Origin of the sequence: Microcoleus sp. PH2017_35_SFW_U_B, from assembly GCF_020737865.1 — a bacterium.
Taxonomy (GTDB): domain Bacteria; phylum Cyanobacteriota; class Cyanobacteriia; order Cyanobacteriales; family Microcoleaceae; genus Microcoleus.
Genome location: NZ_JAEQDE010000036.1, coordinates 57,672 through 114,908, shown reverse-complemented (window position 1 = coordinate 114,908; position 57,237 = coordinate 57,672). Strand labels below are relative to the sequence as shown.

Annotated in this window: 50 protein-coding genes (1 of these 50 cut by a window edge); 30 read left to right on the top strand and 20 right to left on the bottom strand. The window is 44.8% G+C overall.

The features are described 5' to 3' along the window. The first annotated feature begins 265 nt into the window (after positions 1-265). Entirely contained in the window at positions 266-859 is a 594-nt protein-coding gene (locus JGK36_RS10085) for a hypothetical protein (protein ID WP_293197778.1), read from the top strand. 322 nt (positions 860-1,181) lie between these two features. After that, positions 1,182-1,742 (top strand): Uma2 family endonuclease, encoded by a 561-nt coding sequence (locus tag JGK36_RS10080; RefSeq protein WP_293176586.1) that lies wholly within the window; start codon positions 1,182-1,184, stop codon positions 1,740-1,742. A 121-nt stretch (positions 1,743-1,863) separates the two neighbouring features. On the opposite strand, the gene JGK36_RS10075 is transcribed toward JGK36_RS10080, so the two are convergent. After that, positions 1,864-2,382: a hypothetical protein gene (locus JGK36_RS10075; RefSeq protein ID WP_293197775.1), complete on the bottom strand. Its 519-nt coding sequence runs from the start codon at positions 2,380-2,382 to the stop codon at positions 1,864-1,866. 187 nt (positions 2,383-2,569) lie between these two features. Between JGK36_RS10075 and JGK36_RS10070 the strand changes: the two genes are divergently transcribed. The 3 genes from JGK36_RS10070 (at position 2,570) to JGK36_RS10060 (ending at position 3,540) form a co-directional block, all read left to right on the top strand. Further along, on the top strand, positions 2,570-2,758 hold the full coding sequence (locus tag JGK36_RS10070; RefSeq protein WP_293189205.1) for a hypothetical protein: 189 nt from the start codon (positions 2,570-2,572) through the stop codon (positions 2,756-2,758). 61 nt (positions 2,759-2,819) lie between these two features. Beyond that, entirely contained in the window at positions 2,820-3,005 is a 186-nt protein-coding gene (locus JGK36_RS10065; RefSeq protein WP_293176592.1) for a hypothetical protein, read from the top strand. Between the two features lie 136 nt (positions 3,006-3,141). After that, on the top strand, positions 3,142-3,540 hold the full coding sequence (locus JGK36_RS10060; protein ID WP_293176596.1) for a transcriptional regulator: 399 nt from the start codon (positions 3,142-3,144) through the stop codon (positions 3,538-3,540). Between the two features lie 188 nt (positions 3,541-3,728). Here the strand turns inward: JGK36_RS10060 and JGK36_RS10055 are convergent, their stop codons facing one another. Continuing rightward, on the bottom strand, positions 3,729-6,200 hold the full coding sequence (locus tag JGK36_RS10055; protein ID WP_293197773.1) for an ATP-dependent Clp protease ATP-binding subunit: 2,472 nt from the start codon (positions 6,198-6,200) through the stop codon (positions 3,729-3,731). A gap of 56 nt (positions 6,201-6,256) precedes the next feature. Here JGK36_RS10055 and JGK36_RS10050 point away from each other — a divergent pair, with 56 nt between their 5' ends. Beyond that, positions 6,257-6,571, top strand: coding sequence for a hypothetical protein (locus tag JGK36_RS10050; RefSeq protein WP_293189201.1), 315 nt, complete (start codon positions 6,257-6,259; stop codon positions 6,569-6,571). Positions 6,572-6,927: 356 nt separating this feature from the next. On the opposite strand, the gene JGK36_RS10045 is transcribed toward JGK36_RS10050, so the two are convergent. Further along, positions 6,928-7,494: a hypothetical protein gene (locus JGK36_RS10045; protein ID WP_293176600.1), complete on the bottom strand. Its 567-nt coding sequence runs from the start codon at positions 7,492-7,494 to the stop codon at positions 6,928-6,930. A gap of 122 nt (positions 7,495-7,616) precedes the next feature. Between JGK36_RS10045 and JGK36_RS10040 the strand changes: the two genes are divergently transcribed. After that, positions 7,617-8,639, top strand: a complete 1,023-nt coding sequence (locus tag JGK36_RS10040; protein ID WP_293189199.1) for a hypothetical protein — start codon at positions 7,617-7,619, stop codon at positions 8,637-8,639. 249 nt (positions 8,640-8,888) lie between these two features. Here the strand turns inward: JGK36_RS10040 and JGK36_RS10035 are convergent, their stop codons facing one another. From JGK36_RS10035 to JGK36_RS10025, 3 genes are all read right to left on the bottom strand, one after another. After that, complete coding sequence (locus JGK36_RS10035) at positions 8,889-9,716, bottom strand: protein-glutamate O-methyltransferase CheR (protein WP_293176604.1); 828 nt, start codon at positions 9,714-9,716, stop codon at positions 8,889-8,891. Positions 9,717-10,028: 312 nt separating this feature from the next. Further along, positions 10,029-10,463, bottom strand: coding sequence for a chemotaxis protein CheW (locus tag JGK36_RS10030; protein ID WP_293145970.1), 435 nt, complete (start codon positions 10,461-10,463; stop codon positions 10,029-10,031). Positions 10,464-10,478: 15 nt separating this feature from the next. Continuing rightward, positions 10,479-12,833: a chemotaxis protein CheW gene (locus tag JGK36_RS10025; RefSeq protein ID WP_293189195.1), complete on the bottom strand. Its 2,355-nt coding sequence runs from the start codon at positions 12,831-12,833 to the stop codon at positions 10,479-10,481. 734 nt (positions 12,834-13,567) lie between these two features. Here JGK36_RS10025 and JGK36_RS10020 point away from each other — a divergent pair. From JGK36_RS10020 to JGK36_RS09985, 8 genes are all read left to right on the top strand, one after another. After that, the gene (locus tag JGK36_RS10020; RefSeq protein ID WP_293176608.1) at positions 13,568-16,525 is read left to right on the top strand and encodes a response regulator; all 2,958 of its coding nucleotides are present in this window, start codon (positions 13,568-13,570) and stop codon (positions 16,523-16,525) included. A gap of 572 nt (positions 16,526-17,097) precedes the next feature. Further along, positions 17,098-18,186, top strand: a complete 1,089-nt coding sequence (locus JGK36_RS10015) for an adenylate/guanylate cyclase domain-containing protein (protein WP_293176610.1) — start codon at positions 17,098-17,100, stop codon at positions 18,184-18,186. A gap of 574 nt (positions 18,187-18,760) precedes the next feature. Beyond that, positions 18,761-19,123: a response regulator gene (locus JGK36_RS10010; protein ID WP_293176612.1), complete on the top strand. Its 363-nt coding sequence runs from the start codon at positions 18,761-18,763 to the stop codon at positions 19,121-19,123. A gap of 11 nt (positions 19,124-19,134) precedes the next feature. Beyond that, on the top strand, positions 19,135-19,734 hold the full coding sequence (locus tag JGK36_RS10005; RefSeq protein WP_293197771.1) for a chemotaxis protein CheX: 600 nt from the start codon (positions 19,135-19,137) through the stop codon (positions 19,732-19,734). 125 nt (positions 19,735-19,859) lie between these two features. Beyond that, on the top strand, positions 19,860-20,000 hold the full coding sequence (locus JGK36_RS10000; protein ID WP_293176614.1) for a hypothetical protein: 141 nt from the start codon (positions 19,860-19,862) through the stop codon (positions 19,998-20,000). Positions 20,001-20,042: 42 nt separating this feature from the next. After that, positions 20,043-22,340, top strand: a complete 2,298-nt coding sequence (locus JGK36_RS09995) for a HAMP domain-containing protein (protein ID WP_293176616.1) — start codon at positions 20,043-20,045, stop codon at positions 22,338-22,340. A 157-nt stretch (positions 22,341-22,497) separates the two neighbouring features. Further along, positions 22,498-23,511 carry a hypothetical protein gene (locus tag JGK36_RS09990; RefSeq protein ID WP_293197769.1) on the top strand — a complete coding sequence of 338 codons (1,014 nt, stop codon included), beginning with the start codon at positions 22,498-22,500 and terminating at the stop codon, positions 23,509-23,511. Between the two features lie 6 nt (positions 23,512-23,517). Continuing rightward, positions 23,518-24,615: a chemotaxis response regulator protein-glutamate methylesterase gene (locus JGK36_RS09985; RefSeq protein ID WP_293197766.1), complete on the top strand. Its 1,098-nt coding sequence runs from the start codon at positions 23,518-23,520 to the stop codon at positions 24,613-24,615. Between the two features lie 107 nt (positions 24,616-24,722). On the opposite strand, the gene JGK36_RS09980 is transcribed toward JGK36_RS09985, so the two are convergent. After that, the gene (locus JGK36_RS09980) at positions 24,723-24,881 is read right to left on the bottom strand and encodes a hypothetical protein (RefSeq protein WP_293197764.1); all 159 of its coding nucleotides are present in this window, start codon (positions 24,879-24,881) and stop codon (positions 24,723-24,725) included. A gap of 5 nt (positions 24,882-24,886) precedes the next feature. Between JGK36_RS09980 and JGK36_RS09975 the strand changes: the two genes are divergently transcribed. Continuing rightward, complete coding sequence (locus JGK36_RS09975; RefSeq protein WP_293197762.1) at positions 24,887-25,996, top strand: glycosyl transferase; 1,110 nt, start codon at positions 24,887-24,889, stop codon at positions 25,994-25,996. 180 nt (positions 25,997-26,176) lie between these two features. After that, positions 26,177-26,593, top strand: a complete 417-nt coding sequence (locus JGK36_RS09970; RefSeq protein WP_293197760.1) for a secondary thiamine-phosphate synthase enzyme YjbQ — start codon at positions 26,177-26,179, stop codon at positions 26,591-26,593. Between the two features lie 146 nt (positions 26,594-26,739). Here the strand turns inward: JGK36_RS09970 and JGK36_RS09965 are convergent, their stop codons facing one another. Next, positions 26,740-27,261 carry a heme-binding protein gene (locus tag JGK36_RS09965; protein WP_293197757.1) on the bottom strand — a complete coding sequence of 174 codons (522 nt, stop codon included), beginning with the start codon at positions 27,259-27,261 and terminating at the stop codon, positions 26,740-26,742. Positions 27,262-27,685: 424 nt separating this feature from the next. Between JGK36_RS09965 and JGK36_RS09960 the strand changes: the two genes are divergently transcribed. The 4 genes from JGK36_RS09960 to gltD all read left to right on the top strand — a co-directional run bounded on the left by JGK36_RS09960 (position 27,686) and on the right by gltD (position 32,443). Further along, complete coding sequence (locus tag JGK36_RS09960; protein ID WP_293197755.1) at positions 27,686-28,891, top strand: EAL domain-containing response regulator; 1,206 nt, start codon at positions 27,686-27,688, stop codon at positions 28,889-28,891. Positions 28,892-29,384: 493 nt separating this feature from the next. Beyond that, a complete protein-coding gene (locus tag JGK36_RS09955; protein ID WP_293176630.1) occupies positions 29,385-29,807 on the top strand; it encodes a DUF202 domain-containing protein in 423 nt (140 codons plus the stop codon). 179 nt (positions 29,808-29,986) lie between these two features. After that, entirely contained in the window at positions 29,987-30,388 is a 402-nt protein-coding gene (locus JGK36_RS09950) for a DUF202 domain-containing protein (RefSeq protein ID WP_293197753.1), read from the top strand. A 570-nt stretch (positions 30,389-30,958) separates the two neighbouring features. Continuing rightward, positions 30,959-32,443 carry a glutamate synthase small subunit gene (gltD, locus tag JGK36_RS09945; RefSeq protein WP_293197750.1) on the top strand — a complete coding sequence of 495 codons (1,485 nt, stop codon included), beginning with the start codon at positions 30,959-30,961 and terminating at the stop codon, positions 32,441-32,443. 512 nt (positions 32,444-32,955) lie between these two features. On the opposite strand, the gene JGK36_RS09940 is transcribed toward gltD, so the two are convergent. Further along, a complete protein-coding gene (locus tag JGK36_RS09940; protein WP_293197747.1) occupies positions 32,956-33,960 on the bottom strand; it encodes an MvdC/MvdD family ATP grasp protein in 1,005 nt (334 codons plus the stop codon). 207 nt (positions 33,961-34,167) lie between these two features. After that, entirely contained in the window at positions 34,168-34,386 is a 219-nt protein-coding gene (locus tag JGK36_RS09935; RefSeq protein ID WP_293189187.1) for a hypothetical protein, read from the bottom strand. A 199-nt stretch (positions 34,387-34,585) separates the two neighbouring features. Between JGK36_RS09935 and JGK36_RS09930 the strand changes: the two genes are divergently transcribed. After that, the gene (locus JGK36_RS09930) at positions 34,586-35,080 is read left to right on the top strand and encodes a hypothetical protein (RefSeq protein ID WP_293197744.1); all 495 of its coding nucleotides are present in this window, start codon (positions 34,586-34,588) and stop codon (positions 35,078-35,080) included. 173 nt (positions 35,081-35,253) lie between these two features. On the opposite strand, the gene JGK36_RS09925 is transcribed toward JGK36_RS09930, so the two are convergent. The 4 genes from JGK36_RS09925 to JGK36_RS09910 all read right to left on the bottom strand — a co-directional run bounded on the left by JGK36_RS09925 (position 35,254) and on the right by JGK36_RS09910 (position 41,953). After that, on the bottom strand, positions 35,254-35,385 hold the full coding sequence (locus JGK36_RS09925; RefSeq protein WP_293176642.1) for a hypothetical protein: 132 nt from the start codon (positions 35,383-35,385) through the stop codon (positions 35,254-35,256). A 185-nt stretch (positions 35,386-35,570) separates the two neighbouring features. Continuing rightward, on the bottom strand, positions 35,571-38,132 hold the full coding sequence (gene priA / locus JGK36_RS09920; protein WP_293197741.1) for a primosomal protein N': 2,562 nt from the start codon (positions 38,130-38,132) through the stop codon (positions 35,571-35,573). A 575-nt stretch (positions 38,133-38,707) separates the two neighbouring features. Further along, positions 38,708-40,813, bottom strand: a complete 2,106-nt coding sequence (locus tag JGK36_RS09915) for an ATP-binding protein (protein WP_293176646.1) — start codon at positions 40,811-40,813, stop codon at positions 38,708-38,710. Positions 40,814-40,933: 120 nt separating this feature from the next. Further along, positions 40,934-41,953, bottom strand: coding sequence for an ABC transporter substrate-binding protein (locus JGK36_RS09910; protein ID WP_293189179.1), 1,020 nt, complete (start codon positions 41,951-41,953; stop codon positions 40,934-40,936). 701 nt (positions 41,954-42,654) lie between these two features. Between JGK36_RS09910 and JGK36_RS09905 the strand changes: the two genes are divergently transcribed. Together JGK36_RS09905 and JGK36_RS09900 are read left to right on the top strand one after the other, a co-directional pair. Further along, positions 42,655-43,599 carry a fused MFS/spermidine synthase gene (locus JGK36_RS09905; protein ID WP_293176650.1) on the top strand — a complete coding sequence of 315 codons (945 nt, stop codon included), beginning with the start codon at positions 42,655-42,657 and terminating at the stop codon, positions 43,597-43,599. 39 nt (positions 43,600-43,638) lie between these two features. Then, positions 43,639-43,776 carry a YqaE/Pmp3 family membrane protein gene (locus JGK36_RS09900; RefSeq protein ID WP_293200904.1) on the top strand — a complete coding sequence of 46 codons (138 nt, stop codon included), beginning with the start codon at positions 43,639-43,641 and terminating at the stop codon, positions 43,774-43,776. Positions 43,777-44,099: 323 nt separating this feature from the next. Here the strand turns inward: JGK36_RS09900 and JGK36_RS09895 are convergent, their stop codons facing one another. Further along, entirely contained in the window at positions 44,100-45,365 is a 1,266-nt protein-coding gene (locus JGK36_RS09895) for a lipid-A-disaccharide synthase (protein ID WP_293196789.1), read from the bottom strand. A 36-nt stretch (positions 45,366-45,401) separates the two neighbouring features. Between JGK36_RS09895 and JGK36_RS09890 the strand changes: the two genes are divergently transcribed. After that, positions 45,402-45,878, top strand: coding sequence for an ankyrin repeat domain-containing protein (locus JGK36_RS09890; protein ID WP_293196788.1), 477 nt, complete (start codon positions 45,402-45,404; stop codon positions 45,876-45,878). Positions 45,879-45,957: 79 nt separating this feature from the next. Further along, a complete protein-coding gene (locus JGK36_RS09885) occupies positions 45,958-46,617 on the top strand; it encodes a Uma2 family endonuclease (protein WP_293176658.1) in 660 nt (219 codons plus the stop codon). Between the two features lie 81 nt (positions 46,618-46,698). Here the strand turns inward: JGK36_RS09885 and JGK36_RS09880 are convergent, their stop codons facing one another. Then, on the bottom strand, positions 46,699-47,742 hold the full coding sequence (locus tag JGK36_RS09880; protein ID WP_293176660.1) for a calcium-binding protein: 1,044 nt from the start codon (positions 47,740-47,742) through the stop codon (positions 46,699-46,701). A gap of 221 nt (positions 47,743-47,963) precedes the next feature. Next, positions 47,964-48,950 carry a calcium-binding protein gene (locus JGK36_RS09875; RefSeq protein ID WP_293176662.1) on the bottom strand — a complete coding sequence of 329 codons (987 nt, stop codon included), beginning with the start codon at positions 48,948-48,950 and terminating at the stop codon, positions 47,964-47,966. Positions 48,951-49,590: 640 nt separating this feature from the next. On the opposite strand from JGK36_RS09875, the gene JGK36_RS09870 reads away from it, so the two are divergent. Next, on the top strand, positions 49,591-53,586 hold the full coding sequence (locus JGK36_RS09870) for a magnesium chelatase subunit H (RefSeq protein ID WP_293196787.1): 3,996 nt from the start codon (positions 49,591-49,593) through the stop codon (positions 53,584-53,586). Positions 53,587-53,633: 47 nt separating this feature from the next. Here JGK36_RS09870 and JGK36_RS09865 read toward each other — a convergent pair whose 3' ends face one another. Then, positions 53,634-55,460: a DUF262 domain-containing HNH endonuclease family protein gene (locus tag JGK36_RS09865; protein ID WP_293196786.1), complete on the bottom strand. Its 1,827-nt coding sequence runs from the start codon at positions 55,458-55,460 to the stop codon at positions 53,634-53,636. A gap of 139 nt (positions 55,461-55,599) precedes the next feature. Between JGK36_RS09865 and JGK36_RS09860 the strand changes: the two genes are divergently transcribed. From JGK36_RS09860 to JGK36_RS09850, 3 genes are read left to right on the top strand one after another with little or no spacing between them, the layout of a single operon-like run. Next, a complete protein-coding gene (locus JGK36_RS09860; RefSeq protein ID WP_293196785.1) occupies positions 55,600-55,806 on the top strand; it encodes a type II toxin-antitoxin system HicB family antitoxin in 207 nt (68 codons plus the stop codon). 25 nt (positions 55,807-55,831) lie between these two features. After that, positions 55,832-56,149, top strand: a complete 318-nt coding sequence (locus tag JGK36_RS09855; protein WP_293196784.1) for a DUF433 domain-containing protein — start codon at positions 55,832-55,834, stop codon at positions 56,147-56,149. Then, on the top strand, positions 56,146-56,493 hold the full coding sequence (locus JGK36_RS09850) for a DUF5615 family PIN-like protein (RefSeq protein WP_293196783.1): 348 nt from the start codon (positions 56,146-56,148) through the stop codon (positions 56,491-56,493). Before JGK36_RS09855 ends, JGK36_RS09850 begins: the two co-directional genes overlap by 4 nt. A 51-nt stretch (positions 56,494-56,544) precedes the next feature. Here the strand turns inward: JGK36_RS09850 and JGK36_RS09845 are convergent, their stop codons facing one another. After that, positions 56,545-56,799 carry a hypothetical protein gene (locus tag JGK36_RS09845; protein ID WP_293196782.1) on the bottom strand — a complete coding sequence of 85 codons (255 nt, stop codon included), beginning with the start codon at positions 56,797-56,799 and terminating at the stop codon, positions 56,545-56,547. A 100-nt stretch (positions 56,800-56,899) separates the two neighbouring features. Beyond that, a protein-coding gene (locus JGK36_RS09840) for a hypothetical protein (protein ID WP_293196781.1) crosses the window boundary here: on the bottom strand, positions 56,900-57,237 show its 3' portion. It continues 346 nt past the right edge of the window; only the last 338 of its 684 coding nucleotides appear in the window; the start codon falls outside the window, past its right edge; the stop codon is at positions 56,900-56,902.

The window sequence follows — 57,237 nt, the reverse complement described above, 5'->3', positions numbered from 1 at the left end:
TATCGAGAAGCTGGAGAAACAAATATGGCACAGGCACAACGGCTCGCTGGCTATGGTCTAGACGTTTTGAAGAAGCTGTTTAGAATGAAATAGCCCTGGGATCAATACACCTTTAGTCAAGTACATTTCCGGGCCACTGGGGCCGTGGAAAGTTGCCTTTGCTTCTCTATTTGCCTATTTCATTTACATCTTACCTTGGGATAACTGGGGTTGGTCAAAAAATCCCTGGAAGATAATCGCTTCTCTGATTCCAATCATCACTATTGTGGAATCTCCCGCTAAGTTTTATCCGATTAGCTTTCTGATAGCTGCCGCCTTCTATGTTTTCCTAGCTTGGGAAAAGCGCGAAGTCCGTTTTACCTACGTGAGTGTGGCGATAGTTGACTGGGTATTACTGCGCTGGTTTGGACAAATCGGATTGACTCAACCCGAATGGTATTTTACTCCTTTAGGGCTTTCTTTCCTTTATGTTGCTCAGTGCGATCGCGCTTTGCAACTACCAGCCCAAAAAACCCTGCGCCACAATCTGCGAATGCTAGCCACGGCGATGATTTGCGGGATACCTCTTTTGACTCAACACAACCACGGTTTAGTTGCAGGATTTTTTAGCTTGGTGGCGATTGCTGCGGGTTTGGGGCTGCGAGTGCGGGCGTTTTTGTTTGTGGGAACAGGAATTTTCTTAATCAATGTTTTCTATCAGTTGGTGGTGCTGATTTTTGACTATCCGCTGATTAAATGGGCGATCGGCTTGGCTTTCGGGATTGTGTTTATCTGGATTGCTGCTACTTTTGAGACGCGGCGCGATCGCATTTCAGCTTTTGTCCAGCATTGGGTTGTACAATTGCAATCGTGGGATTGAGTCTTCCCTTAATCAACTCCTCTGACGCGGGGATATCTGCGTTTACCAAAACTATATTTTTTTGCGATAAAATGTAAAAAAAACGCCCTTTTTTTTGGGGTCAAAGGCTTGACATTGCCGATTCAAAAAGGTATCATATTATAATGGAAGTGGTGGCAATTTTTAAGTTTGAGTTACCACTCCCATTATCTAAAATATAGCGCAAAAATCAACCAAAATCAATAAGTAAAAATACCTTTTTTTGCGCCGCGATTTGAGATTGTGAAAGCAGCAAAGGCGATGCAACAGAAAAAGGGCAACTAAAAGGAGCGCCAAATAAGTGATGACAACTCAGTTAATCAAGCGCCTGTTCACAGTAAAAGAATATCATCAGATGATTGAATCTGGCATCTTGACAAAAGATGATCGAGTTGAATTGATTCGAGGAGAAATTGTTCAAATGGCCGCCGTCGGTAGAAGGCACACATCCCATGTCAAGCGCCTGACAGAGTTATTCTATATCCGCTTATTATCAAGAGTAACCATTGGAGTCCAAGATCCGGTAGAATTGGGCGATCGCTCTGAACCTGAACCGGATATTTCCTTACTGCGGCGGCGCGATGATTTTTATGAATTGGGACATCCTCAGTCGGAGGATATTTTACTAATTGTGGAAGTAGCGGATACAACCGCTGAAACTGACAGAAATATCAAAATTCCTCTTTATGCTGAAGCGGGTATTGCAGAAGTTTGGCTGGTAGATATTAACGAGCAATGTGTCGTAGTTTATCGCGAACCTTCTCCATCGGGATACCAAAATATTCAAAGATTCCAGCGGGGTAAGATTTTATCTATTCTAGCTTTTCCAGATATAGAAATTGCTGTAGTTGATGTGTTGGGATAAAAAGCTGGACTCATACTATTTTTTTTGTGGCGCGACTTGAGAGTCTAAATGAACAAGAATCAGCAAACAATTATAGGCAAAGGTGGGCAGAAACCCACCGTAAAGCAGAGCTATTAATTGTTTAATCTAACTCTGGATCGCCAGGTCGATCGAACGCAATCTCAAAGATTCCCGATCGCACAAACCGACGTAAAGCCCTTAAATGGTCATCTGCATCTTGGCGATTGCAGAAACGCGCCACAATGTGGTTTCGAGCATCAGGCAAAACCCGCACAATCACCCAAGGTTTAGCATAATCCTGTCTGAAGAGATCGGACGTTTTCGTAACTTGCAGATTATCTTCCGGCTGTACAGTAAATTGCCGATTTGGAGAATATTCGGCAATTATCTTTGCACCTGCTTTTCGGAGAATGTCGAGGTAGCTGCTAATCAGACTCCCTGTGAGGTTCGCCGTCAACTGTTCGATGAGATGGCCCGCTAAACTTTTGACCTCTTTTTCCTGCAACAGCACCCGCTGCGCGTCGAAATCCGCGTCAGAGTAGCTGCGGATGCAGGATAGCAGTTGCGAAATGCCGAAGTCGTCTAAGGCCTGCTGATAGCCGCGGGAAAATTCGCTCCCGTCGCTGGAAGGTTCTATCATGGTTTTAGGTCTCCTGAATTTGGGAAGCCACAGGCCAGCGACGAACTTTCCTAGGGGACGCGCTGGCTTTTGACTGTTCCGAGTATAGCACGCAATAGTCACACATATGTAGTGGATACGTGACAGTTAGACATAAAGACCTAAATGCAGCACACTTAAGATCGGCTTAAACAAAACTAAATCTCCGATGACCAAACGCTTGACAACTTATTTAGCTGAAGGAATCTATGACATTCTTGAAGATTGGGCCGATCGAGAACGCCGTTCAATCAGCAGCTTAGCAGCATTCCTTTTAGAAAAAGCTGCGAGAGAAGAACAGGAAAAAATCCAAAAACAGCCACCACCCCCATCTGATGAAAAGCAGGGGCGACAGTAAAATTGCTATGAAATCACCAACGATATACTGATACTCAGCTTAAACAAAAACTTAGTCTCTGATGACCAAACGCTTATCAACATATTTAGCAGACGGAATTTACACTCGCCTTGAGGAATGGGCGAAACAAGAAGGTCGATCGACTAGCAATTTGGCAGCATTCCTTTTGGAGAAAGCTCTTGTAGACCATGAGGAGAAACTGCTAAAACAGCAGTCTTTGTCTGATGAAAAGCAGGGGCGACAGTAAAGTTGATGCGAAATAGCCCGCAATAGACTACGATCGGCTTAAACAAAACTAAATCTCCGATCACTAAACGTTTAACCACCTATTTAGCTGAAGGAATCTATGATATCTTTTTTATACGGCCAGCACAAATAGAAAAATGACCCTTACTTTTGATCGAGCTAATTATAGCAATTTGTTGGCAGAAGTCGCTCCACGGGCGATCGAAACCGAGGCAGAATACGATCGCCTCCTAGCAGTCGCAGAGGGGCTGACGTTCGCCAAAAACCGCACTCTCGAAGAAAAAGCTTTACACAAGTTATTGGTAACGCTAATTGAAGTTTACGAGGATCAAAACTATGCGATCGACAAATCCGAACCTCACGAGATTTTGCAACACATCATGGAAGCCAGCGGCACCCGTCAAGCTGACTTAGTGGGCATCATTGGATCGAGTGGCGTAGTGTCTGAGGTTGTCAATGGTAAACGAGCAATTAGCAAAGCACAAGCTAAGGCACTCGGCGATTATTTTAAAGTGTCACCTAGTTTGTTCATCTAATTAGGATTAATGCCAAAAAATGCGATTTAGTTCGTAGTGCGGACTGAAGTCCGCAGCTTTTTGCGGACTTCAGTCCGCACTACAAACTGCTTTTGCACCTTACAAACTGGCATTTTTTAATTAAAAACCCGGTTCCTGCAAGAAACCGGGTTTTTAATCAGACGTTATTTATCTGCGTGTCATCGCACTTAATGACTCAATGCGAATTCCGGCAATCTGGGTTCAGATTCGCCACCGGGCAATACCTTAACCTGACCGTTTTCATCCACATCTACGATCGCACTTTGGCCGTCTTTCAGCTTCCCAGACAGCATTTCCTCAGCCAGTACATCTTCCAACAACCGCATGATGGCGCGGCGCAATGGTCGAGCACCGTAGCTGGGATTGTAGCCTTCTTTAACTAACAAATCCTTGAACTTGTCTGTCACCGACAAAGTGATACCCTGTTCGGTTAAGCGACTGAAAATTTCCTGCAACAAGATGTCAGCAATCTGCTTGATTTCTGCCTTGTTCAACTGGCGGAAGACGATAATTTCATCCAAGCGGTTGATAAATTCGGGACGGAAGAACTGTTTCAATTCTTCGTTTACCAAGCTGCGAACCCGGTTGTACTGACCGTCTGCGGCACTTTCGGCAAACTCGAAACCCAAACCGCCGCCGCCTTTTTCAATGACTCGGGAACCGATGTTTGATGTCATGATCAGCAGCGTATTCTTGAAGTCTACCGTGCGACCTTTAGCATCGGTCAAACGGCCGTCTTCCAAGATTTGCAGCATCATGTTGAAGACATCCGGGTGAGCTTTTTCGATTTCGTCGAACAAGACTACTGTGTAAGGACGGCGCCGGACTGCTTCTGTTAGTTGGCCGCCTTCGTCGTAGCCAACGTAACCGGGAGGGGAACCGATGAGTTTAGAAACGGTGTGGCGTTCCATAAACTCGGACATATCTAACCGAATCATCGCGTCTTCGGAACCGAAGAAATATGTTGCTAAGGCTTTTGTCAGTTCGGTTTTGCCGACGCCTGTGGGGCCGGAAAAGATGAAGCTGGCGATCGGGCGATTGGGATTTTTCAAGCCAACCCGCGCGCGGCGGATCGCCCGAGAAACTGCGCTGACAGCTTCTTCTTGACCGATCAAACGTTGGTGCAGCGTGTCTTCCATGTGCAGCAGCAATTCCGATTCCGATTCTGTCAACTTGCTAACAGGTACTCCCGTCCAATTTGCCACGATGTGGGCGATGTCTTCTTCGGTGACGATGGGAGAGATTCTGACTTGGCTTTTGTTGATTGTAGCTTCGGCGATTTCAGCTTCGATTTCTAATTCGCGATCGCGCAATTTGCCTGCTTTGTCGAAGTCTTGTTCGCGCACAGCAGCATCTTTTTCTTTACTGACGGCCGGAAGTTGTTTTTTGAGTTCTTTAACTTCGGGCGGGGTTTGCGAGTTCAGCACGTGCACGCGGGAACCTGCTTCGTCAATTAAGTCGATCGCCTTGTCTGGCAAAAATCGATCGTTAATGTACCTGTCTGACAGTGTAGCCGCTGCTTCTAAAGCTGCATCGGAAATTGTCAGTCGGTGGTGCTGTTCGTAGGCCGATCGCAAACCGTACAATATTTCTATTGTTTCAGCCACGCTCGGTTCGCCGACTTTAATCGGTTGGAAACGGCGTTCTAGGGCTGCATCGCGCTCGATGTGCTTGCGGTATTCATCCAAGGTAGTCGCGCCGACACACTGCAATTCACCTCGGGCGAGGGCTGGTTTGAGCATATTGGAAGCATCCATGCTACCTTGAATCGCGCCTGCACCAACTAAGGTATGAATCTCATCGATTACCAGAATGATATTGCCGGCAGCGCGAATTTCTGCCATGATTTTCGTCAGCCGTTCCTCAAATTCGCCTCGGAATTTTGTACCAGCAATCAGCGAACCCATATCGAGGCTGATTACTTGTTTGTCTTCTAAAATTTCCGGGACGTTTCTGTTAACAATCCGCTGGGCGAGGCCTTCGGCGAGGGCTGTTTTGCCGACTCCGGGTTCGCCTACTAACACTGGATTGTTCTTCGTGCGGCGCCCCAACACTTGGATCACGCGCTCGATTTCATTTTCGCGACCCACGACTGGATCGAGTTTGCCGGCTGCTGCTAGCTTAGTTAAGTTAGTGCCGAATTCTTCTAAAGTCGGGATTTTGCGATCGCCACCGCTATCTCCTCGGCCTCCGGGTACTGCCGCTACTTCTCCCACAGCACGAATTACCTGCGTGCGAACTCTCTGGCGATCGATTCCCAGGTTTTGCAGCACCTTCGCCGCCACACCTTCATCGTCTTGAATCAACCCAAGCAGAATGTGCTCGGTGCCGATGTAATTGTGGCCTAACTGCCGCGCTTCATTCAGCGCCGTCTCAAAAATGCGCTTGACGCGGGGTGTAAACGGAATTTCTGGCGGGAGAAACCCGGAACCTCTACCGATGATATTTTCGATTTCATTGCGCGCCTCTTTCAAGTTGAGGCCCATATCCAGTAATACTTTTGCAGCGATGCCAGTGCCTTCGCCGACAAGTCCCAGAAGAATTTGCTCGGTGCCTACAAAATTGTGACCGAGGCGCCGTGCTTCCTCTTGAGCTAGCATTATTGCTTTAATGGCTTGTTCTGTAAAGCGTTCAAACATATTTTTTCCTTCCTACTGTCTTGGCGAGGGCTGTATCGCTGCTGGTGAGGAGCGATTTGAAATACTACACAAATTATATATGTAAATTTTTGTGTATTTCCTTCTTTAACAATGTATCGCTAGTAATTAGGGGCGGACAGTGGGGAGAGCCGAATAGCAGGGGTGTGGTTGCCGTCTCGGAGTACGCTGTACAATACGAGCTACAAGTGGCAATGCAAATTAAGGCTAATAATGTTGGATCTCACTTTACTTGGCGGCTGCCACTGTGTCAAGCATTTTCTCAAAGAAAGCAAGCGAAAGTGCCTCGGGGGGCGATCGGGGAATGCTTTTGTTTCAAATCACGTGCTTTGAGCCAAAGTATTGCACCCTAAAGCAATTTTATTTTAACCGGTCAAGGGACTGCTGCGTGCGATCGATCGCCTGCGACCAAATCGACAGCGTTTTTTAATTGCTATTAGTCGCCTGCTTGCCCAATAAATTAAGAGGGCTTGAGACTCAGCATTTTTTGCGGTGATTTTGCCTTTTAACTTATAATATTTTCCTCATTTTACCGGAAATAATTGGTTGAAAGCCGGAACCCTTTGAGACAGAAATTAAAATCAGACTATTCATTACTCCCATCCTCGGACTTAAGGATAGAGTTCGCTCTCGAACTGTCAACTGTCAACTGTCAACTGTCAACTGTCAACTGTCAACTGTCAACTGTCAACTGTCAACTGTCAACTGTTTAAAGCCATTGTGCAAGCAACTGTTCAATAACTTTCACAAAGCCGATCGCAATTTGAATCAACGGCCAACCCACCAGACAAATTAACGCCGCCCAGCGAGTTTGAATATCCAAACCTTGGCGAACCGCCACAATTACAGCCAGCAAACTCCACACAGCTAATATCCGCTCTATGCCTTCTCCCAGCAACGGAATTAACGTTAAGAAATTTAGCACTTGGGGGGCGTAGGCAAATCCGATCGGCACCAGCAACTCCCCATAAGTTACGTGACCCGGTTTCAGCCAGTCCCCAATTTTCGAGATAGTGAAACTCCAAAAAAAATAACCACCCACGACTGCCAAACCATCTATCCAAAGTGCTAAAAATAACACAGATAGCTCAGTTCGATTGATTAACAAAATAACGGCATTTCCCAAGACCCGAGACACCGCTGCTAAAATTACAATTGTTAAAGCTATCCGCTTAGTTCTGCCAGTGTAGGGAGTTTTTTCATAAAAATTGCCGTTCAAAGAAAGTGCGTTCCAAAGCGTTGCCCGCAAACCTGTAATTGAATCTTCTCCCTTCACCTTTAATCCCTGCTCCTCTAGATAGTTGACAAGTTGGATAAAATAAGCTCTAATACAGCAGACTCACCGAACTATTTCTACGTAATTAGGTAATTAACAGGCATTCTACCAGATTTTATTAAATGCTAAGATTGATTTTGCAGATACTTGCGTGGCTGCGCGGGGGAAGTTTAAATTTGTTGACCATCGCAGGTGTAATCCTGATAATTTGGGGCATTCTTTCGCCGATCGGAACTGTGATCTGGTGGCTGGGTCAAAGTGCCGAAACCTTGGGTATCAAGAAAAGTCCGCCGGGGATATTGCCCTCAAACAACGGCAATCTAGAAGCGCGCAAGTCTTCGCCGATCAATTGTTATATCATCTTTTTACCGGGAGTTGGCGATTTTTCGGGGAACGAATTAACGCCGGGAGAAGAGTTTTTTCTCAAGCGTTTAGTTAAAAGTCACCCGCAGTGCGTAGCAGTGGGGGATATTTTTCCTTATTCAGCTTCTAACAAAAGTTTAGGAGGACAGCGGTTGCTAGCTCCTTTTTGGCGGTTTGCAGAACACGCAAAAAGCGGGCCAATTGCGGGCGATATATTTATCAAAATTCGCAATCTCTGGAGGTTTGCAATTTCTCTAGATTATCGCTACGGTTTTGCATACAATCAGGGAATTGCTAATGTAATTATCGATCGCATGAATGCTCAATCTCCCATTTCAGCTAATCCTCAAAAACCTTTGCAAGTTATTTTAATTGGCACTAGCGGGGGCGCACAAGTTGCTTTAGGTGCTACTCGCTATCTTAAAGAATGGCTGAATGCAGAAATTACAGTTGTTTCGGTTGGGGGCGTGTTTTCGGGAGAAAATGGTTTTGCAGAAGCCGATCGCATTTTTCATTTTCGCGGCACTCGCGATGCAATTGAGGATATTGGCGGCATCGTTTTTCCGACTCGCTGGTACTGGTACGCGACTTCACCTTTCAATCAAGCGCGTTCGCAAGGCCGCTATGCAGAAGCTTTCAGCGGCCCTCACAAGCACGACGGCGATGATGGATATTTTGGAGAAAATGTGGCGGGGAACGGTAAAAAATATGTAGATATCACGCTGGAAAAGATTAATCAATTGCCTGTTTGGTCTGAGGGTGCGGCCAAAAGAGAGGACTGAAGTCCTCACTACGGACCTAATTATAGGTTCGTAGTGAGGACTTTAGTCCTTCTTAATTCCTAAAGATTAGACTTGAATTGTAAAAATAATTAGGACGGGCTAGAAGCCCATCCCACATTTTTTTGTGGGATGGGCTTCTAGCCCGTCCTAAATTTCGATTAAAAAGACTTTTGCAATCTTGTCTATTAATCAAGAGAGGACTAAAGTCCTTACTACGAACCAATTTTATGATAGTCGATCGACCGCACATCATCTCAATCGATAACATATACCTTTTTCAAATTGCACCAACTCAAAAGCCGGGTCAAGATTTACAGTTGTTTCTCCTCCCCCTAGGAATAAGTAGCCCTTGGGGCGCAACACCCGCCGCACTCTCGCTAAAATCGATTGCTTTGTCTGAACATCAAAATATATTAAGACGTTTCGCAGAAAAATAATGTCCATTTGAGGCATCGATCCAAAGGGTTCTGTCAAGTTAATCTGGCGAAATTCGATCGCCTTGCGGAGGTGTTCTTTAATCTGCCATTCCTTGCCACACTGCTGGAAGTATTTGTGTAACAATGCTGTTGGTAAACCGCGCACTACTTCGTGCTGCGCGTAGCATCCAGAATTTGCTCGCTTCAGCATGGCTGTAGAAATGTCGCTACCAAGTATCTGTACTTGATTTCTCGCTAACTGCGGAAAGTATTCGCGCAGCAGCATCGCAATACTGTAGGGTTCTTGGCCGCTGGAACAAGCAGCACACCAAATATTCAAAGTGCGATCGCCCTGGATCTGTTTTAACAATTCGGGAAATACTGATGTTTTTAATATCTCGAAGGGGTTGATATCTCGGAAAAAAAATGTCTCGTTGGTCATCATTGCTTCGACTGTCGATTCGTGAAGTTGGTTAAAACGCTGTTGTTTGATTTGTTTTAACTCTGCGACTAATCCGCTGATGGAGTTTGCTCCGGCTTCTTTAGCTACCATCCCTAAACGCGATTCAACGAGGTACATTTTCTCTTCGGATAGGAATACACCTGTGCGATCGTATACAAGTTTTCGGATATAATCAAAATCTGCAATAGTTATCGGCATGGTAATTGAAGGAAGAGTTGACAGTTGACAGTTGACAGTTGACAGTTGACAGTTGACAGAAGGAAGAAGGAAGAAGGAAGAAGGAAGAAGGAAGAAGGAAGAGGGAAAAACAGTTATTTGTGCATTCGTGACTAATGACTACTATTAGCGAGAACTTAAGCTCGCACTAATGACTAAGATCTTGCAAAACATCACTAATGACGTTGGACGTTCGCGAGCGGGGACAGCACTATGACTAATGACTAATGACTAATGACTAATGACTACTGACTACTGACTACTGACTAATGACTACTGACTAATGACTACTGACTACTGACTGCTAAAATCTACAACTTTATCAACATCTAAAAATAGCAGTAACTGCCCTTGTAGCTTGTACGCTCCTCGAATTAGCGGGCGTATTTTGCTAGTAAAAGTATCTGGAGGAGTTTCAAAATCAGCTTGAGATACTTCTAGCACATCTCCAATATCGTCAACTAACCAACTGACTGTTTCATCGCCAGTTCTCACTATCACATTTAAAGGCAATTGTTCCACAGGCCGATCGCACAAATCCAACCGCCTCCGCAAATCAATCGCCGTGACAATTTGTCCCCTCAAGTTTATCAATCCACCGACTACTGCGGGCGCTAGCGGCACTCGCGTCATCTCCTGATAGCGGATAATTTCTTGAACTTTCTCAACCTCTATGCCAAAAAATAAGCTGTCAACGAAAAACGTACAAAGTAGAGTTTCTTCAGGCATTGTTTAATTATTCCTTTAGTGGCCCGAGCTGGCGCTTGCTAACATCTGCTCGACTCCGAATAAATTGTTGTTAATTACTGCATCAACATCGAGGATTTCAGTAACTTGACCCTGAATCACGGCACAATATGAAATTCCTGCTTGAGTAGCTGCACCTTTAATGTCGATCGCCTGTTCTACAATATCCAGGATGCGATCGACTACCAGACCGACTTGGTGTTCTGAGCCGATCGACACTACGACTAACGGCAGTTTATCATCTGCTGCGCGCGATCGCCCGTCCAGACCGTTGGGCCCCCAATCAGCCGACTCACTGCCGCTACCAAACACCGCCGTCAAATAAATCACCGGCATAATTTGGTTGCGGTACTGCACCACATTCTGCTTCCCGACTCGCTCCAAAAGATGGCGGGGAAACTCTTCTAAGCGACAAACTCGCGATAGGTGAATCGCCATCCGCCGACAGTCTGGGCCCTGAAATACTAGCAACTGTTGTGGAGGTTCTGAAGATTCCCGGCGACTGTTTTCATCAGCTAAAATCGCCTTTTCCTGAGCCTCCGTCATGTGGGTTTTCTGAGCAATCCCGTGCACGTCCAAAATCAAAGCAACTTTACCGTCGCCCATAATAGTTGCTCCGGCAAAACAAGCTAGAGATTTTAGTTGTTTTCCTAAAGGCTTAACCACAATTTCTTGCGTGTCGTTGATGGCATCTACCACCAACCCAAAAGGTTTGTCTGTCGCTTGCACTACTACAATATTTAAAGCCTCATCTGTGTCGAATTGCGATTTTTTGCCGTTTTCTACAATTCCTGTTTCTAACTGTAATTCCCGATTCAAATAAATCAGTGGCAGCAGTCGCCCCCGCAACCGATAGACTGGCGTTCCGTGAAACATTTCGATTTTTTTAATTTGTTCTCCTTCCAAACGCATCAGTTCTAGCAAATTGACTTGAGGAATTGCGTAGCGAGATCCTCCGGTAGTAATAATTAATGTCGGAATAATCGCCAGAGTTAAAGGAATTTTTAACTTAAAAGTTGTGCCTTTACCGACTTGACTTTGAACGTCGATCGTGCCGCTGATTTTTTCTATATGTGTCTGCACAACGTCCATCCCCACTCCCCTACCGGAGATATTGGTGATTTTTTCGGCGGTTGAGAAACTGGGCATGAAAATTAAATTTAGGGCTTCGCGATCGCTCATTTTCGCTGCGTCAACAGCAGAAAACATTCCTTTTTGCACTGCCTTACTTTTAATTCGCTCTGGATCGATTCCCCCGCCGTCATCGGAGATTTCTATGTTTACCTGACCGCTTTCGTGATAGGCTCGCAGTAGCAGTTTACCGAAGGCGGGCTTGCCTTTGGCGACTCGCACTTCTGATGTTTCAATGCCGTGATCGAGGCAGTTACGGACTAAGTGAGTTAGCGGATTGGCGATCGCCTCGATTAAGGTTTTGTCTAATTCTGTTTCTTCGCCTTCCATTTCTAACTGTACTTGTTTGCCCAAGCTGAATGCTGTGTCGCGCACTACGCGGGGGAATTTGTTCCAGATAGTGCGAATTGGCTGCATTCTGGTCTTCATTACTCCTTCTTGCAGTTCGGAAGTAACTAAGTTTAAGCGGCTGGATACTGATTTTAATGTATCGTCATTTTGGGTGTTTGCTGTTTGGGTATTGGCAAATTCTAAGATTTGGTTGCGGCACAAAACGAGTTCGCCTACTAAGTTCATTAGTTTGTCCAGCAAGCCGACATCTACTCGGATTGCAGTATCGGAAATTTTGAATTTGTCACCCTCGGTATCCGCAGCATTTACCTGTTGGCTGGTAGTATTCGTAGCAGAGGGAATTAGCAATTGCTCGATCGACAATAAAGCATCTGCATACAAATGCTCTCGTGTCAACTCTGATTCTTCTGGTTCCTCGATCGCAACTTCTGGAGTTACTGAGTTGGATTCGGCGATCGCACTCGGCAACAATTCAGATGCAGTACCGCCGGATTCTTGGAGTTGCAAAAGTCGATCGAGCAATGCCGTGTGGGCGATGGGGCTTTCTTCTCCCGTCTTTTCCAGGGCTTCCATGTGCGATCGTACCGCGTCGATTGTCTCCAGCAAAGCGCTAGTAATATCGGGAGTCATCGTCAAAGTGCGATCGCGCAAGAGGCTGAGCAAATTTTCTCCTGCGTGCGCCACAGACTCAAGTTTTTCCACCCCCAAAAAACCGCTATTGCCTTTAATCGTGTGCAAACCGCGGTAAATCCGATTCATCACCTCTCTATCGGCATCATTTTTTTCTAAAGCTACTAAATCCTCCTCAATTTGGTTTAAGTATTCGTAGCCTTCAATCAGAAATTCCTTTACATCTTCATCAATTTCCATCGAGCCAGTTCCTTATTCATCGGTTTGACGCTGGATTAAAATAGGGTGCATCTGGTTTTGGCAAATATATCCGTAGGGGCGAAGCATGACCGTAGTCAATATGGGATTATAACTAATAACTTATATGCGGTCATGCTTCGCCCTCTTCAAAAACCAAATGCACTCTTAAAATAAATTATCGAATAGTTGAAAACTGTAGTGTGCCCCAGTCAGTGGATTTTAGATTTTAGATTTTAGATCGACTCCTCTAGATGGATCTGGGAGCTTGAACTATTGTCTAAAATTTTGAGTTCGACCCTCGTGAGTGTATGTGGCACGGTACCCGTTATTGGGCGGGATCAGCTTTATTCGCGATCGTGCGATCGTAGCTAAATCATTGCCAACTTGACCTCACAAGTATACTATATCTATACGAATTAGCAAAAATTATTAACATCGCAGCCCCGCAGTCGTGTTTTTGAACTCTGGCAACAAAAAATCTGTATCAGGGTTTACCGCAACTGCCAAGGAAAATGCACGACTTACACACTCTTAGCGCGCCCAAACCCCGTTTCTTCCTAAAGGCCTGTCCCCAAACCTCTTATTTATCGTATAAACCGGGTTTCTTGAGCCAGCCATCGGATAGAAGCTGGCAGAATAAATGAATATAATTTTTCAGGATTGTTGCCTCCCAAGCTTTTTTTTGATAACTTCTGAAGTATACATAAATTTCGTCACTTTTCCACCTACAGAAAATGCTAGAACAAATAGAACAAGCGCAACAAAGATTCAACGTCCTCGATCGCGTTCCCATCGGATTGTGCGTGATCGCTCGCGATTTTACCGTGCTGTTTTGGAACCGCACACTAGAGCAGTGGACAAAGCTGCTCAAAAAAGAAATAATCGGAACTAACCTCAAAACTCACTTTCCCCAACTCGAAGAACCTAAATATCAAACTCGCTTAAAACAAGTATTTAACAATGGCTTGCCCACCGTATTTTCGCCTCAACTCCACCAGCCCCTAATTTCATCAAACTTACCCAACGGCAAACCGAGAGTTCACAACACAAACGTCACTCCCATACCAGCCATCAAAGGAGAAGGTTTTTATGCTTTAATCGCGGTTCAAGATGTTTCCGAAGTAACGCAGCGCATCCAAACCTATCAGCAAGAAATTAAACACCGATTAGTAATAGAAGAAGAACTTAAACGCGCCACAACTGACGCCGAAGCTGCCAACCGAGCCAAAAGTGAATTTTTGGCAATGATGAGCCACGAAATCCGCACGCCGATGAACGGAGTCATTGGCATGACTGAGCTGTTGCTAGATACGCAACTTTCGCCAAACCAGCGCAATTTTGTGAATACAATTCGTACCAGCGGCGATTCTTTGCTGGCAATTATTAACGACATTCTCGACTTTTCTAAGATAGAAGCAGGCAAGCTGGATTTAGAACAAGAACCGTTTAATCTCAGAAACTGTGTCGAAGAAGCTTTAGATTTAGTCGCGATGAAAGCTGCGGAAAAACAGCTAGACTTAGCTTGCGAATTGGATGCCAGTGTTCCCGCCTTCCTGTACGGAGATGTCACCAGACTTCGCCAAATATTGATAAATTTGCTCGGCAATGCTACCAAATTTACCGAAGCAGGTGAAGTGGTAGTTAAAGTAACAGCAAAACCCATTGCCGACAATGCTGTAGAAGTTACGCAAACTAACTCAATTTCTCAAATAAATATTGGGCTTGACAGCGAAAAATTCAGGCATAAACCAGCTTTAAATTCTTCTCTGTCAGACTCTGATGCTGCCGATTCTAAATATCTAGAACCATCACAAATTAGTAACTACGAAATTCAATTTACTGTGAGGGATACAGGCATCGGAATTTCGCCCGATCGCAAAAACATACTATTTAGAGCCTTCAGTCAAGTTGACAGTTCCACAACTCGCAAATATGGCGGTACTGGCTTAGGCTTAGCCATCAGCAAACGCCTCAGCGAAATCATGGGCGGCACTATGTGGGTAGAAAGCGAAATCGGCAAAGGTTCTAAATTTTCTTTTAGCATCAAAGCTCAGCCAGCACCGGCTAATGAAGAAATATTAAACCTGAATGTACCCCAGCCTGAATTAGCAGGTTTGCGACTGCTGCTAGTTGACGATAATCCCACTAACCGCAAAATTCTTACCCTGCAAGCTATGTCTTGGGGAATGGTTGTCCGCGCAGCAAAATCTGGCGCGCAAGCGCTGAAAGTGCTGCAATATGAAACTATGTTTGACATAGCGATTCTAGACTTTCATATGCCAGAAATGGACGGCATTACTTTAGCAGAAAAAATTCGAGAACTTCCTCAAGGTAAAAATTTACCTTTAATGATTTTGAGTTCTGGGGGCAGGCCGTCTCGCCGCGAATTTCAAGGGCGAGTTGAATTCGCAGCTTTTGTATACAAACCAATTAAGCAAGCACAGCTCCATGAAGTTTTGCTTCGCATCTTGGGCGGGGAATGTACCCCAATTCAACCGTGTTTTTCGCAGCCTCAATTTAATTCACAATTAGCCGAAACACTGCCTTTGAAAATGCTGTTGGTAGACGATGTAGAACTCAATCAAATGGTAGCAGGGCAGATGTTGCAGAAGTTAGGTTACAGTGCAGATTTTGCCAGCAGCGGACAAGCAGCTTTGGATGCTTTGGAGCGTTCGGAATACGATATTGTGTTTATGGATATGCAGATGCCAGAAATGGACGGTTTGGAAACTACTCGCCTGATCCGCCAGCGATTTTCGGGAAATTTAATATTAGAAAATCTCGCTCCAGAATCTGGATTTTCAGCAACAGACGAGCAATCTCCCAATCCAAAATCGACTTCTCCTTGGATTATTGCGATGACGGCTAATGCGATGCAGGGCGATCGCGAACTTTGTTTAGATGCTGGCATGAATGATTATATCAGTAAGCCGGTGCGAGTCCAGGCGATCGTTCAGGCGATCGCGCAGTACGATCGACAAACCGGGCGATCCAAATCCTATTCAGATCTTAACAATTGGCAGACTCAGCCGACAGACTCTGCTTCCCAAGCTCAGCCTGGAAACGAAATGAAAAATGTTGCACCCGCAGTTGATGAAACTGCGTTGGAAGAGTTAAAGCATTTAATCGCCCGCGCAGGTGTTTTGATTTCACAAATTGAAGGTGGAAGTCAATCGGGAGTTGCAAATTTTCCTCCTAATTCTGGGGAAATTGTAGCGGGTACTAATAACATTAAATTTCCGACTTTACCTGCTGTGACAGTTCCTAGATTAGAGGCAGAAAACTCCCAAATTTTACCGCCAGCCACACCGCAAAATTTTCTACCCGAAACAGCACAAACCGAAATAGAATTGCCGCCTCTTGACAGTCAAACTTTTGAAGAATTGACGGATTTACTGGGAGAAGAAGCTGAAGAATTTTGGATCGAGCTAGTAGATAAATTTCTGGAAGTTGCACCGCCAAAATTGCAGGAACTCGCCGATGCTGTCAATCAATTGAATGCTCCCGCAATTAAAGCCTCGGCTCACGCTCTTAGAGGTGCTTGTACGACAGTCGGAGCCATGCCTTTGTTTCAATTGTGCGCGCAGCTCGAAGAGATGGCCCGGAAGAAAACTCTCTCAGGTAGCGAGGTTCTGATGTGCAAAATTGCAGCCGAATATCAGCGGGTAAAAGCGGCTTTGTCATCTAGTTGATTGCTATCGAAGAAGGAAGTTCCGCAACGGATTTATTTGCAGCATCTCAATGAGTCAATCGTGTACGCAAGTATCACAATACTTAAAGGTTTTTTAGGTACGTTATTGCGATAGAGCGCTCAAGCGCAACAACGTACCTTTTTTAAAGTGCCACTTGTCTCCAGGAGTGTGAGTGTAAAAAGCAAAAATAATTGACAAAAGCAACCCGATATGGTGTGTCGGTGGCGCGGGACGATCGATCGCCCGTTTTCCGCAAAATGTTCAACATTTAGGCCATTTAGCCAATTGCGAAAATTTAAAAGTTCTGACATAATCTGATAGAATTCTCAACACGATCTCAATAGCAACGTGACGGCTCAATTGCTAACTTTTCAGATACTGTAACAAAATGTCAGTATAAAAAGTGACAGATTATCCTATCCGTTGCCGAAAGTTAAGTATTCCATGGAGTATGAGATTATACAGTTGTTAAAAATCATCAGAGTGCGATCGATCTACAGTGAACTCATCCATTTCAACGCAGAAATTAAATCTGCTGCTGACTAAGAACTTGATGCTATTTTCACAAGAATATGATTAGTGCTGACTTTAGAATCAACTCGCAAACCACGCCCCAAATTCTGATCGTCGATGACGAAGCAACCCAGCAGCTATTTACCCGCCGGATTATGGAAAAAGAAGGCTATCGGGTAATTGAGGCATCAAACGGACAAGAATGTTTGGACATTTGTCAAGAAACTCTCCCAGATATTGTCCTATTGGATGCGATGATGCCTGTAATGGACGGTTTTACTTGCTGCGCCCAACTCCAGGCTAATCCCCAAACGCAAAAAATCCCGGTGCTGATGATTACAGCACTAGATGATAAAAAATCTGTCAATCAAGCTTTTGAAGTAGGAGCAACAGATTATGTGACGAAGCCGATTCACTGGCCAGTGCTGATTCAGCGAGTGCGGCGCTTGATTCAACAGTCTCAACTGTATCAGCAGTTGATGGAAAGCCAAGAGAAAACTCAAAAATTATTACTGAATATTTTACCAGAGTCGATCGCACTCCGGCTCCAAGAAGAATCAGCCCCAGACTTAGTAATTGCCGATCACTTCCCCAATGTCAGCGTCTTATTTGCTGATATGGTAGGCTTTACCAAGCTTGCCTCAGAAATGCCTCCTATTGAATTAATTGTCAAACTCAATTCTATTTTCTCAGAATTTGACCAGCTAACTCAGGAATACGGCTTAGAAAAAATTAAGACTATTGGGGACGGCTATATGGTAGCATCTGGATTGCCCATCCTCCGGGACGATCATGCTGACGCGATCGTGCAAATGGCCCTAGCCATGCAGCAAGCTATGACGCGGCTAAACACACAAACAAAAGAATTTCACAGCCTGCGAATTGGCATTCACTCCGGGCCTGTGGTTGCAGGGGTCATCGGAACTAAAAAGTTTAGTTACGACCTTTGGGGCGACACGGTAAACACGGCAAGCCGCATGGAACAATATAGTTTTCCCGGCTGCATTCAAGTGACAGAAGACACTTACAAGCAGTTGTCAACAAAACATTTGTTTGCAGAAAGAGGAATGATTGATGTTAAAGGCAAAGGTAAGATGAAAACTTACCTCTTAGATTGTTCAGAACATCTCAACAGATGTACTGCATGAATTGGTAATCAATAATGGTTAATGTGAAGTCGTACATGAGGGTCAAAAAATACCTCAAACGTAGTATCAATCAACGGTTTGATACTTAGGTCTAGATGCCCCCTTAGCTTGCCCCCTACTCCCCCTTAACAAGCAGGGCGGTTTTATTGTCATCATAGAAATAGGTACGTAGTTGGGCTTTAGCCCTCTATACAGGTATGTTTAAAGGGAGCATCTCAGTTTTGCATTTATAGTGCTGTCCCCACTCGCGATTTGTAGAATACGCGAGCGGGGACAGCACTATAATAAAAAAAATGCTTTTCACAAAACTGAGATGCTCCCTGTTTAAAGAGGGCTAAAGCCCAACTACGTACCTTGATTAATATGACAGTTGGGTTTAATCGGCCATCCGACCTTTGAGCGATGTTTTCGGTAGTTTCAGATGTCTTTTCCCGACAATAAAACTACCCTGCTTCGATCGGGGGATTTAGGGAGATCTAGACTCTGATATAAACCAGAGATACAAAGGTTTTCAGCCAATTCCCAATTCCCAATTCCCAATTCCCAATTCCCAATTATTAAGGAGCGCGCCAAAATGGGTTTAGTTTTAATTGTAGATGATGCAGCATTCTCTCGGCGGATGATTCGCAAAGCTGTTGAAGAAGCCGGACATCAAGTGATAGAAGCAGCCAACGGACAAGAAGGCTTAGATATGGCTGCATCCAAGTCGCCAGACTGCATGATGACAGATTTGTTAATGCCAGAAATGGACGGTTTCGCCTTGCTAAAAGCCCTGGGCGAAAAAGGCTCTAAAATTCCAGTCATCGTACTTTCAGCAGATATTCAAGACAGCGCTAGGCAGAAGTGCGAAGAATTGGGAGCATTTATGATGCTGAAAAAGCCCCCAAAAGCTCCCGAGATTCAGGCTGCAATCCAAAAAGCTCTGGATAGCAAATAGGAGATATCAGAGTGGAGCTAACAGCAGATGAAATAGATGCTTTGAAGGAGCTAATCAATATTGGTGTGGGAAGTGCCGCTGGAATGTTGAATGAAATGATTCAATTTCCCATCCAGTTGCAGATTCCAGATATTGACCTTGTATCAGCCAATGAGCTGCGAAGCGAATTAAAAAAACGCTTCGGTATAGAGCCTCTTTCCACGGTGCAGCTAGGCTTTAACGGCTCATTTAGCGGCAGCGCCCAGCTACTTTTTCCTACCGAAAGTGCGGTAAATTTAGTTTCTGTTCTCACTGGTGAAGAAAAGGGAAGTCCTGACCTTGATTCTCTCAAAATTAGTACCCTCAGTGAGGTGGGGAATATGATCATTAACGGTGTCATGGGTTCAATTGGCAACGTTCTAGACCAACCGTTAGACTATGAGGTTCCCTATTACGCAGAGGAAGAAATTGAGGAGTTACTGTTAAAAGAAAAGTCTCTCGATACCGGGAGCGTGCTGTTGGCTCCAGCTCACTTTAGTATTGAAGAACTGCAAATTCAAGGAGACATTTTGCTGTTTTTCGATGTGGGTTCGTTTCAAATGCTGCTGAAGGCGATCGCCGCGGCATCTTAAATACCGCAAATATTCCTCATGCAAACCGGATGTTTTGTGTCCCAGACTTTCAACAGTTGACAGTTGACAGTTGACAGTTGACAGTTTGAGAGCGATCTCTACCTAGAAGGAAGAGGATTGGAGTAATGAATAGTGTGATTTTAATTTCTCCCGATCGGGGTTACGGCTTTCAACCAATTCTTTCTGGTAAGCACAGAGCGGGTTTCGGGCTGCCAGTACCGAGAATGTGTGACGTAAAAGTACGCGCGTGCGAAGCTATCCCGTAGGGAATCGCCCTCCCTGATAAATTGTATAAAACTACCTAAAACATGGATACACAAAATCAATCAACAGCCTCAGAATCTTCCGAAATTGACTCGGAACCCAGCAATTTGGTAGCGACAACAATTGCAGAAACAGCAGAGAGTTTCAGCAACCAGTACCAACAGCAACTGATTATCGCTCTGGCAGCAGTCAGAGATGGCGACTTTAGCGTTCGTTTACCCGCCGACAACGGCTTGGGTGAAATTGCCAAAGTCTTTAATGAAATGGTGAGTGTCAATGAAAAATTTGCTGACGAAATAGAGCGCGTCAGCCAAGCAGTTGCCGAAGAAGGCAAAGTACCAAAATCAAGAGAAATCAAAGAATTTAAAGGTTCTTGGGTTAGCAGTATTGACGCGGTGAATGCAACGCTAAACAGCTTAGTTGCGCCGACAATAGACATAGCGCGAGTGCTGCACGCTGTAGCTAAAGGCGATTTGTCCGAAAAATTTAGCTTAGAGTTTGAAGGCAAACCAATCAAAGGATTGTTCCGCCGCATTGGGACTACTCTCAACAAAATGGTAGACCAATTAAATAGTTTTGCTTTAGAAGTAACTCGCGTCGCCCGCGAAGTTGGTAGCGAAGGCAAATTGGGAACCCAAGCAGAGGTAGAAGGGCTATCGGGTATTTGGCAAGAACTGACGGCAAGTGTTAACTTGATGGCGGCAAATCTGACTCATCAAGTACGAAATATTACTAAGGTTGCAACGGCGATTAGCGTCGGCGATTTGAACGAAAAAATTACGGTTGAAGCCGCAGGGGAAATTTCGCAACTGAAAGATACTCTCAATCAAATGGTTGACAGTCTCAACGATTTTGCCAAAGAGGTGACGCGGGTAGCAAAAGAGGTGGGAACTGAGGGGAAACTTGGGGGTCAAGCACAAGTTCACGGAGTAGCTGGCGTCTGGAAAGATTTAACGCAAAATGTTAATCTAATGGCGAGCAATCTTACCAATCAAGTACGCAATATTGCGGAAGTTACTACGGCGGTAGCTCAGGGAGATTTGTCTAAAAAAATTACTGTAGAAGCTGAAGGGGAAATTCTGGATCTGAAGAATACGATTAATGAAATGACTGTTCAGCTTAATGAGTTTGCTTTAGAAGTTACGCGAGTTGCTAGAGAAGTTGGCGTTGAGGGCAAATTGGGAGGTCAAGCAACTGTTGATGGTTTGTCGGGTACTTGGCTGAGTTTGGCTGGTAATGTGAATATTATGGCGGCTAATCTTACGGAGCAAGTTCGGAGTATTGCGGAAGTTTCTACTGCTGTGGCTAAGGGAGATTTGTCGAAGCAAATTACTGTGGAAGTTCAAGGAGAAGTTCTGGAACTGAAAAATACGTTGAATACTATGGTTGACCAGCTTAATACTTTTGCAGATGAAGTAACGGGGCTGGCGAAACAGGTAGTTGCAGGACAGTTGGGAGGGCAGGCGACTGTTCCTGATATCAGCGGTACTTGGAAAGATTTGACGGATAATGTTAATCTGATGGCGGCTAATTTGAACGCTCAGGTGCAGCAAATTTCTCAAGTTGCGATCGCAGTTAGCAGTGCTTCGGAGGAATTGATTAGCGAAAGTCAAAATATGGGGGCGGCGGCTGAAGAAACTTCGGCTCAAGCAGGGATGGTATCTGCGGCGGCGGATTTAGTTAATAGCAATACTCAATCGGTGGCTACCGGCATCGAGGAGATGAATGTGAGTATTAAGGAAATTGCTAAGAATGCTTCGGAAGCTGCGACGGTTGCTAATTCGGCGGTGAGGATGGCGGAAACTACGAATCAAACTATTACTAAACTCGGCGTTAGTAGTGCAGAGATTGGTAATGTTGTCAAGGTGATTACTTCGATCGCCCAACAGACTAATTTGCTGGCTCTGAATGCTACAATCGAGGCGGCTCGGGCTGGAGAAGCGGGCAAGGGTTTTGCGGTGGTGGCGAATGAGGTGAAGGAGTTGGCGAAACAAACGGCGGCGGCGACTGAGGATATCAGCAAGAAGGTGGAGGCTATTCAAGCTGATACTAAAAGCTCCGTACAGGCGATCGGCCAAATTACTTCTATTATCAACCAAATCAGCGATTTCCAAACGACGATCGCCAGTGCAGTGGAGGAACAAACGGCTACAACTACCGAAATTGCGCGCAATGTCAACCAAGTTGCGATCGGTTCCTCCGAAATTGCCCGCAATATTACCAGCGTCGCCGATGCAGCGGGAAGTACCGCCACCAGTGCTAGCAATACTCAAAATTCTGCGATCGAATTATCGAAAACGGCCGCTCAATTGCAAGGACTTGTCAATCAGTTTAAGTATTGATTTGGATAATAGATAATGGGGAATTGATAATGGGTAATGAGTAATGAGTAATGGGTGAGTTAAGGTGGGCAATGCGCTCCCTAAATAATTAATTCCCAATCCCCAATTCCCAATTCCCAATTCCCAATTCCCAATTCCCAATTCTCAATTCCCTAAAATGAAAACCTACTCAAAACCAATTTCATTAATTCTGATTGGAGGCTTTTCGGATTCAGAAAATCAGACATTGCGCGAAACGTTAAAAGCAGACGAATATGTATTTGCCACAACTACAGATTTATACAATTGTTTAGATATTGCTGAGTGCCACCATCCCAAAGCTGTCATCCTAAATTTTGCAGCCATAGAACACAATTATTTAGCAATTATCCAATTCTTGCAATTATTACAAATACCCACGATAATTCTCAGCGACGACTTAGCAAGGAATATGATTCAGTATTTGTCGCTGGCAGGAATATTCGCAACTCTCAAAAAAACTAACAATGAATTAGAATTGCGGCACACCGTGGCAACTGCGGCTTATCCAAATAACGCCGATCCAATTAATTCTCACAGTCAACTGCGGAATTTCAACCTAGCCAAGCTCGAAACCGGAAAACACACAAAATTACAGGATGTTGTCAACAAAGCCATCGGCACAGCAGTTTCTCAGATGAGCGAAATGATTGCGTGTGAGGTAGAATGTGAAATGCCTTCATCTCAAGCGCTGTCCCCGATATTTTTGCAAAAAAACCTAATTGAAACCTTGGGAAAAAACCTAATAGCTGTAGCGCAGCTTGATTTTAACGGCAATTTATCAGGTTCGGCTCAGATGTTGTTTTCCTGCGAAGCTGCTGATGCTCTTGTTTTAGCTCTCAACGGCGGCGGCGATGTAACCAGCGAGGAATTCAAGCAAGATAAGGCTGACATCTTGGGGGAAATTGGCAATTTAGCTATTAGCGGTATTGTCGGCACTTTTAGTAATACCTTAAAATACAATCTCGGTTATGTAGTTCCCCACTATATAGAAGGTTCGGCGGAGGAAATATTTAGCGCTATGAATTTTAATATGCGCTCAACAATTCTACTATTTATGTCTCATTTTAAAATTATCGATCTTGGCGTAGAAGGCGATTTAATTCTGTTTTTTCAAGCTCGCTTACTGCTCGATCTGTTATTTCGAGTTTAATAGAAAATGTCCCAGATCAAGGTTTTAATTGTTGATGATTCGGTAGTGGTGCGCCGATTGTTAAGTAACGTACTCGACGGCGATGCAGCACTGGAGGTTGTGGGGACTGCACCCAATGGTAGAATTGCTTTAGCCAAGATTTCTCAGGTGAATCCAGATTTGATTGTGCTGGATGTGGAAATGCCGGAAATGGATGGTTTGGAGACGCTAGTGGCAATCCGAAAACTTGACAAAAATATTCCTGTAATTATGTTTAGCGCGCTCACAGAGTTGGGCGCTGTTGCTACTTTAAATGCTCTGGCGCTGGGTGCTACGGATTACGTGACTAAGCCTCATAATATGAAGAGCAAGGAAGCGGCGCTAGAACACATCCGCGAGCAATTGATTCCGAAAATTAAGGTTTTTTGCAATGGTGGCAAGATGCCAAAAGTGGGGAATATTCAAGTACCTAAGACTCACAATAATCCCACACCATTGCCAGTTAAATCGGGTTTGATTTCGTCGAATTCAGCGGTCAATTTTAAATCTAAAATCGAAATTGTAGCGATTGGGGTTTCGACGGGTGGGCCAAATGCTTTGGAAACTATTTTGCAGGATTTGCCGGCTAATTTTCCTGTACCAATTGTGATTGTGCAGCATATGCCGCCGGTGTTTACGAAGCGTTTAGCCGATCGCCTGACCGAAAAGTGCAAAATTAGAGTGGAGGAGGCTGTGACGGGAAGTATTGTTGAGCCAGGAGTTGCTTGGATAGCGCCCGGTGATTACCATCTGGTTTTGGAAAAACAGGGTTTTGGGGTGCGTATTCGCACGCATCAAGAGGCGCGAGAAAATTCTTGCCGCCCTGCGGTTGATGTGCTGTTTCGATCGACTGCTAAGATTTACGGTGCTGGAGTTTTGGGTGTGGTGCTGACGGGAATGGGGCAGGATGGGCTGCTGGGCTGTCAGAATATCCGGGAGGCTGGGGGTAAGATTATCGTTCAAGATGAGGCTAGCAGCGTTGTCTGGGGGATGCCGGGAAGTGTGGTTAATTCTGGTTTTGCCGATCGAGTGGTATCCTTACAAGACATGGCACGCGAAATTATCGATCGAGTAATGAGTCAGTAGTCAGTTGGCAGTTGGCAGTTGGCAGTTGGCAGTTGGCAGTAGTCATTAGTTATTAGTTATTAGTCATAGTGCGAGCGTCCCCGCTCGCGAACGTTATTAGTCATTAGTTAGTTGCTACAAATTCTCTTCGGATCGATGCCCGATGCCCTGCGCGGGCCAATGCCCCATTCCCCATTCCCCATTCCCCATTCCCCATTCCCCATTCCCCATTCCCCATTCCCCATTACCCATTCCCCATTCCCCATTCCCCATTCCCCATTACCCATTACCAATGTCTCGACCAACATTATATATTGCCATCACCAATCATGGATTCGGCCATGCCGTCCGAGTTTCCTCCGTAGCTGCAAAAATCCAAGAATTAAACCCAGATATCTTACTAATTATCACCACAACTGCACCTCGTTGGCTGCTAGAATGTTATATTACTGGTGATTTCATCCTCCGTCCCCGCGCTTTTGATGTCGGAGTTGTGCAGGCTGATAGTTTGCATATGGATCAAGAGGCGACTCTCGAAAAATTGCGGGAAATTCGGGAAAAGCAAAATTCACTAATTGCAGGCGAAGTGAATTTTCTTAAGCAAAATCGCGTGGGTTTGGTGCTGGCAGATATTCCTCCTTTAGCAACGCGAATGGCCGCAGCGGCTGGGGTTCCTTGCTGGATGATGAGCAATTTTGGGTGGGACTTTATCTATCGAGATTGGGGCGGAGAATTTGACGAAATGGCGGATTGGATTGGTGAATGCTTCGGAAAGTGCGATCGGCTTTTTCGTCTTCCTTTACACGAACCGATGCCAGCTTTTCCTAATATTGAAGATGTCGGCTTGACTGGCGGCAATCCTCGCTACAGTAATGATAAAATTCGGGAAGTATTTGGAATTGAATCACCGCCGGAAAAAACTGTGTTGCTGACTTTTGGCGGACTGGGTTTAGAGGCAATTCCTTATCACAATTTACAGCAATTTAGCGATTGGCAATTTATCACTTTTGATGCGGGAGCTCCCGATTTGCCGAATTTGATTAGAGTCAAACATCAGCAGTTTGCACAATCTTTCCCAATTTTACCGCGCCCGGTCGATATGATGCCTGTCTGCGGCCGCATGGTTTCTAAACCGGGATACAGCACTTTTTCGGAAGCTTTGCGCTTGGAAATACCTGTTGTTTCTATCATGAGAGATGGTTTTGCCGAAGCTGCTGTCTTGTTGGAGTGGCTGGAAAAGTATGCGGAACACCAAGTTGTGACTGCGGCGGAGTTTTTTGAGGGGGATTGGGGGTTTTTGCACAAGCCGCTGCACCCGCCCCGTTTGTCGGATAAGTTGGATAAGCACGGTACGGAGGCGATCGCCCAAGCTGTTGTAGACTATTTTAAAGATGAGGATTAGGATGACGGCGATTGAAATCTCGTCTACACCAACAATAGACGAACAATTGCATTCCCAAGCTTTGCTATCTTGAAATTATCTGCGTTTATCTGTGTTAATCTGCCTGACATCTGCGGTTGACATATCAATTAAAGATTGATGCAAAAAATCTAAAATCTAAAATCTAAAATCTAAAATCGAATGCTTCATCACCAAGAAATACTCAAAATTAAAACTACAGGCAAGTCTCTGTACAATATCAGTCTTAAGATAGAAGATGTGGTAGCAAATTCAGGTATTAAAACAGGACTTTGTAGCTTGTTTTTGCGCCACACTTCTGCTAGCTTGGTGATTCAAGAAAATGCTGATCCGGATGTACTGACGGATTTGGCTAATTTTTTGGCGAAACTGGTACCGGAGGGCGCAAGTTACATTCACGATGCCGAAGGCCCAGACGATATGCCGGCGCACATTCGCACTGTACTGACTCATACTTCCGAACAAATCCCGATCGCACGCGGTAGATTATTGTTAGGAACTTGGCAGGGAATTTACCTTTGGGAACACCGCCAGCGGGGCCACATTCGCGAACTCGTGGTTCACATCAGCGGCAGTTGACAGGATGGGCATGGGGCATGGGGCATGGGGCATGGGGCATCGGTAACTGGTAATTGGTAATTGGTTGCTACTCATTTGTGATTGGTATCCCCTTACAAATAACAAATAACAAATAACAAATAACTACCGACTGCTGACTGCTGACTTTATTTATTAGAACGTTCGATAGGAATTTGTACTTCACTGATTTTAGTGGATTCCGGCGTCATGGGCGAATTGTAAAAAAAGCGGCGCGGCGGCCCGGCTATTTCGTATTCGGGATGTTGTTGAAGCCAATCTTTGAGTTGGGAGAGGTTATTTTCGTAGCTTTCCCAAGTGTAGGCGCCGCGCACGCCGATACTGACAACTGTCATCGGTGAAGTATCCGTGACTTCCACAGCAGGGTTAACGCTGCTGGGGGCGATATTTGGTGCGGGATACAGGAATGAAACTTCTGCAACAGGAATTGCATCGATTTGCTCGGAAGTTGCAGTGTAGCGCGCTTCTACTGGCGTTGTCATCGCAATTTGGTTGTTGCTGATGTGTTGAAACAAAGGATTGAATGCGATTCCTGTCGCTTGTCGCAAATCGCCCGCGTGGGTGTAGGTGACAGCGCGGTACTGAGGATATTGCTTAACTTCTATGACGCCAATATTTGCGGGTTCAGGAAATCCACTTGGTAATACCATTTTTGATGTTTGATTTGAGGTTTTACACTAAACAATGAGGAAAGACTTACTCCGCAAGGGTTTTAAACTTGCGGGCAGTTGCATTGTTTTTGGCAACTGTTATAAATAGGTTGAGATTGTTTGCAGACGATCGCTCTAGTGGCACAATCAGTTTAGCAGTTATTCAGGGTGCTGCTAACTGTCGATCGCCTAAAATTAAGTTTAGAGATTTATTAACTAACCTCGTAATAATACGGACGGCGCTAAGTAAGCAGAGAAACATTAATCAAGTTGTCCTTGGAAAATGAGGGTTTTTCAGGGGCGTCTGCTATTTTTGTCGGAAAATATTCCGCTGTGAAGTCGATCGAGCTGTGCGTTCTCAGCTATTCTCACACCGATCGGGTTCAACTACAGGGTCAATTATATCGCTTTCAGGGAATGACATATGAACAAGATTCTAGTGATTGAGGACGATAGAGTAATTCGCGAGAATATTCTCAAACTCCTCAAAGCTGAAGGTTTCGACGTGACGGGTGCAGAAAATGGAGCGATCGGCTTAAATGCGGCGGTGTCAAATCTTCCTGACGTGATTCTTTGCGATGTAATGATGCCGCAACTTGACGGCTATGGGGTGCTGGCGGCATTGCGATCGCATCCTGTTACTGCTACAGTACCTTTTGTGTTTCTGACTGGTAAAGCCGAGCGCTCTGAAATGCGCCAAGGCATGGAATTGGGAGCTGATGATTACCTGACTAAGCCTTTTACTAAAGCTGAACTTGTGGGCGCCGTATCGAGCCGCTTGAAAAAACAAGCAGCTTTGGCCAAACAGCAGAGTAATTTGCGATCGGAAAGCAACGAATTGCTGCAAGAAGCCGCAGATAAATTAGAGCAGATAAAAACAAATCTGTGCGGCGCCCTGGAACGAGAAGAATTCCAAGTTTACTATCAGCCGCAGATCGATGTTCAGACGGGTCAAATTATGAGCGCCGAAGCCTTAGTGCGCTGGCTGCATCCAGAAAAAGGGCTGATTTCGCCCGCCGAATTTATTCCAGATGCTGAAGCAACTGGTTTCATCGTACAATTAGGCGAGTGGGTTTTGCAAACAGCTTGCAGGCAAATGCAACTTTGGCAAAACGCTGGTTTTTCCTTGCAGCAAGTAGCGGTAAATCTGTCGCCGCGCCAATTTAACCAGGCGAATCTCAGCAGCAGAGTTGCCGAAATTTTAGCAGAAATTGGTTTAGCACCGAGCAGTTTGGAATTAGAACTCACCGAAAGTATGATGGTGAAGGATGCCGAAAGTGCGATCGCTACTTTGCAACAATTGAAAGATTTAGGAGTTTCTATATCTATTGACGATTTCGGCACAGGCTATTCTTCCTTAAGCTATCTGACACAATATCCCTTCGATGTTTTAAAAATTGACCGCTGTTTTATCAGCAACATTACCGATGGTTGCACAAATGCAGCGATTGTGAAAGCGATTATTGAAATGGCGCACAGTCTCTGTCTTGAAGTAGTTGCCGAAGGAGTTGAAACAGAAGCAGAAAGAGATTTTCTCTGGCGCTACGAGTGCGATGCTATGCAAGGATATTTGTTCAGCCCTCCCGTGCCGGCCGCCGATTTTGAGGAGTTGCTAGTAGAGGGGAAATAAGCTGTACTGCATCTAGATTGTGTATGGTGTTCGAGAGGGAGAGGACTATAACTGCTTCGCTCGGAGGGTAAAGAAAGGAGGAGAGAATTTTTGATGGTCATCGCAATATACAATTTAAATTCAGTACAGCTTACTTATCGGCTACTGCCACTCTTTCTGTCTCGATAAATATCAATAAAACCTTTGTAATTTCCTTTCTATCAAGACAGATAATGTACAAAATTTGGGCAATAAATATTTATGATAATTTTAATAAAATTTTATGGTTTAAGCTGAGATAAACTGACTTAAAATGATAACATAAAATCTCTGCTTTAGCGCATACAAGTTCCCCCTGATATCAAATCCGATTCGATCGTCCTGTATTCATCTCTATCTTCCCTCTCTGTGCCCTCTGTGTTCTCTGTGGTTAAATCATTCCGATACAACCAGAAGACAAGCTAAAAAAATAAATATTGCTCCAGGTTTCCAGCCAAAATTAAGAGTTCGATCTATGCTGTTACCATTTAAATCGCCAAAAGCAGATACGCAAAAAACCAAGCGACACAATCCCTCGCGGGTGCGCGATCATTTAGCAAACGAGCGCACTTATTTAGCGTGGATGCGAACAGCGATCGCCCTGATGGGTTTTGGCGTCGTCATCGTCCGCCTGCGAGCCTTCCACCCGCCTCTTTTGCCGACTCCGGGTAATGGCTGGAAGTTGGGTTTGCTGTTTTCTGTGGTGGGTTTGCTGACAGTGTTAATTTCCACTCAGCACTACTTTGCTGTGCGTCACGATATCGATTACGATACTTACGAACCTACGGACAGGTGGGTACTGCTGTTTAGTTTGGCGATCGTACTTTTGGGCATGGGAGTAATTTATTTTATCTTCTCAGTTCCCGGTACCGCAGCTAGTTTCATGAGTCCCGAATAATCCGAGTGTTTCCTAAATATATCTAAAAATATATAGCCTTTCTCAAAAAGATGAGGTATAACTGGCAGATCGTATAACCGCTTAGACGTATAGGGCTCGCATCCCAACAACGTACCTCATCTTTCGCTAGATCCGCTATATCTAAAAGTGCGATCGCCCCAGATATTTCCTTCAAGCCGATGACAGTAGACGAGGAAAAACTCAAGCAGGAAAATCTGTCAAAGGCGATCGATCGCTCTGCAAACGAACGTACCTTTCTGTCGTGGATGCGAAGTGCGATCGCCCTCATGGGTTTTGGCGTCCTGATCGTGCGGTTTCGCGTCGTGCAAATCCCCATACAGCACCGTCACGGCACGGGTTGGAAGTTGGGTTTAGTCTTCTCTCTGGTGGGTTTAGCAACCGTGTTAATCTCAACTAGAAAATACTTTATTGTGCGCCGCCAAATTGATGAGAATACCTACGAACCGTCAGATGGGTTGATATTTCTCTTCAGTTTAGCTGTTGGGTTATTGGGGATGGGAGTAATTTTTTTTATTTTTGCAGCCGCCGTAAGTTCGCGCAGTTTTGTTATCCCCAATTGATTGCACAAAGCATTGATACCATCTCTAGTAAATCACCCGTCACAAAAAAGGTTCGTAGTCAGGACTTTAGTCCTTCTTCCTGAGGACTTTAGTCCTCCTTAAGAACCACTTTTATTATAAAAACTACTGGTATTATAGTATTTAGAGAGCAGCACGATGGGACTGCGCTGAAAAGTTGCCAGATGTGGGAGTATCAGCAATATTTGAGATATGGCACTATTCTCAATAAGTTATTGAAAAGCGGGCGGGACAGCCCACAATCAAATTAATTCTTTGTGGAACAGGCAAAACGCCTGTTGTTGAGAATAGTGCCATATATCCAAAAAATCGGACTCGACGCTTGAAACCACGTCAGAGTCAAACTCTCGTCTAGGCCAAGCAGACTAAAGAACAAACAGCGTTTTTGGGCCAGATGATGTGTAGCTAGGGCAATATAGAAGATGTAAGGTACGAATTGATCTATCTGAGGTGCGATCGCCCGCAATTTATATCACAATAGTTATTTCAGAAGCCTACAGGCCTCAGCTTTGACAAATTATCAGAATAGTAAATTCTAACAAAAACAGCACTATGGGAAAACCAACAGGCTTTATCGAATTCTTGCGCGAATTGCCCTCCGAGCTCTCACCAGTCGATCGAATCCACAACTGGGACGAATTTCACCTACCGATGGAGGAAGACAAACTCCGCAGCCAAGGCGCGCGCTGCATGGACTGCGGCATCCCATTTTGCCACACGGGCAGCATCATCAGCGGCATGGCAAGCGGCTGCCCGATTAACAACCTCATCCCCGAATGGAACGACTTAGTATATCGGGGATTGTGGAAAGATGCCCTAGACAGACTGCACAAAACCAACAACTTCCCCGAATTCACCGGCAGAGTCTGTCCCGCACCCTGCGAAGGCGCTTGCGTGCTCGGCATCAACAACCCGCCTGTCACGATTAAAAATATCGAAGCGTCGATTATCGATAAAGGCTGGGATGAAGGCTGGATTACCGCCGAACCACCAGCTAAACGCACCGGCAAAAAAATCGCTGTTATCGGTTCCGGGCCCGCTGGTTTGTCGGCTGCGGCGCAATTGAACAAAGCCGGTCATTTGGTAACTGTATACGAAAGAGCCGATCGACCGGGAGGCCTGTTAATGTATGGCATCCCCAACATGAAGCTAGACAAAGAACAAGTCGTGATGCGCCGCCTGAAAGTCCTCGAAGACGAAGGCGTAACCTTCATCTGCAACACCGAAGTTGGGAAAGACTTACCAGCCGAACAACTGCTAAAAGAATACGACTCCGTTGTCCTCTGTACCGGCGCCACAAAACCCCGCGACTTGGGCATCGAAGGACGGGAATTAAAAGGCATCCACTTCGCAATGGACTTCCTCACAGCCAACACCAAAGCAGTATTAGACAAGAGCACCAACGATAACTTCATCTCCGCCGAAGGCAAAGATGTGGTGATTATCGGCGGTGGCGACACCGGCACCGACTGCGTGGGCACCTCCATTCGCCACGGCTGCAACAGCCTGGTACAGCTAGAAATCCTGCCCAAACCGCCCTCGGAACGGGCAGCCAACAATCCCTGGCCCGAATGGCCGAAAGTCTACCGCTTGGATTACGGCCAAGAAGAAGCCGCAGCTAAATTCGGCGATGATCCGCGCGGCTATCTCACCACCTCTACCAAGTTCGAGGGCGACGAAAACGGCAACGTCAAAGCCGTGCACACTGTTGAGGTGGAGTGGGCGAAAAACGAGAAAGGGCAGTTCATTCCCAAGCAAATCCCCGGTACCGAGAAAGTCTTGCCGGCGCAGGTTGTGTTGCTAGCGATGGGCTTCCTGGGCCCGGAACAACCGTTGCTGGATGCCCTGGGATTGGAACGCGACGCCCGCAGCAATGTGAAAGCCGAGCACGAAAAGTATACAACCAGCATTCCGGGAGTTTTTGCGGCTGGGGACTGTCGCCGGGGTCAGAGTTTGGTGGTTTGGGCGATTAATGAAGGGCGCGGCGTGGCCCGGGAGTGCGACCTTTATTTGATGGGTGAAACCGATTTGCCGTAGTTGATTGATGCGGCCGATAGGTTCGTAGTGAGGACTTCAGTCCTTTCTTTTCTTGCGGACTTTCTTGCGGACTAAAGTCCTCACTACGAACCAAAATAGGTTTGTAGTAAGGACTTCAGTCCTTTCTTTTCTTGCGGACTAAAGTCCTCACTACGAACCTATTTTAGTAGAAAGTAGGGTGTGTCGCCACGAATAATTCTCGATATTTGCCAAGATTCAACGAGCGACGCACCACCACCATCATCAAGGGGGTAAAAGCCCGGATTTAGTATTAGATAATCCTAGCTACAATGTTCTTAGTTAAGTTTGTTTACTCAAATATTGTCGCTGTAGTTCGTTGATTCCTTGTCCGGAGCGAGGAACGAAGCAATCCCAGCGCTGATTCCTTGTAACGAAGCAATCTCAGCACTGATTCCTTGTCCGCAGCGAGGAACGAAGCAATCTCAGCGCTGATTCTTTGTCATTGCTAGGAACGAAGCAATCTCTATAGAATGTGTAATTCCTGAGAGAATTTAGCAATCCTGTTGATATTGAAGCGCTAAATCTTCGATGAGTTCAACCATTGCGCGAACCATTGGCATTTTAGTGAGAATTTCGATCCAATACCATTGTCCATTGGGATTGAGTTCGATAAAATAGAGCGTATCATCATCGTCGCGAATGATGTCGAATGCACCAAAATTTAAGCCTAACTCGTCAAGCATTTGATGGAGTTTGTTGAGGTAATCAATTGGTAGCTTGTCGGGAACGTGAACGAGTTTATCCGGTTCGGTGACGCGCCAATCTAATGTCACGTCTGCATCGTTGGTATGTTTGGCGTCAATGCGACAGACAAAATCATGTTTACCCATTAATGTAACGCGATATTCTGCCTTCTTCTGAATGCGTTTTTGAATAAAAACAGGTGCCAATCGAATGCTTTCTCGAAATGCTTCAAGTGTTTCTACATCAATGGGGCGAGTATAACACGAATACTGTTTTTCATCATGTAAGAATCCAGAATAGCACATCGGTTTGACAATGCACTTTCCCTGTTGTGTTACAAAGTTGCAAGCCGCTTCGTAGGAATTGGTGACGAGTGTTGGAGGGATAGTAATTCCTAGTTTGTGAGCAATTGGGATTTGGTTGATTCGATGGGATGGCAATCTAATCTTGTAGTAGTTATTGACCCACCTCGCTTTGGGATATAAGCCAGACAGAGAGTATATTAAAGATTCTGTTTCTTCTTGACAATACTTGATTGCCCAAGCATCATCAACTTCTGGAAACACTTGATAATCTTGTGGTTTGCGCCACCAAATCACGCCAATATCTTGAACTTCTTTCAAGGAGTCTTCAAAGGACAAAAAACTTTGACTGGGATTGCCAGAAGCTTGCCACGAGTAAGCATATTTGCTTGTTTTAATAAAACTTTCTGAATTCAATCGAATTGCTCGAATATTTGAGTTTTGCAATTCGTTGATAACGACATCTGCATGAATGTCTGTCTCGGAAGTCACGATTAAAAGGTCAGTCATACTATTTTATATTTTAGATTTTAGATTGGAAATGATGGATTATGTATGGGTTTCGAGCTTGTATGCGGTTGGATTTTTTTTGAAACTGGTATCGCAATCAAACTAATTGAAATAATGTTGACAGTGAAAGACCTGTCATGCAAAAATTCATACAGGTCTTTCAAGAACATAAAGGGCGATCGAATTATTTCTTAGTAATTCAAAATTCTAGTCGTCCTCTTGCTGGTCGTCATCACTAGGTTCAAACTGAAAAATACTGGAGCCAGCACGAGTAGACCAGGAGCCGCTCATGGAGGTGATGTTAGAAGTCTGCGTGCTGGGATCGTAGCTAGCTTGCTCTTCGGAAATGCCGTACTTGGGCGAGATGCTCAGGTGCATCATCAAAGGATTTGCTTTTTTGTCGAGAGCGAGTTGGGTAGTCGTCATAAGTTAGTTTCTTTGAGCGATGATTTGATATTCACAATGCTACAGCTTGCCAATTAATTTGTATAGTCGAAAAAGGTCGGATAAAGTCGTATAATATAAAAAGTTTTGATAAAGCTTTAATCGTTTTTGTATTCAAGGCGAAAATAGTCGGATCTAGACGGTTTTAGTTCGATCGCTCGGATATTGGGAGGAGGCGCGGGTGAACGTTAAGGAAGCACTGGCTTTTGCGGATGAAGTTGTCTTTGCGAAAACTGGCAAGCATTTAGATGATATGCAAGTTGGTGTGATTGAGGGCGTTTTGAAGCGGCAAAAGTACGGCGATATTGCCCAAGGGCTGAACTGTACTGAGGGTTATGCTAAAGATGTGGGCTACGAGCTATGGCAGTTGTTCTCTGATGCTTTTGGAGAAGAGGTTAATAAGTTAAATTTGCGATCGACGCTGATTCGCAAGTCGATGATTAGCAATGTTACTGGAGGCGTTATTAATGGCCATCATGTCGCTCATAATAATGTAATTGGATCGCTGAATATCTGCACGTCATCTGAAGAGTCGCCTGAGTTTTTGCGGGGAAAGCAGCGGGCGAAAATTGAGGCGATTGCTCGCTTGCAAGCAGTAGGTTTGAGCGACGAGCAAATCGCGCAATGCTTGGATATGACGCTAGAAGAGATTCGACAAGTCGATTTAACAGAATAGAAGTAGTCACTACAAACGAATTTTAGTAGTTGTAGGGTGCGTCGCCATTAAAAATCTCTAACTCAATATCGACAATCTCATAGCGACGCACCGGGCGAAATAGGTATCAGGTGCGTCAGCTTGGAGATTTTCGATTATTTACAAAATCATCGAAGCTGACGCACCCTACGATTCTAATTCATCTTAAATGCCCCAGGCGATAAATGAAATAACTCAGCTAATTTCTGAATTTGACTCACCGTCAGTTCCCTGTTACCATTCAAAACCTCAGCCACCAAAGACTCAGTAGAAAAAATATCAACCAAGTCTTTTTCTGAAAGAAGACCGGGCGGTTGAAACCGCGTCTATACAGACAAAACCCGCCTCCGCGGGTTGAAGACCCGGCCGTTTAAATTACGTTGTTTTCTTCAGTCCACGGAGGTGGACATTGTTTGTGTAGACGCGGTTTCAACCGCCGTCTTATTGGGGATTCTCGCTTTTCCATCCCCAATCAACCAAAATTCAACGGATCGACATCAATAGTCAGACTAACAGAACGCGGCGTACGATCGCGCAACCCGACTAAATCCGACAAATCCAGCGACTCATCCAAAGGTAACTTCAGCAAAATCTGCCACCGATAGCGGTTCGCCACCCGCATAATCGCCGCCGGTGCAGGCCCCAACATCTCGCAGCCAGACGCCGAAAGTCGATCGATATACTGTTGACAAACAGACGCCAATTGTACCGCAGTCACCGCCACCTCCGCCGCATCCACACTACTCAACCGCAACAAAATCAACCGCCCCGAAGGTGGATAATTCAGCGCCGCCCTTTCTGCTAATTCCGTCTCCACAAAACTTGTATATTCGTGCCGCCTCACAGCTTGAACCACTCGATGTTCGGGAGTGTAAGTTTGAATAATTACCCGCCCCGGATCGTCGCCTCTACCCGCACGGCCCGCAACTTGAGTTAAAGTTTGAAAAGCCCGTTCGCTGGCGCGATAATCCGATAAATTCAGCAATCCATCAGCAGACACAACTCCCACCAATGTAACTTGAGCTAAATCTAAACCCTTCGTCAGCATTTGCGTACCAAGTAAAATATCAGCTTCCCCATTCGCAAATTGAGTTAACAATCGGCGGTGATCGCCCTTATTTCTAGTAGTATCGCTATCAAACCGAATCGCCCGCAATTCTGGAAACAATCTCGTTAATTCCTGTTCCACTCGCTGAGTGCCGCTACCGAAGTTTTTGAAGTAAGGAGAACTGCATTCTGGACAATTTTGAGGATGTCTTTCCGTGTGGTTGCAGTAGTGACAGCGCAGGATTTCTGCTGTGCCTTCGCCGACCTGGTGATAAGATAGAGAAACATCGCAATTCGGGCATTCCATCACGTAGCCGCAACTCCGACAAGAGACAAACGTGCTGTGTCCTCGGCGGTGAATAAATAGGATGCCTTGCTGTTGTCTTGCTTGCAATTGTTCCAGGGCATTTTGCAAAGAAGTGCTGAAAATCGAGCGGTTCCCTTGCCGCAATTCTTGGCGCATATCGACTACTTCCACGGGCGGCATTGGGCGGGAATAAATGCGAGTTGGTAATGATAAATAATGGATAGTTGGTAACGAGTTATAATCTCGGCGCGTCCCTACTAATGTCTCTAAAGCTGGCGTTGCGGAACCTAAAATTAACGGACAATTTTCTAATTCGGCGCGCCATTTTGCAACCGTGCGGGCGTGGTAGCAGGGCGCTGGTTGGTCTTGTTTGAAGCTGCTGTCGTGTTCTTCGTCGAGGATAATTAAGCCGAGGTGCGGTAATGGTGCGAAAATGGCCGATCGCGTGCCGATGACAATTTGCGGCGTTCCAGTCAGCATCTGGCGCCATGTATCGTAACGTTCGCCGTCGGATAGGCCGCTGTGGTACACGCAAATTTGCTCGCCAAACCGGGCGCGGAATCTGTCTGTCAGTTGCGGTGTCAAGCCGATTTCCGGGACGAGCACGAGGGCGGATTTGCCGCTGGCGAGGATTGGGGCGATCGCCTGCAAATACACTTCAGTCTTACCAGAACCGGTAACGCCGTGCAACAGCACTTGACGGAATCCCGAAAAACTGTTAATAAACCCTAAAGCTTCAGCTTGAAAACGAGTTAAAGTTTTCGGTGCATCGGGTAATTGAGCAATTCCGCGATCGCCCCTGAGAACTTCCCTTTGATCGATGACAACGCTACCTTTCTGTTCCAAATTTTTGACAACCGAAGCACCCGCGCTGCAAATTCTCAGCAAATCATTCATCCACATTTCACCGCCGCCGCGCCGCAAAACTTCCAATACTTCTTGTTGGCGCTTAGTTAAATCCGTGACAAAGGCGCTGGGGATTAATATCACTGCCGGTTTGAGTTGTGGTTTCGGAGGATTGGGCGGTTCTAAATAACTTTCTACCCAACCGCGTTGCAATAAATCTTTCAATCCCCGATAACTTCCCTTGACTTGGCGCTGAAGGTATTGCCAAGTGTAATCGCCCTTTTTTTGAGCTTGCAGCAATTGCAAAATTTGACTGGCGGCGGGATTCAAAAATGTTTCGGCATTTGGAGAAACAGCATCTTTAATTAACCTAATCCGGCGCACTGAACGGCTTAACAAACCGGGTGGCAGCGAAGCTCTAATTACTTGAATTAATGTTGTACAATAATAAGCAGATACTCGTTCGAGCAATTGCCAGTAAGTAGGCGGAAAAAAGCCCGTACTGACAACATCTTCGACATCTTTCACCCGCCCCGGATCTAAGTCTGCCGGCAGTTGAGAAACGAACCGAATTGCGATCGCCCCTACCTGTTGGCTGCCAAAGGGTACACTCAAAATATCCCCCGGCTGCACGTTCAATTCCGCAGGTAAGCGATAGGTAAATAACTTGTTTTCCTCCCCCGGCGAGTCCCCCGCGCCCCTGAAAGGAGAGTCCACCAACACCTCGATCCACTGTGCCGATGTGGTGGGGCGTTGCGGCGGTTGGCTGCTACCGTAGGATGCCCCGGCCTCTGCCGCGGAGGGGGTTAATAAACCAAAAGTGACAGTAGACATAGGGTTTCACATCAAACTAGGAGGAGCCGCGGTCATAGGGAGTTTTTATTATCCCTCAGTTTAGCTTATTAAGACTAAAATCCCTGAAAAATCTCGCTTCTAACTTAGTCTAGATCCCCCTAAATCCCCCTTAAGAAGGGGGACTTTGAGAATACTCCTGTCCCACCCCCTACTCCCCTTTTTTAAGGGGGTTAGAGGGGATATAGATCCTAATAGTCAGACAGCAGAGTGATAATACATTCGCAGCTCAAATTGACACACTTTGCTCGCGGCGCCGTTTCATTAGCCGATATCTGTAAATTAGTCAACTAAAAATATAGCCTTTCTCAAAAAAGTGAGGTATGCCCGCTAGTCTTATGCGGGTGCATCTGGTTTTTGAAGCCTGAAGAAGCATGACCGCATATAAGTTATTAGTTATAATCCCATATTGACGGAGGTCATGCTTCGCCCCTACGGATATATTTGCCTTGCGCCAGATGCACCCTCTTATGCCCTATGCCCTATGCCCTATGCCCTATGCCCTATGCCCCATGCCCATTAGTACCTCATCTTTCTGAGAAAGGCTACAGCTTAGATTAACTGCGGGATTTGGCGATCGGAATCTCGATCGCAAATTCAGTCCCTTCTCCCACTGTCGATATGCACTCCAACCTCCCGCCGTGTTTGTCCACCACAATTTGATAGCTAATTGATAGCCCCAAACCTGTACCTGTACCCACTGGTTTTGTCGTAAAGAAAGGGTCAAAAATTTTTGTTTTCACTGCGTCATCTATTCCCGGCCCATTATCCTTAATACTGATTTTTACCAAATTGTTTTTTGAAATAAATGTACTAATTATAATCTGACCTTGAGAGTGAGCTTGATGTTTTTGGGAATCGTGATTTTCGGGATTGTGCAAAGCATATATAGAATTACTCAAAATATTCATAAATACTTGATTTAGCTGCCCCGCATAACATTCAATGAGTGGCAAATCTCCATAATCTTTGACAATCTCAATCTCCTTAAAATTGGGTTTGGCTTTGACAGCACTCTGTAAAATCAAAAGCGTGCTATCAAGTCCTTGATGAATATTCACTGGTTTGAGGTCTGATTCATCCAAGCGAGAGAAATTTCGCAAACTTAGTACAATTTCACGAATGCGATTAGTACCCACTTTCATTGAAGACAATATTTTCGGCAGATCCTCGCCGACAAACTCCAGATCGCTATCTTCAATCAAATCTGCAATTTCCGCCTTAGGATTCGGATATTCCTGCTGGTACAAATCGATTAAACTTAATAGGTTGTGACTGTAGGTACTAACGTGAGAAAGATTGGCGTGAATGAAATTAACAGGGTTATTAATCTCGTGGGCTACACCAGCGATCATTTGACCGAGGGAAGACATTTTTTCTGTTTGAATTAGTTGAGCCTGGGTTTTCTGTAAATCTTGCAGAGTTTGTTTGAGTTGTTTAGATTGAGCAGTAGCAGTAGCCGCAAGTTTATCCTTAAGTTCTAAAATTTGACGCATTTCTGCCTCAGCGTGCTTGCGCTTGGTGATGTCAAAGATTACTCCGTCAAGCCAGAGAAGATCGCCGTTTTCATTAAATATGCCTTGACCTTTGTCTGACACCCATCTCACAGTCTTATCCGCTCTAATAATGCGGTACTCGATGATATAATCCCGTTTTTTCAAGATTCTTTTATCGATAATCTTCTGTACCATTGCTGCATCTTCAGCATGGATGATACTGTTAAAACTTCGCACTCGATTGTCAATAAAATCGGTGGCGGAGTAGCCCGAAATATCTGCGATCGCATCACTGATAAACTCGATCGTCCAGTCGGCATCGAATACCCATCGATAAACCGCACCCGGGAGATTGGAAACCAAGCTTCTGAAACGTTTCTCGCTGTCTTGGAGCACCTCCGTATCAGACTGAATGCGATCGCCCATTTGGTTAAAAGCGGCCGCAATCTGAGCAAGTTCATCAGATCCTCCCAGTTGCGCGCGCGCGTCCAATTTTCCTTGGCTGAAGCTATTGCTCGCTGCTACCAGCCTCGCAGCCCGCCCTGTCAAGGTTTTATCAAAAAACAACCAGACAATTATGCAAAATACAGCTAACCCAATACTCGTTTCGGCCGATCGCTGCAAAGTATCTGCATAAGATTGCTGCTTGAATAACAAAATATCATACTCTACCAAAAGAATGCCGACTCTCGAAGGGCGAACTTCTCCCGGCTGGGCCCCCAACAAAACCGGATAAATTGCCCAGGTACTCTCTTTATTTTGAGCAAGCTTGACTTCTCCTGACATCTTTTCCCGAACTTTGAAAAATTCTTCTGGCAAATAGTTAGGTAACGAGATTTCGGCGATCGGGTGATTCCGCAATTCGTAACGGGTTGCCAAAATTACTCGGTTATTTTCATCACAAAGCAACGCTAAGCGGATATTTCGCTCGCTACCCAACTTGCTAATTGCGATTTCCACTTGCTCAACATCTCCTCTGCGGTACAAATATTCCAGCATTCCTGAGATTTGATTTGCAGAAAACTTTAAATCGTTAATTCCTTTTTCTTCTTGCCGCCGATACGACTGATGTACCTCTCGTTCAAAAGAAAATAAACCCAGCAAACTGCCGAAAGTCAACAGGATTAAAGGAATTGATAAACGTAGAGAAAAAGGGAATTGTTTCATAGTTAGAAATGATATAAATTTGAGTTCCTAGATTGTTGTTGCTAATTTCAACCCAAAATATGCAAATCAATAGTCACTTAAAACTCATATTTGTTCCCGACTAACTAGAATTATAATCGATCAATATTTCACTTTTTTGACCAATTTGTCGTCCAACAAAGGAGCAGGATTTACAGCTTTTGGCAGCAACTTGTTTTCTAGCATCACTTGAGACAATCGCTTGACGCCATTCAGCAATGACGGATCTGTTTTCCCTAGTAACTTTTGATTTTCTTGGAGGCTTGGACTGCTCAGCCCTTTTAAAGATTCTAAGAATTGTTCTGGAGTCACTCCTGTACGGGGAGCTATGCGACTAGCAGCATCCTGGGGATTTTTTGTCAAGTAATCTAGGGCGCGAAACCGACCGTCAACTAAAGCCTGCAAAGCCTTGGGCTGCTTGTTAATTACATCGTCGCGTACTATCAGAACATCGACAATTTCACCGGGGATTTGCGAACTATCAAACAGTTGTTTTGCGCCTACTGCTAGCAGCTTTGTCCGAGCATATCCAAAGGTAACAACAGCATCTACCTTTCCATCTTTAAAAGCTCGTTCATGTTCCGATACTCCTAAAGAAACAATTTTGATATCTTTAGGTGACATACCTTTTTGTTCTAAGGCACGGGTAATTATGAATGCTCCTAGTGCAGTAGATTCGACGCCTACTGGTCGGTTTTTTAAGCCTTGCAAATTTGGAATCTCTGGTTTGCCGAGAATCACATCCCCACCGTTAGAAAAATCCATTACAACTACAATCTTTACGTCGGGATTGGTTGCTGCCAATACCAAAGCTTGGTCGATGGATATGCCCGCTGCTTCAATTTCTCCATTTCGATAGGCTCGTACCTCTTCTGTACCTGAAGGGTAATCTACTAATCGAATAGGAGTATTGTCATAGTACCCTAAACTGCGAGCCAAGTACAGAGTTTCATAGCCAGGCCAAACATTGGCACCGACTCGCAAAGGGGCTTCTGCTTTCGTGCAACTAGCTAATATCACTGTACACAGGGTGACTGTCGCAATGCCAAGCATAAAGCTTTTTAGTTTCCGGCTCACTTTTTTCCAAAACTTGAGGTCAAACATCAGAAGATTTTTCAGCATATACTTAGGTAAGCTCCTGCTTATTGATTAGTAAATTATACTTGTTGGTCAGCACTTAAGTTCAGGTGGTGCGATCGCCAATATTGACCAATATATTCAATATAAACACCGATCGCCAACTTCTAGCAGCGACTTGAAAGTGAATAATTGCCCTGCAACAAATAACCTGTGACCAACAACTTTGTAGCCAACCTGCGTGGGTACAAGTATTAACACCAGTTTTATAAAGTTTTGCGATAAAAGTATTCGTAGGATGTGTCGCTTGCGATAAATTACTGGCATTGAATTGCAAATCTGATAGCGACGCACCTTACCCATCGGGTAGAGCAAGCCCAACAATTGTTTTGTAGCACGATTTGTTATAAATGATATGAATAGCATTGCGATCGAGTTTTGCGATAAAAGAAGTGTTGGGAAAGAGTGAAACGGATGATTATTTACACCGCAGAGAGTTTGTCAGGTGCGTCGCGGTGAGATTGTGGATATGCAAGTTGAGGTATCCCAATGCCAAATGCCCTGTTTGCCAAATGCCCTGTTTGCCAAATGCCCTGTTTGCCCAATGTCCATGAGTACCTCATATGGGAGATGGAAAGGCTATAACTCCCATGTGTCGATCGCACTTACACACCAGCGCCATTTTATGGTAGGAATTAATACTTGCGAGAAAATCGACACAGCAGTTCACATTGGGAGAGTATTGAATGTCAGGTAGCGAAGTCCGTGCAGACTTTTGGATGAGCGAGTACATTACCCCTTGGGATATTTACGTTCACGGCATCATCGGCGTGCTCGCTTACAAAAAAACAGCCTATCAGGAAATGTACGTAGTTCAAACCGGCACCTACGGCAAAGGCTTAGTTTTGGACGGGAAATGGCAATCTTGTACGGGCGACGAGTTTCTGTACCACGAACCCCTCGTGCACCCAGCCATGATTGCTCACGGTTCGCCCAAAAAAGTGCTAGTTCTCGGCGGTGGCGAAGGAGCTACAATTAGAGAAGTGTTGCGCTGGAAAAGTGTTGAAAAAGTAGTGATGGTAGATATTGACGGCGAAGTAGTAGAAGCTTGCCGCGAACACCTGCCAGAAATGCACCAAAACGCCTTTGACGACCCCCGTTCCGAAGTAGTAATCGGCGACGCTTTGGACTATTTAGACAACACAGATAACGATTGGGATATTGTGATTTCCGACTTATCCGATCCCATTGAAGAAGGCCCATCTTTCCAGTTGTTTACCAAGGAGTATTTTGAGAAAGTCCGCAAAATACTGTCACCTAACGGGTATTTCGTAGTGCAAGCGGGCCCCGTTTCTCCAGCAGAAATGAAAATGCACGCCCGCATTGTCAACACCCTGAAATCGGTTTTCCCCAACGTTCAATCCTGCACCAGCTTTATTTCTACCTACGGAGCTCCTTGGGGTTTTGCGGTAGCTTCCAGCCAAGAAATAAACACGCGGCCAGAACCTGAAGTTACCGACAAATTGCTCGCCGACAAAACAATTGGTGGGTTGCGGATGTTAGACGGGATTACACTGTTGGGACTGATGCAAGTTCCCGGTCACTTACGAAAAGTAATCGCCGAGGAAACCGAAGTTTATACGATCGCAGCACCACCTAAATTTTTCGGGAAAGGGTCTGTCGGTCAGTGAAGTTAAATTGAAAGAGAAAAGTCGTTTGGAGTAACTCACATGGGCAGTTTAATCCGCATAGTCGCTGCAATTTTTATTCCCCCGCTGGGCGTATTTTTAACCGTCGGAATTGGTACTGATTTTTGGATCAACCTGCTTCTAGCTATTTGGGTAATTGCCAAGCACGATCGGGGCTAGGTTGATATCAAAAAGACCTGTAAGGGCGGGTTCACAAACAATATCTGTCAGCAGCGCAGGGATATATAAACCCGCCCCAACCCAACAAATAACTAACAGGCTGCATCAATTTTGATTATCATGGAATAATGCAGGTTGATATTATCTGTGGGGTGGGGGTGGGTTTATTTACATTGTTGGTTGGTGTTCGATATTGTTGGTTAACCCACCCCTACGATAATTGCTAAGATAATGCAGGTTGATATTTTCTGTGGGGTGGGGGCGGGTTTATGTAAATTGTTGGTTGGCGTTAGATATTGTTGGTGAAAGGGCCCCTACCACAATTAACGATCGCAAAAATCGACTTCTTCACAAACCAATTCAGCGATTTTCCGCGCCGCCCCAGACTCGCCGCGCACACTGCGGAGCCGATCGCCAATCCGTGCTAATTTATCAGGATGGCTCAAATAGTCGATCGCCAGATCCGCCACAACATCCGCCTCCAGCCGCCCGATCAACTCCGGCACAATCTCCTCGCCCGCCCAGATATTCGGCCAAGCATAAAGCTTTCCCCTCCCCAATTGCAGAATCAGCCAATTAATCCCCGTCGCAAAAACAGAACCGACTAACGGCAAATTTGCCAACAATCCCGGCAAACCATCCCAAGCTTTCATCGCATCCAACTGCTGCGTCGGAATCAACACAATCATCGGTACAGCTAACGAACCCAATTCCGCAGTATTCGCCCCCACAGTAGTCAAACACAGGCTGCATTCTGATAGCAAATCGTAGGCAGGAGTTTGCGTCCAAAGTTCTATTTGTAAGCCATTTGCTGTCTGCAAAAACGGCGATTCTGTTAAATGAAGTTCCGCGCTAGCGTTGGAAAATAAATGCAAGCAGGGATTTTGTTCAGCGTCGGCAAAACGTGCTAGAGTTTGCACATCTAAGCTCGGAGCAACCGGAATTACAAAGCGCGTTTCAGGGCGGACTCGATGGATCGATTGGGCGATCGCCAAACACAACGGTACACCTAAAGCTAATTTTGCCGCCTTAGAACCCGGTAACAATCCAATTAACTCTATTTCCCGTCGGGGTTGTACGCCGTCTTTTGTCTCCGATTTGCGATCGCCTACTTCCGCAATCAAATCTCCCACAACTGTAAATTTATCAGCATATTTTTGCGGAACTTTAGCCAAAACTTCCGGTTTCATCGCCGCAAACCTATCAATCCAGCGATACCACCGCGCGTCCCATTCCGCATAGGTAACAGTGCGATATTTTAGCCTTTTGCCAATAACAACCGTAAAAAATTGGTCGCCGCCTAAAAACAAAACAACTCCCGTTTCATACCAATCCCAATTTTGGGCAGTTTTGCCCGATAATAAAAATCGAAAAAAATGCTCCGGTGCTTGCACTCTATCCACTTCTGGGTAGCTCAATGCGATTTCTGCTTCTTTTCCCGTGGCGTGCGGACAGGGGGACAGCACCACCGAGATTCGCGCTTCTGTGCCCTTGTTTGCCAATTGCTGGCGCAATGCTTGCACGGCGGGACGCACCCATGTTGCTAATTCTCCGGGCCCGTTGGAAAGGATTAAAATATCGACTGTCATAGGATTTAAGATTTAAAAGGATACAAGGGAGAATTTATGACAGATTTAATGGATGCCGTCAAGATGGGTGATGTGGCGGCTGTGGAATGTGCGATCGAACAACGTGCAGATATCAACGCCAAAGATGACGAAGGCGCGACGGCTTTGACGGCTGCGGCTGAGGTTGGCAATGCTGATATTGTCAAAAAATTGCTCGCAGCAGGTGCGGATGCTAAGAGTCAGGATAATGACGGTTGGACGGCGTTAATGAGTGCCGCTGCTGCCGGACATACCGAGATTGTACAGCTTTTGCTGGATGCGGGGGCGGATGTGAATGCTAAAACTGCTTTTGGTTTGACGGCTTTGATGAGTGCAGCGGGTAGCGGGCGCGCTGATGTTGTGCAGGTTTTGATCGATCGAGGTTCCGATCTCAAAGCCAAGGATAATAATACTTGGACTGCGTTAATCTGGGCATCTTCGGAAAAGCACCAAGATGTGGTTGAGGTTTTGAAGCTGGCGCGCGATCGCCATTAACAACTTAGCAACCGGGTTTATCAAATAAACCCGGTTTCTGGATGATATAATTAATTAATAAATTTGCCATTTTTATATCATGGTACTATTCGATCGAGAAATGCGTTTGCCAACTAGCGCCGAACTCCCTTCTTCGGATGATACTCCAGTGGATAACGAAAATCAAAACTTTCTTCCCAACTTACTGTTATTCTTGCTCAAATTTCACTGGCGCGAGCGGAATGACTGGTTTTTTGCGGTGGATATGGGAGTTTATCACACGACGGGAGTAAGTCATCTAGTTCCAATCGTTCCTGACGGCTTTCTAAGTCTGGGTGTCGAAAGATTCAAAGGCGATACTTTGCGCCTCAGTTACGTCCTGTGGGAAGAAAATAATATTCCCCCGATTTTTGCCCTAGAGATTGTTTCTCAAACTTACGGCGGTGAATACGATAAAAAAATTGAGATTTATGCGCGGTTGGGCGTGCTATACTATGTGATTTACAATCCCTACTACTGGCGGCGAGACCAACAGCAACCGTTTGAAGTTTATCGTTTGGTAAATGGCGAGTACGAACAGCAAATTGGTGAACCTTTTTGGATGCCGGAAGTGGGTTTAGGAATTGGTCGAGGTCGGTACAGCGATGGGGAACGACAGTTGGAGGTTTTGTACTGGTTTGACGAACGAGGTACTAGGTATTTGACGGCTGAAGAATTGGTGGCTCAATATCGCGATCGCTTTGGCGAGTTGCCGGAATAGCAAAGCGCGATCGCCATTTTGTTTCAATGGGCGATTCCACCCATCAAATTCAACACCCACTCATTAATCGCTTCTGGATTTTTAGCCTAATAAAAAGTATGAAAAACTATTTAATGATTCTGGCAATCGATTCAAGTTCAAATTGCCGCCACCTTTAATTACGGCGATCGTGTCCAATACTATCGCACCAGATGAGCTATCTGAGAATTTTGTTTGAATTTGTAAATCTAGATTATTGTTGATAGGAGACAGAATGTACCAATCTAAATATCCTCCCAGCCGGATACTGTCCTGACCTTGTGTAAAGTTCTGAATTGTAGCAAAACCAGGCCCATTGTAGAAAACCTCAATGTTGACCAATGCAGATCTAATACCCATTGGCGTAGTCGTACCCAATAGGAATTCATCCTGACCTGTACCACCAATCAGAGTATCAAATTCATTGTCGCCCTTACTTTCATAAACCGTGAAGATCCCACTTGTGAGAACATTAGGGACACTTCTACCTACTTCAACTCCAATGAGTCTGGTATTCCCCGCCCCGAAACCAGTAACAATATCATTACCAGAAGTTCCGACAAAAGTCGCAGTACGATTAGGATCAAATTGTCCTAATTTCAGATAGTGTTCTCTGCCAGTTTTAAACACTCCTGAATTGACAAGTGACCTGATATCGCCAGTGAAATAATCCGGTTCAGAGAAAGAAGTCGCAAACAGACCATCTTTGATTCCGAATTTAATGAAATGCTGGTAACCATTTTTAAAGGTTCCATTTTGAATAAACGGTAACAAATCTCGATTATTTGCTACATAAAATGCTTGGTCGTAGTCAGGCGATACTCGCGTGCGACCTTCTTCGTAACCAAACTGGATAAAGTGGTCTAAACCAGAAGCAAAAGGCGCGTTTGGATTGCTTGAGTTGCGGATTGAGGGAACAATATCTGGATTTTGAGCTAGATAGGTTTGTTCGTCAAAGTAACGCGATACTGCGGTGAGGCCACCAGCTTGACCAAATTTTTCAAAGTGTTCTCTGCCAGATTTGATGATTCCTGCATCAAGTGCTGGTTTCAGCCACGGATACTGTGAAAGGTAGTATTGTTCGTCGAAGATGTCATAGTTTGTCATGCCATTTACCTGATTTTTAGTCTACAGATTTGTTTGTTAAAATCAACCCACTATTACTAACTCTACTAGCTCATTATGTCAAGTTAAGTATTATCTAGCAGCATTTTTTTTGCTGGTAGACACAAAAGGGCGATCGCAAGAAAACTCAAAAGCCATCAATCATCAGTATCAACTAATGACCAATGACTAATGACTAATGACTAATGATTAATGACCAATGACTAACCGATCGCGAAAGTACCGTTACCATTAGATTGGATGAAACTCAAATTCAAGTTTGCACCTCCTTCAATCACGCCGAGTACATCTCCAAAACGCTGGATTGACAAATTGCCACCAACAGGAGTCAGGCTGTAACCGCTTAAAGAATTTCCTTGCAGTTGGATCAAATCATTTTCTATGTCGAAGTTGCGAATCGTAGCTTGACCGTTACCTGTATACAGCGCTGCGGCGGAGGGATTCCCGGCTGATGCAGGAACTCCGAGGACGAATGTATCAACTCCCGGGCTGCCAATTAGGACATCGAATTCATTAGTTCCAAAGCTTTCATACTGCCGGTTTCCGTTGCGATCGATACCTACTTCTACTCCCACAAGTTCGGTATTCCCCACGCCAACGCCTGTGATAATGTCGTTGCTACGGCTGCCAACAAAAGTTGCGTCGCGGCTTGGCTCGTTTTTCCCGAAATTGAAGTAGTGTTCCCGACCAGTTTTCAAATTTCCAGAGTTGACAAATGGCACAATATCAGGATTTTTCTTTAAGTATTCCGGTTCAAAAAATGAAGTTCCAAAACGGCCTTCTTTGGCCCCGAATTGAATGAAATGCTGGTATCCTGATTTGAAAGGTGCATTAGCCCCGATAAACGATCGCAATTCTGAGTTATTTGCCAAATAAAAATCTTCGTTGTACTCAGGCGATACTTTAGTGCGGCGCTGTCCTTCATCGTAACCGAACTGAATAAAGTGATCGAGGCCGGTGGCAAAAGGCGCGTTTGGGTTGACAGTTTTGACAAAGGGTGCGAGATCTGGGTTGCCTGCAAGGTAAGTAGCTTCGTCAAAATAACGCGATACTTTAGTTAAGCCACCTGCTCTACCAAATTTTTCAAAGTGTTCTTTGCCAGATGCGATTACTCCGGCATCAATGGCCGGTTTGACCCAAGGATATTGGGCGAGGTAGTATTTTTCGTCGAAAATTGCGTAGTTAGCCATGTTTTATACCTATGGTTTTGATGAGCTTGATTGTGAATACCAATTAGCTTTTCATTGACTCGATCGCGGATCGGGAACTTACAGCAGATTCCAGGTTTATGAAGTACGCCTCGGATCGAGAAATTCCGGTAGGGACACGGCATTGCCTTGTCCCTACTGCACTTCATAAACCTGGCATATACTGTATAGAATTCAGAAGTTATAAAATGGTTTTAAGTTCCTAGGCAAATATTGAGTTTTGTGACATACAAATTACTAGAATTTTTTATTCTATGTTCATAGATTATGCCTTTTCCCCCTCAATTAACTGCTCTATCGCAAGTATGATCTGTTATACAAAAGTTCGAGCTTGTTTCGGGATTTTTTTTCTCAAAGGTTTGTTGATTTTTGGGGATTTTTTTATGATAGCTTGCTTTAAACATATTTTATAAGATATGTCAAGTAAATTTTTGTAAAGATAATTTGGAGCATTTGCTCAAGGAATTTGTAAAATAATGTAACTAAAAATTGCAATAAATTTGTCGAATTGTGTAATTAGCAGGATCGAATCGCCTAATGGCAAGCGTTTTCTGGTAAAAATGCTTAGGGGACAAAAAAATTCCCGATTGCCGAAAACAGCATCTTAAAGGAGCCTAACCGGATGTTCACTCACGTCAAGCCCACCATTCGCCACGTCGTGCCGGAAAACTTGCAGGGGCGATCGCTCATGAAGGTGGTCTATGTCGTACTAGAACCGCAGTATCAAAGCGCCCTCTCCGCAGCGGTTCGAGCGATAAATAACAAAAATCCGAATCTGGCAATAGAAATCAGCGGCTATCTGATCGAAGAACTCCGCAGCCCGGAAAATTACGAGGCCTTCAAGCGGGATGTGGCTGATGCCAATGTATTTATTGCTTCTCTAATTTTTATCGAAGATTTGGCCGAAAAAGTGGTAGCGGCTGTGGAACCGCTGCGCGACAGCTTGGATGTCGCCGTCGTCTTCCCGTCGATGCCTGGGGTGATGCGACTCAATAAAATGGGCAGTTTCTCGATGGCGCAGTTGGGACAAAGCAAAAGCGCGATCGGCGAATTCATGAAAAAACGGAAGGAAAAATCCGGTAGTTCCTTCCAAGACGGAATGCTGAAACTGCTGCAAACTTTGCCGAAAGTGCTGAAATATTTGCCGATCGACAAAGCTCAAGATGCCCGCAACTTCATGCTAAGTTTCCAGTATTGGCTGGGCGGTTCCCAAGAAAACTTGGAAAACTTCTTGCTGATGCTGTCACATAAATATGTATTCAAAGGCCAGGAACAGTTAACTTTTCAAGAACCTGTTGTCTACCCCGACATGGGGATTTGGCATCCTTTAGCACCGTCCATGTTTGAGGATGTCAAAGGATATCTGAACTGGTATAATGCCCGCAAAGATATTTCCGCAGACCTCAAAGATCCCCTCGCACTTTGCATTGGTTTAGTGTTGCAGCGCACTCACTTAGTTACTGGAGATGACGCGCACTACGTAGCAATTGTGCAGGAATTGGAGGCAATGGGGGCGCGGGTGTTACCGATTTTTGCAGGCGGTTTGGACTTCTCGAAACCGGTTGAAAGCTTTTTCTTGGAAGTTGGGCCCAAAGGTGTGGCACCGCTGCCGATCGTAGATGCGGTAGTTTCTCTGACTGGTTTTGCGTTGGTTGGCGGCCCGGCGAAACAAGATCACCCAAAGGCGATCGAGACTTTGAAAAAGCTCAACTGCCCTTATATGGTGGCTTTGCCGCTGGTTTTCCAAACGACGGAAGAGTGGGAAAATAGCGATTTGGGCTTGCACCCGATTCAAGTTGCTTTGCAAGTGGCGATTCCTGAGTTGGATGGTGCGATCGAACCAATTATTTTGTCGGGTAGAGATGGCGCAACTGGAAAGGCGATCGCCCTGCAAGATAGAATCGAGGCGATTTCCCAGCGCGCCATGAAATGGGCAATGCTGCGGCGCAAACCAAAATTAGACAAGAAAGTTGCGATCACAGTCTTCAGCTTTCCGCCCGACAAAGGCAACGTCGGCACAGCCGCTTACTTGGACGTTTTCGGCTCAATTTACGAAGTATTGAAAGCCCTAAAAGGTAACGGTTACGACTTGCCAGAACTGCCGGATTCCGCCGAAAAACTGATGCAAGAAGTCATCCACGATGCAACAGCCCAATACCAAAGCCCGGAATTGAATATTGCTTACCGGATGTCGGTAGCTGAATACGAAGAATTCACTCCTTACTCGGAACGTTTGCAAGAAAATTGGGGCCCGCCTCCTGGGCATTTGAACAGCGACGGACAAAATTTGCTGATTTTCGGCAAACATTTCGGCAACGTATTTATCGGAGTGCAACCTACCTTTGGATATGAAGGCGATCCGATGCGGTTGTTATTCTCTCGTTCTGCTAGTCCGCACCACGGTTTTGCTGCTTACTACACTTATTTAGAGCGCATTTGGGGTGCGGATGCGGTGCTGCACTTCGGCACTCACGGTTCCCTAGAATTCATGCCTGGTAAGCAGATGGGAATGTCTATCGATTGTTATCCCGACAGTTTGATCGGCAAAATTCCTAACCTTTATTATTACGCCGCGAACAATCCCAGCGAGGCAACAATTGCTAAGCGTCGCAGTTATGCTGAAACCATCAGCTATCTGACTCCTCCGGCTGAAAATGCTGGTTTGTACAAAGGTTTGCAGGAACTCAGCGAGTTGATTGCTTCCTATCAAACTTTGAAGGATACGGGCCGGGGTGTGCCGATTGTGGATGCGATCGTCGAAAAATGCCGTTTGGTCAATTTGGACAAGGATATCGCCTTACCTCCGGAACAGGAAAGAGGCGTTGCTGCGGGCATGACTGCGGAGGATCGGGACAATTTAGTTGGCTTGGTTTACCGCAAGTTGATGGAGATTGAGTCGCGGTTGTTACCTTGTGGTTTGCACGTTGTTGGGAAGCCACCGACTGCGGAAGAGGCGATCGCAACACTCGTCAATATCGCTAATTTAGACCGGGAAGAAGACGGATTAGTCAGTTTGTCGCGGATTATTGCTCTAAGTTGCGATCGGAATATTGACGATATCTACACCAACAACGACAAAGGCATTTTAGCAGATGTCGAACTGCTGCAAAACATCACCTTAGCCTGTCGCGATGCCGTCACCGCTTTAGTCAAAGAACAAACCGATGCTGAGGGTCGAGTTTCCCTAGTTTCCAAGTTAAATTTCTTCAACATGGGCAAGAAAACACCTTGGATTGAATCCTTACACGCAGCCGGTTACAAAAAAGTCGATGTAGAGCTAATTAAACCGCTCTTTGAGTATCTCGAATTCTGCTTACAGCAAGTTTGCGCCGACAACGAATTAGGCGCACTGTTACGCGCGTTAGAGGGCGAATACATTATCCCCGGCCCAGGCGGCGATCCGATTCGCAACCCGGATGTTTTGCCGACTGGCAAGAATATGCACGCTTTGGACCCGCAGTCAATCCCTACGACGGGGGCGATTAAGTCTGCTAAGGTTGTAGTCGATCGGCTATTAGAAAGACAGCGCACTGATAACGACGGCAACTATCCCGAAACCATCGCCGTTGTGCTCTGGGGAACCGACAACATCAAGACTTACGGCGAATCCCTCGCGCAAGTAATGTGGATGGTGGGAGTGAAGCCAGTTCCCGACGCTTTAGGCCGCGTCAACAAACTGGAATTGCTGTCTTTAGAAGAATTAGGACGGCCTCGAATCGACGTAGTAATTAACTGTTCCGGCGTATTCCGCGACTTGTTCATCAACCAAATGAACCTGTTAGATAAAGCCGTGAAAATGGCAGCAGAAGCCGACGAACCCTTAGAAATGAACTTCGTCCGCAAACACGCATTGAAGCAAGCCGAAGAAATGGGAATTAACCTGCGCCAAGCAGCCACCCGCGTCTTTTCCAATGCTTCCGGTTCCTATTCATCTAACGTCAACTTGGCGGTAGAAAACAGCACTTGGGAAAGCGAAGCCGAGTTGCAGGAAATGTACCTAACCCGCAAATCCTTCGCCTTTTCTTCCGACAATCCCGGAACAATGGAACAAGACAGGCAGATTTTTGAATCATCCTTAAAAACTGCTGAAGTCACCTTCCAAAACTTAGATTCTGCGGAGATTTCGCTAACCGACGTGTCGCACTATTTCGACTCCGATCCGACAAAACTGATCGGCAGTTTGCGCGCCGATGGCAAGAAACCAACATCCTTCGTTGCTGATACCACAACAGCCAACGCCCAGGTACGGACGCTATCAGAAACCGTGCGTTTAGATTCGCGGACAAAGCTGCTGAATCCGAAGTGGTACGAGGGGATGTTATCGCACGGATATGAAGGCGTGCGGGAGATTTCTAAGCGTCTGGTGAATACGACTGGATGGAGTGCGACTGCGGGCGCTGTGGATAATTGGGTGTATGAGGATGTGAACGGTACGTTTATCCAAGATGAGGAGATGCAGAAGCGTTTGCTTAACTTAAATCCTCACTCATTCCGCAAGATTGTGAGCACTTTGCTTGAGGTGAATGGCCGGGGTTATTGGGAGACTTCGGAGAGTAATTTGGACAGGTTGCGTGAGTTGTATCAGGAGGTGGAGGATCGGATTGAGGGGGTAGAATAGGATAGTTTGAGGCAGGCTTTCGGGCCTGCCTCTACATTCTCTATAAACTACTTATTTTGTGTTTCAAATCCCCATACTAGCCTAGCTAAGTTAACGAGCATTTCTTGACGCTTGTCTATGGCTTTGGAATCCCAAACATCAAACTGAGTAAGATTAAGATGATTTACAGTACGGTTTAATTGCGTGTTATTCCCTACACCAGGCTTTTCAACAAGGGAACGAGGGAGCAAAAGCTGTGACTGCTTATAACCGCTTTTCTTAGCATCATAGGTCGAGTCAGAAAGAGAACTGTTGATTGTCTTCTCTAAAAGAACCAAGTTACCAAGCTTTTCAACATAAGAACCATACTCATTCGGTTTGTCAAATTTACTTCTCAGCTCAGGGTTGACTGATTTTGGTAGTATGTGTTCAATAGTTATTGATTTATCTAAGTATCTATCTAACTGGCTAGCATTACTGTAAGCTTGGTTGTCCACAAATTGAGTTATTTTAGCTAGTACATAGCGAATACGATATGTAGCTATTTTAGATTCTGTTAATTCACGGAAAGCAGAATTAAACTCATTAGATAAAGATACGAATTTATCTATAAAATAAAATTCAATAAAAGCTTCAAATTGTTCTCGATTTTTTACTTGCAGTAGGTCTTGACTCCACTGGGAAAAATCACGAATCATATTGATGTCCTTACGAGTCGAACGAGTAATAGTGTAAGTAAATAAAAGATTTTCAATGTGATAACATAATTCTGTGAATAAATCCTTGGGCAGTTCTCTTGCCGCAAGAAGTAAGATAAAGTGTTGACTATACCTTCCTTGTAGCTTTTTAATATTCTTCAAGAATTGATTATCAGAACCATCAACATTTTTACATTTAGTAAAGTTGCTGAAGTCTTCACTTGCTTTGATTAAAGTATCCACAAACTTCAAAGGAAATTTATCTATTTTATATCTGCTACCTTCCTTAGTAAACCAATCATATACAGCTTCTTCAGGAAAGTTATTCTGCAAATTAACTGCATAGTGAGACATAATATAGTAACGCAAGAAGCGCATAGGATCTTCTTTAGAATCATGAATCGTATTAATCATTTTATCCCATCGTTTTTTTAACTCTTTCCAATGAAGTTTTAAATCTTTACTTTCTTGTTTAGATGTATTGATAAATAAGTAGTTTTTAAGTAAGTCCATAGAGTTTAACCCAACTCCACGATGGTTGATTGTCTCAAAAACTTTAAGAGCACTCTTCAAGTTTAACGTTCCAATTCTAATTAATTTAACTCGACTGGTAAAAGTACCAGAAAATTGTAGCCTTTTTTCAACACTAGACCCAAAACGGGACAACAAGAATTCCCTAATTGTTTCATAAGCCTCGACCAGCTTAGTAGCTGATTCAGAGGCTGTTTTATCAATATTTGAAATATTACTTTTACTGTCAGCAATAATTTCTAAAACTTTGCCCCCATCTCCATATTGAAGAGTTAGTCGATATCTATCTATGTCTAGACCAGTCTTAGTATCTTGATCGACTCCTGCTATTAAACCTTCTATCGCTTTTGATGTCTTTCCTGATTCAATAATCACAAAATCTCGAATGGCACAGAAAAGCAAATATATTGTTGTTAGCCTTTGCTGACCATCAATTAATTGAAAAGTTCCGTTATCTGGATAGACAACAAGAGAGCCTAAAAAATACTCGCTATCCTCTAGTGGTTCGTCATTATCATATAATTCATCAATAATATCTACAAGCAATTTTTCAACATTTTCATCAGCCCATACATACTCCCGCTGAAAGTCTGGTACTGCATAAAACTCTTTAAAGAGATCGGCTATACTTAAATTGTGAGATTCAATTCTGGGTGCAGTTGCCATAATAATTTTTGGTTAACCTTTGAAGGAATAACCATTATCTTAGCATAGAGTAACCTCATGTTTGCTTGTATAGGGATCGCTGCTCGGCTTTCCCCGTAATCGGACTTTAGGGAGTATTCTAGAAAAAACAGGTACAGCCATGATGACTTACAAAGGTTACAGTGCTAACATTGAAGTAGATTTAGAAGCGGAAATTCTTTTCGGGCGAGTGCTTGACATTAATGACATAGTGACTTTTCAAGCACAAACTATTGAAGAAGCGCGCCAAGAATTTCAAAACTCGATCGATGATTATTTGGAGTTTTGCAAAGAATTGGGACAGGAACCCGATCGACCCTATAATTAAGTTAGCTCCATTAACGAGGTAAACTATGTCACTAACTGTAACCGAATATAAATATGTAGAATTAGACGAGAAGAATACGCCTATCATCACAGGGACTACGATGAAAGTAGTTGAATTAATGACTTCGGTAAAAGCTTACAGCTTGAGTCCTGAAGAATTACTGGAAAGCTATCCTCACCTAACTTTGAGTAAAATTTACTCTGCTTTAGCCTACTACTGGGATCATAAACAAGAGCTTGATGCAGATATGCAGCGCCGATTCGACTATGCCGAAAAGTTGCGATTAGAAGCGGGCGAATCTCCTTTGGCTAAAAAACTCCGCGCCCAAGGATTAATTAAATGACTATAGCTTTGTACATGGATGAGAATGTGCCTCTACCGATTGCAAAGGGATTGAGACAAAGAGATGTAGATGTTTTGAGAGCTCAAGAAGATAACCATCAAAACACGCCAGACCATATTATACTCGATCGCGCAATGGATCTTCAGCGTGTTATTTTTACACAAGACGACGATTTTTTAGCCATAGGTAACAGCCGCCAGCAAGAAGCAGTAAATTTTGCTGGCGTTATCTATGCCCATCAACAGAATGTAACTTTTGGTGATTGCATTCGTGACTTAGAAATTGTTGCTAAGGTTAGCGAACCAGAAGATTTAGTTAACCGCGTTCAGTACCTACCTTTATAGCCAACTTCTTATTTGGATAGGGGTAGGGTGTGCCTTACCCCTAACACAAAATTACTTCACCCTAGTCACATTTTTTTGCGGTTTGCGATCGTTGTGTTGTTCGCGGTAAGCGTCAATTATTTCTACAGTACAACCTGCAATCATTGACGCAAACGTACTTACTATTACACTTTGTTGATAGTAAATAGTCACACCACCTGCAAAGCAAATAATTGCCATCTTGACCAGTAGAATTTGGGTAGCTAAAAACTGACGGCGTTGGGAGTTGGGAACTCTGACACCATTAAAACGTTTGATCTGTGGCATATGTTAGAATGATTGTGTGTTTTAATTTCAATGAAGGCACCAGGTTAGTTATCGGTGCCTTTTTTCTAGAATTTTCACCGTTGCTTGTTAGCTGTAATGTCTATCCCAAGAAAACCTTTTTTGCTCTGGTAATCCATCGTGAAACGAATTTATCGAATTCCAACCAGAGATAAGACTGAATTAAACCTAAACCTGTGAGTAAGGTTATGAAATATACCTTCCACAGCGGAGTGCCATCCTTGATTAACTGATAATGCTGCTCTTGCAAATCACCCAGCCACTCTTCTTGAAATTGTATTGGAACGATATTTTCAATAAAAGCAATGAACCGAGCATTCGTATCTTCTTCTAGTATGGCTGACCGTGCTATGTAAACCTTCGTTCCAAATAGCAAAAGCTGTAAGAAGCAGTAACTAAACAACAGATGGATGCCAAACG

Bases quoted from the DNA above. Each gene is read 5' to 3' on its own strand.
- JGK36_RS09970 (WP_293197760.1), top strand. From the start codon at position 26,177: ATGCTTCATCACCAAGAAATACTCAAAATTAAAACTACAGGCAAGTCT.
- JGK36_RS09935 (WP_293189187.1), bottom strand. From the start codon at position 34,386: ATGACGACTACCCAACTCGCTCTCGACAAAAAAGCAAATCCTTTGATG.
- JGK36_RS10025 (WP_293189195.1), bottom strand. From the start codon at position 12,833: ATGGAAATTGATGAAGATGTAAAGGAATTTCTGATTGAAGGCTACGAA.
- JGK36_RS09860 (WP_293196785.1), top strand. From the start codon at position 55,600: ATGATGACTTACAAAGGTTACAGTGCTAACATTGAAGTAGATTTAGAA.
- JGK36_RS09890 (WP_293196788.1), top strand. From the start codon at position 45,402: ATGACAGATTTAATGGATGCCGTCAAGATGGGTGATGTGGCGGCTGTG.
- JGK36_RS10055 (WP_293197773.1), bottom strand. From the start codon at position 6,200: ATGTTTGAACGCTTTACAGAACAAGCCATTAAAGCAATAATGCTAGCT.
- JGK36_RS09910 (WP_293189179.1), bottom strand. From the start codon at position 41,953: ATGCTGAAAAATCTTCTGATGTTTGACCTCAAGTTTTGGAAAAAAGTG.
- JGK36_RS09870 (WP_293196787.1), top strand. From the start codon at position 49,591: ATGTTCACTCACGTCAAGCCCACCATTCGCCACGTCGTGCCGGAAAAC.
- JGK36_RS09980 (WP_293197764.1), bottom strand. From the start codon at position 24,881: ATGGGTAATGGGGAATGGGGAATGGGGAATGGGGAATGGGTAATGGGG.
- JGK36_RS09940 (WP_293197747.1), bottom strand. From the start codon at position 33,960: ATGACTGACCTTTTAATCGTGACTTCCGAGACAGACATTCATGCAGAT.
- JGK36_RS09950 (WP_293197753.1), top strand. From the start codon at position 29,987: ATGACAGTAGACGAGGAAAAACTCAAGCAGGAAAATCTGTCAAAGGCG.
- JGK36_RS10010 (WP_293176612.1), top strand. From the start codon at position 18,761: ATGGGTTTAGTTTTAATTGTAGATGATGCAGCATTCTCTCGGCGGATG.
- JGK36_RS10020 (WP_293176608.1), top strand. From the start codon at position 13,568: ATGCTAGAACAAATAGAACAAGCGCAACAAAGATTCAACGTCCTCGAT.
- JGK36_RS10035 (WP_293176604.1), bottom strand. From the start codon at position 9,716: ATGCCGATAACTATTGCAGATTTTGATTATATCCGAAAACTTGTATAC.
- JGK36_RS10030 (WP_293145970.1), bottom strand. From the start codon at position 10,463: ATGCCTGAAGAAACTCTACTTTGTACGTTTTTCGTTGACAGCTTATTT.
- JGK36_RS09915 (WP_293176646.1), bottom strand. From the start codon at position 40,813: ATGAAACAATTCCCTTTTTCTCTACGTTTATCAATTCCTTTAATCCTG.
- JGK36_RS09905 (WP_293176650.1), top strand. From the start codon at position 42,655: ATGTCAGGTAGCGAAGTCCGTGCAGACTTTTGGATGAGCGAGTACATT.
- JGK36_RS09875 (WP_293176662.1), bottom strand. From the start codon at position 48,950: ATGGCTAACTACGCAATTTTCGACGAAAAATACTACCTCGCCCAATAT.
- JGK36_RS09845 (WP_293196782.1), bottom strand. From the start codon at position 56,799: ATGCCACAGATCAAACGTTTTAATGGTGTCAGAGTTCCCAACTCCCAA.
- JGK36_RS09880 (WP_293176660.1), bottom strand. From the start codon at position 47,742: ATGACAAACTATGACATCTTCGACGAACAATACTACCTTTCACAGTAT.
- JGK36_RS09900 (WP_293200904.1), top strand. From the start codon at position 43,639: ATGGGCAGTTTAATCCGCATAGTCGCTGCAATTTTTATTCCCCCGCTG.
- JGK36_RS09865 (WP_293196786.1), bottom strand. From the start codon at position 55,460: ATGGCAACTGCACCCAGAATTGAATCTCACAATTTAAGTATAGCCGAT.
- JGK36_RS09975 (WP_293197762.1), top strand. From the start codon at position 24,887: ATGTCTCGACCAACATTATATATTGCCATCACCAATCATGGATTCGGC.
- JGK36_RS10000 (WP_293176614.1), top strand. From the start codon at position 19,860: ATGAATAGTGTGATTTTAATTTCTCCCGATCGGGGTTACGGCTTTCAA.
- gltD (WP_293197750.1), top strand. From the start codon at position 30,959: ATGGGAAAACCAACAGGCTTTATCGAATTCTTGCGCGAATTGCCCTCC.
- JGK36_RS10015 (WP_293176610.1), top strand. From the start codon at position 17,098: ATGATTAGTGCTGACTTTAGAATCAACTCGCAAACCACGCCCCAAATT.
- JGK36_RS10080 (WP_293176586.1), top strand. From the start codon at position 1,182: ATGACAACTCAGTTAATCAAGCGCCTGTTCACAGTAAAAGAATATCAT.
- JGK36_RS09960 (WP_293197755.1), top strand. From the start codon at position 27,686: ATGAACAAGATTCTAGTGATTGAGGACGATAGAGTAATTCGCGAGAAT.
- JGK36_RS09985 (WP_293197766.1), top strand. From the start codon at position 23,518: ATGTCCCAGATCAAGGTTTTAATTGTTGATGATTCGGTAGTGGTGCGC.
- JGK36_RS09965 (WP_293197757.1), bottom strand. From the start codon at position 27,261: ATGGTATTACCAAGTGGATTTCCTGAACCCGCAAATATTGGCGTCATA.
- JGK36_RS09955 (WP_293176630.1), top strand. From the start codon at position 29,385: ATGCTGTTACCATTTAAATCGCCAAAAGCAGATACGCAAAAAACCAAG.
- JGK36_RS09990 (WP_293197769.1), top strand. From the start codon at position 22,498: ATGAAAACCTACTCAAAACCAATTTCATTAATTCTGATTGGAGGCTTT.
- JGK36_RS09885 (WP_293176658.1), top strand. From the start codon at position 45,958: ATGGTACTATTCGATCGAGAAATGCGTTTGCCAACTAGCGCCGAACTC.
- priA (WP_293197741.1), bottom strand. From the start codon at position 38,132: ATGTCTACTGTCACTTTTGGTTTATTAACCCCCTCCGCGGCAGAGGCC.
- JGK36_RS10060 (WP_293176596.1), top strand. From the start codon at position 3,142: ATGACCCTTACTTTTGATCGAGCTAATTATAGCAATTTGTTGGCAGAA.
- JGK36_RS09995 (WP_293176616.1), top strand. From the start codon at position 20,043: ATGGATACACAAAATCAATCAACAGCCTCAGAATCTTCCGAAATTGAC.
- JGK36_RS09850 (WP_293196783.1), top strand. From the start codon at position 56,146: ATGACTATAGCTTTGTACATGGATGAGAATGTGCCTCTACCGATTGCA.
- JGK36_RS09895 (WP_293196789.1), bottom strand. From the start codon at position 45,365: ATGACAGTCGATATTTTAATCCTTTCCAACGGGCCCGGAGAATTAGCA.
- JGK36_RS10065 (WP_293176592.1), top strand. From the start codon at position 2,820: ATGACCAAACGCTTATCAACATATTTAGCAGACGGAATTTACACTCGC.
- JGK36_RS10070 (WP_293189205.1), top strand. From the start codon at position 2,570: ATGACCAAACGCTTGACAACTTATTTAGCTGAAGGAATCTATGACATT.
- JGK36_RS09855 (WP_293196784.1), top strand. From the start codon at position 55,832: ATGTCACTAACTGTAACCGAATATAAATATGTAGAATTAGACGAGAAG.
- JGK36_RS10040 (WP_293189199.1), top strand. From the start codon at position 7,617: ATGCTAAGATTGATTTTGCAGATACTTGCGTGGCTGCGCGGGGGAAGT.
- JGK36_RS10075 (WP_293197775.1), bottom strand. From the start codon at position 2,382: ATGATAGAACCTTCCAGCGACGGGAGCGAATTTTCCCGCGGCTATCAG.